This window comes from Bacteroides sp. QWL-09 (genome assembly GCF_058683585.1).
The window spans coordinates 2364532-2421738 of the sequence record NZ_CM178748.1 but is presented as its reverse complement, the minus strand read 5'-3'; the positions used below and the strand labels follow the sequence as shown (position 1 = coordinate 2421738).

Here is a 57207-nt window from a genome sequence, read left to right as displayed (position 1 = left end):
GGCAAAGGTGATCTCTTTTTGATCGTCTTCTATTAAGACATCCGTATCGACTACACCTGCAGTGGAGTTGAAAAGTTGCTGTACCTGACGGGCCACATCAATTTGTCCGTTGTAGTCGGGACCGTAAATCTCGGCAACGATGGTTGAAAGTACCGGAGGGCCGGGAGGGACCTCTACCACTTTCACATTAGCTCCCCAACGTTTGGCGATGCTCTGAATCGGTTCGCGCATCTGCTTGGCAATATCATGACTTTGAATTGAGCGGTCGTTCTTGTCGGTTAGGTTGACTTGAATATCGGCCATATTTTCTCCTTTTCTTAGGTCGTAATGACGCATCAGCCCGTTAAAACTAATCGGTGCGGAGGTGCCGACATAAGTTTGATAGTTCAAGACCTCGGGTTGTGTGGCAACAAAAGCGGCTATTTCTTTAGTTACTGCAGCTGTTTGTTCCAATGTGGCTGTTTCGGGCATATCAATCACTACCTGAAACTCGTTCTTATTGTCGAATGGTAGCATTTTCATCGGTACCACTTTGAAGTAAAAGAGCGAAACGGAGCCCAATAGCAAAGCAAGGGTGATTAACATGAACGTCCAACGTTTACGGCGCGATTCGAGCATTGGGGTAATGGCCCAAGCATAGAAGCGGTAAAGGCGAGTCTTGCTGAGATCATACTCTTCACTCTCTGAAGCAGAACCTTTCTTCTTATCGTCCTTGTGGCGTAAGAAGATATAACCGAGATAAGGGGTCAGAGTCAGTGCCACAATCAATGAGAAGGTCATAGCAATAGAGGCACCGATCGGCATCGGACTCATGTATGGTCCCATCAAACCGGACACAAAGGCCATCGGAAGCACGGCAGCGATAACCGTCAGCGTTGCCAAAATGGTAGGGTTACCCACTTCGTTAATGGCATACAAGGCCGCTTGTCTGAACGATAAGTACTTCATCTTGAAGTGTCGGTGCATGTTCTCGGCGATGATGATTGAGTCGTCGACCACAATACCGGTTACAAAGACTAACGCAAAAAGGGTGATTCGGTTGAGCGTATAGTCCATGAAATAATAGGCAAACAGGGTCAGTGCAAAGGTGATGGGGACGGATAGGAAAACGACCAGTCCTCCGCGCCAGCCCATGGCTAACATCACAAAGAGGGTCACGGCAATAATGGCACCCATGAGGTGAACCAAGAGTTCGGACACTTTCTCGGAAGCTGAGGCTCCGTAGTTACGAGTCACCGTGATTTCTATATCGGGCGATAAAGATTCTGTTTTCAGATGGTCAACTTTAGCGAGAATCTTTTCCGATAGTTTCATGGCATCGGTACCTTCCTGTTTGGAGATCGCAATGGTTACCGCTTGGTAATCAGAAGGACTCTGGGTACGTAAAGCTTCGTCCGCACTAGCTCCATAGCCAAACGAACTAAAGGTCTTTGGCTCGACTGTGGGACCATCGGTGATGGTTGCAATCGATGAAAGGTAAACGGGGTGTCCTTGGTTTTGTCCGACGATGAGTTGCTCCACCTCTTCACGCGTATGAAGGAAATTGCCCGAAGCAATGGCATACGTTTGATTACCTTGGTAGAGGTTCCCGGCTTGCATTTGGAAGTTAGCCGCTTGCATGTACTGACTGACAGTGGCTAAATCAAGATGAACACCCGAGAGTTTGTCTTTGTCTATCACCACTTGAATCTCACGAGGACGTCCGCCGATGATATCGATATTGGTGACGTGCCCGATCTTTTTGATCTCGTTGCGTATCAGTTCGGCTTGTTGACGTAAGAGGTAGTCGCCGGTTTGTTTGCTCCAAAGCGTGAGTGCTAAGACCGGTACATCGTTGATGGAACGTGTTTTGATCAAGGGCATGGTGGCGCCTTGTGGCATCTTGTCCATGTTCTTCATCAATTCGGTGTAGAGCTGCACGAGTGACCGTTCGTAATCTTCACCGACATAGAATTGTACCGTGAGCATGGCTTGGTCGCTCATAGACGACGACATGATATGCTCTACCCCTTTGATGTTTGAGAGCGTTTTCTCTAACGGAGCAACGACCTTGGTTTCCATTTCTTCAGGGGTAGCTCCGGGCATACCGATAAAGATGTCGGCTACCGGTAGGTTGATCTGTGGCTCCTCTTCTCTTGGAATGAGATAGATACTATATAACCCGAGTAAGACGAAAGCAATCATCAGCAACAGTGATAATTTGCTTTGCAAAAAGCCCTTGGCTATCTTTCCTGCAAATCCTTCTTTCATATCTGTTTTAATTCTTTAGTTCTACTTTAAGTCCATTCTCTAAGCGTTTGCTTTCAGGCAGGATAATTTGATCGGTCGGCTGTAGCCCGGAGGTGACTTCCACTCGATCATTCATGCGTTGTCCCACTCTAATCCACCGAAGGGTCGCTGTTTGTGTGGGCGATACCACGAATACCCCGGTCAGTCCGTCTTTCTCTATTAAGGTCGAGATTGGAATGACTAAATTACTCGTTGGGCGTTCTTGAACCATCGATCCCAAAGGAATCATGACATTGGCATACATCCCTGAGTAGAGCTTCTTGCGCATCTCGGTTGGTACGCTGATGCTGACCCGATATTGTCCGCCGGTCTCCACTGATGAGAGACTTTTTTCAGTGATGGGAGCTTCAAAGCGAAGGTTGGCCGACTTGATGCTGACTATCGCTTTCATCCCTTTTTCTATGCGGCTGATATCCGATTCGGTTACCGAACTTTCAACGACCCATTCGTTACCCTTCTCTACGACGATAAGTGGCATACCCGGATTGGCTAGTCCCCCTAAATCGATATTGATTTGTGAGACCATTCCACTAAATGGAGCGGTGATACGAGTGTAGGCTTGGTGAGCTACGACCTCTTTACGCATTTGTCTGGCTGCATCTAATTTCGATTTCATCGAAAGGTAGTTGAGGTGAACATTCTCATATTCTTTTGTGGAAACTGTTTGTTTGGCCAGCATGGCTGCAAAGCGTTCTTCGTCTTTTTGAGCCACGTTAAAGGCTGCTTCTGCTTCGCGAATCATAGCCTCTGTCTGTGCTTTTTTAGCTTGAAGTTCCTCGTCGGAGATCGTCAGCAACAATTGTCCCTGACCGACAAGATCACCTTTCTTCACACGAATCGAGGTGACGGTTCCCATGGACCGGGTACCGAGTCGAGCGATCTCTTTCGATTGGACACGTCCATTGCCGATGACGGCTTGGGTCTGTTCTGCTGTGGGCTGAATCGTTTTTACTTGGATAACGGACGCTGTTGACGACTTTTCCGATGACGAGTTTGAGCAGGCTGAGAAAGTCAGTCCAATGGTTAGGATCAATCCTGATAAGTTTACAATTCTTGTTTTCATATGTTGTTCTTTTATTGTTCGTTGGTTGAAGTCATGAGTTGAAGATAAGCGATGGTCAGGTTCTTTTTAAAGGTGACCACTTCGTTGTTGAGTCTAGCCTTCGATAGCTGAGTTTGGATACGCAGATAATCGGCGGTAGTGGTCAGCCCTTGTTGATAGCGGTCGCTTTGTATGACTAAAGCTTCTTCGGCTTGCTGTACCATCGACTCCGATAATTGACGTTCATAATTCAGATCGGTCCATTGTCTGAGTGTTTTTTGATAGTCGACTTCAGCTTCAGACTGGACTTCGTTGATCTTGCTGATGAGCTGTTGTTGCTCAAACTTAGAAGCTTTGATCTTCTGCCAGTCCTTTGTGCCTGAGAAGATGCGCCAAGAGAGGCGGATGCCGGCAAAGTAACTATCGGCGGTAAATCGGAAAGGCTTCGAATCATTGAACTGGTAATTGCCAAAGGCGTTGATGCGCGGAATGAGCGACATCTTATCGGCTTTGAGCTTATTCGTGGCTGCCGATAATCCCGATCTGTAGGCTAAAAGATCGGTGCGCGTATAAAGGTTCAAGGAGGGAATGACTCCTTCGGTCGGGATGAGGTTGTCGACACGGTAGACAACTCCCGGCGTCGTTCCCATGAGAAAGCTCAGTTGATCGGAACTATTAGCCACCTGACTGGTTGCATGTTTAAGTTCCGTTCTGATCTGATTCTGGTAAACTTGTGCTTCCAGCCAATCGGCCTTTTGAATTAACCCTTGGTTGAACATGGATTCAGCGCGTTCAACAAACGCATTGGCGGTGGTTAAGGCTTTTTCCATGACGTCAACGGTACGGTAGGCTAGTCCGATTTCTAAGTAGGCTTTTTTCACCTGAAAGCGGAGATATTCTTCGCGTCGTTTCTGACTCCACTCTTGCATCTTTGCGTAATGTTGTGCACTGCTACGTTGAAAAATAGCATCTAGGTTAAATATCGGTTGAACGACCTCTATTTGTGCTGAGAAATCTTTGTTGAATCCCGGTTGATTGAGCTTTTGAGGATCGAAATCGGCCGGGGTAACGCTCTGCTCTTGCAACTTAAATCCAAAAGCATTCAGCGGATTATTCGTAAAATAGGCGTTATACGATAACTCGACTTGTGGTAAGAACACCGCATTGGCTTCTCGACTATGAGCTTTAGCTGCTAGAGCTGTAAACTTGGCTTGCTTTAAAGATTCATTATGAAGAATGGCCGAATCAATAGCTTGTTCTAATGAGAGAGGTTTGACCTCATCTTGCGCATGGCTTTGAGTTGAAAGGAAAAGCAATGCGAACGTAGTGACGTAAAATAGACGGTTGATTTTCATATCATTCTGTTTTTTTTTTGCAAAGGTATAGGATGCCCGATTTCTTTTCTAAGATTCGGGACTGATGTCTGTCAAGGGGACTACTGTTATACAACAGCCCAGGGGTACGATTAGTTTGAGCGTTGCTTGGTGTCTGGTTTGGAACCGGACTTTAGAACTGATCTTTTCTGAAATCGTTTTTTATTGTTAACTTTCGTCTTGTGCTAAAGAATTGTGGCCTCAGAATCTGTATATTTGTAGTCTTAAATAATTTGAGTTGATGATAAGTTGTTCCCTTTTATTGAAGCGTCCTTTTATTTGGATGACCCGTTTTCGTCGTCGATGTGGATATGGTGTTCACTCTCCATTTGCATTTAACTTAATTACCAATGTGATTTATGAACATCGGCCTTATTATGCTTATGATAAGTTGCAACAATTGTCGGCAGAAAGTGGCTTGAAATCTCGATTGGGATGGCGGGAGAGGAAGGTGAACCGACTGCTCTTCCGATTGGTGAATTGGGCACAACCCCATGTCGTGCTGCGGATTGGAGAGGCATCGTTGTCGGATCTGTATCTTCAAGAACCAATAAAATCAATGGCTTATTGTTCCGGCGAGGCTTTAAAAGATTGCAAATTGGATGAACAAAGCTTGATTGATTTCCTTTATATAAACAACCTTGATGCAGAAGAGGTGGAACGAACGTTTGAGGAAGGTGCGGAACGTGTGCATCCTGATAGTTTATTTGTGGTGCGAGGCATTCATTACTCTTCCGATTTAAGGGCGTGTTGGAATAGAATGAAAGAAGACGAACGTGTTGGAATCACATTCGACCTCTATGATGTTGGTCTACTCTTCTTTAATAGAAAGAGAATAAAGCAACACTATGTGGTCAACTTCTAATTGGGGTCTGACGTTTATATTCTCAGTGATTAATTTTAAAACTATAGCGATATGAAAAAGAGCTTGGTCTATACAAAAACAGGAGATAAGGGTACTACTAGCTTAGTCGGCGGGACACGGGTTCCTAAAACTCATGAACGACTTGAAGCCTATGGAACGATTGACGAACTTAACTCTAATTTGGGCGTTTTAATCTCATTACTTCCCGATGGAGCCGATCGGACGTTTGTTCTCCGTATTCAGCATAAGTTGTTTGCTGTAGGGTCTTATTTGGCTACTGATCAAGAGAATACGACGTTGAAGGAAGCAAGTATCATTACACCGGAACACGTCGAGGAGGTGGAAAAAGAGATCGACCGTTTGGATGCACAACTACCGCCGTTGGCTGCTTTCATTATTCCGGGAGGCTGCCACTCGGCTGCTGTCTGTCATGTTTGTCGAACGGTTTGTAGACGTGCAGAACGCCGAATCTTGGTTTTATCTGAGAAATATACCATATCCCTAGAATTGTTGGCTTATGTCAACCGAATTTCTGATTATTTGTTCGTTTTATCGCGAGAACTAAACTTTCTTGAACAAAAGACTGAAATATTTTGGGATAAAACTTGTAAGTGAGATAAAATATTATACTTTTGCCGAAAATTAGAGATTAAGTATTAAATATCAACACTTTTAAATACTGAAGCTTATGTATTGGACTTTGGAATTAGCATCAAAGCTAGAAGATGCTCCCTGGCCGGCTACCAAGGATGAACTTATTGATTATGCCATGAGATCGGGTGCACCTCTTGAAGTCATAGAAAACCTCCAAGAGATGGAAGATGAAGGTGAAATCTATGAGAGTATAGAAGATATTTGGCCGGATTATCCGAGTAAAGAAGACTTCTTTTTTAATGAAGATGAGTATTGATCGGCAAAATTGATTGAATAAAGCAAAAGTGTCTAAGCTTTCGATAAGCTTAGACACTTTTGTTTTATGGTAAAGCCGATGTGCCTTTTTGTCTCTTATTTAATGTTTTTTTGAACAGTCTGTACTTTTTTTACGTTTTTAGAGTGTTATATTTGTCGCAAATTTAATATTTGACCTTATGAAAAAAATTATTAGTTTTCTATTCATAGTTGTATGCATTGGTATGACTATGCCTTCCCAAGCCCAAATCCGTTTTGGAGTTAAAGGTGGCTTGAATTTGTCGAAAGCAAGTCTTTCTACGGATGCTTTTAAGAAAGATAACTTCACCGGATTCTTTATTGGCCCAATGGCAGAAGTCACTATTCCCGTTGTGGGTTTGGGTGTTGATGGAGCTGTCTTGTTTTCTCAACGTGGAGTGAAGTTGAATGACCAAACGATAAAGCAGAACGGTATTGATATTCCAATTAATTTAAAGTATAATATCGGATTGGGAAGCATGCTTGGCATTTATCTCTCTGCAGGTCCTGACTTCTATTTTGATTTTAAGAAAGATGAATCGATCACTTGGGACTCTTTCGATCGGAAGAAAGCTCAGGTTGGTTTGAATCTTGGAGCGGGAGTGAAACTTGTGAAACATCTACAGGTGGGTGTCAATTGGAATATGCCTTTAACCGATACAGCCAAATTTACGCTCAATAATGCTGAGGAGTCGTATAAGACAAAGACTTGGCAAGTGCTTGTTGCTTATATGTTTTAATGTGATTCTATAAGAGTAAACAACGATTGTTTATTTCACATCTCCCACATCTCATTAGAAAGGCCCTATTCATTGGCTTTTTAATGAGGGGTGGGAGATTCTTTTTTCCGTCTCCCGGTCTTTTAAGCGCAAATTCACCGTGATTAAAATTCTAGCAAAGTGTGCCTGTAAATCGTAGCTTACGTCGCCTTCTGAGTTTCATACGTTGATAATCTCATTTTTGTCCTAACGGAACAAAAGTTTCCTCCTTTGAAAATAAATTTCGAAGGGAGGAAACTCGATTATCAAAGGAGGAAACTGAAACGACAGGAAAATGCACCTCCACGAGGTGGTAGATCATTGATCTGCCACCCATCTGTCACACCGATCTGCCACCCCTTTTCTGATCTGTCAATCAGTAGCTTAGTTGCCTTTTTGTGACAGATGGCAGATAAAACTCAAAAAATAACTCTAAGAGAGGGAATATTTCAGACTATGGTTATATCATGGCATACGATAGGTTTAATAAACTAGGACTTCGCTCTACTCTTTGGGGTGGTGAATAGGGGCATCCGAAGCGATGTGCAACAGATCGGAAGAGATGAGCGATGGTACTTCTGTGTTTAATCGGATGTGAAAAATGAAAGGTGAAAGTTGTGATGAAGATTTGCATTCTAGGTAGTACTTTGAGTCAGAATGTTTTTTGTATCTTTGTCTCGGTATGAATAAATATGTTGATGTCGTATTGCCGTTGCCGTTATCTCAATGTTTCACTTACAGTCTTCCTCTAGAATTAGAGAAGGTTGAGGTGGGATGCCGGGTTGTTGTCCCTTTCGGCTCTAAGAAATTCTATACGGGAATTGTGCTTCGTGTACATCATTCTGCCCCTGTAGGATACGCGTTGAAGTCCATTGTTAGCGTGTTAGATCAAACCCCAATCTTATTGGATCAACAACTTCAGTTTTGGAATTGGATTTCTTCTTACTATTTATGTCCTTTGGGAGATGTTTATAAAGCAGCTTTGCCTTCCGGGTTGAAACTTGAGAGTGAGACGATCGTGGAAGGTAATCCGGATTTTGTGGCTGATGGTGTGCTTCCTGTTAATGAACAGAAAATACTGGATGTTCTTTCAAGGGTGAAAGAACTGTCGGTCACCAAACTCGAGAAAGAGGTGGGACTGAAATCTGCTTTGCATGTGATTAAGTCGCTCTTGGAAAAAGAAGCAATTTTTATTAAAGAAGAACTTCGGCGAACATACAAGCCTAAGGTTGAATACTTTGTTCGACTGGCCGGCTCTGCCGAGGAGCGACATTTGAATTTAGTGTTCGATCGCTTATCTCGCGCGAAAAAACAATTAGAACTTTTGATGAGGCTCGTCGAGCTGACCGGGATATTGGGGGGAGAACGTCGGGAAGTCTCAAAACAAGAACTTCTGACTAAAGCTTCTGTTTCTTCTTCGGTTCTCAATGAGCTGATCAGCAAAAATATAGTAGAAGTTTATACGCATGAGAAAAGCCGATTAAGTCATGAGATCGGTGAGATTGCTCACCTTAACTCCCTTAATCCTGCTCAAGAAAAAGCGTTCGAAGAGATTCAAGCTTGTTTTTTAGATAAAAGTGTCTGCCTGTTGCATGGAGTGACCTCTAGTGGTAAGACCGAGGTGTATATTCATCTGATTCATGAAGCCATTCAAAAAGGAAAGCAAGTGCTTTATTTGCTGCCTGAGATTGCTTTAACCACACAGATCACAGAACGTTTGCGTCGGGTCTTTGGCGACCGATTGGGCATTTATCATTCTAAATTTGCTGATGCAGAACGGGTGGAGATCTGGAAAAAGCAATTACAAGACGGTGATTATGATATTATATTAGGAGTACGCTCATCTGTTTTTCTTCCTTTTAAACGGTTGGGCTTGATCATTGTGGATGAAGAACATGAAGCGACTTATAAGCAGCAAGATCCGGCCCCACGTTATCATGCCCGAAATGCGGCTATTGTTTTGGGGGCAATGTCTGGAGCTAAAACATTGCTTGGAACCGCAACTCCGTCTATTGAGACTTGGCAGAATGCCGTTCAAGGGAAATATGGGCTCGTGGGACTTAAAGAACGATATAAGGATATCATGTTGCCCGAGATTATTCCTGTCGATATTAAGGAACTTTATCGTAAGAAGCGTATGGTGGGGCAGTTCTCTCCGATGTTGATCGAGTCGATAAAGCGGGCGTTGGAGAAGAAGGAACAGGTTATTTTGTTCCAGAATCGACGAGGGTTTGCTCCAATGATGGAATGCCATACGTGTGGATGGGTGCCTAAATGTCAAAATTGTGATGTTAGCCTAACTTATCATAAGGGGTTGAATCAGCTGACTTGCCATTATTGTGGCTATACGTATCAACTACCTAAGAAGTGCCCGGCTTGTGAAGGAACGGAACTATTGTATCGGGGATTTGGTACCGAAAAGATAGAGGATGATATTAAAACGTTATTTCCGGAGGTTCATGTGGCACGTATGGATTTAGATACCACACGGACGCGTACCTCTTATGAGAAGATTATAGCCGATTTTGAACAGCAAAAGACGGATATTCTTATTGGGACACAAATGGTGTCGAAAGGATTGGACTTTGAACATGTCAGTCTGGTGGGTATTTTGAATGCTGATACGATGCTGAATTATCCCGATTTTAGAGCTTATGAACGAGCCTTTCAGTTGATGGCTCAGGTGGCCGGACGTGCCGGGCGCAAACATAATCGGGGAAAGGTTATTCTGCAAACCAAAAGTATCGATCATCCGATTATTCAGCAAGTGATGACGAACAACTTTGAAGGGATGGTGGGCTGTCAGCTCTCTGAACGTCAGATGTTTCATTATCCTCCTTTTTATCGCCTCATTTATGTTTATCTGAAACATAAAGATGAGCGAACGTTAGATGAAATGGCGAATGTGATGGGCGGAAAGCTGCGCGCTGTTTTTGGAAATCGGGTGCTTGGTCCGGACAAACCTCCGGTTGCTCGCATCCAATCGCTTTTTATTAAAAAGATGATTATCAAGGTAGAGTGCCAGGCGGCTATTGGTCACGTCAGAGATTTGCTGATAGGCGTTCAGGCGGAAATGAACACAAACGAACGAGCTAAGGGATTGATGATCTATTATGATGTAGATCCGGTTTAATTTTATAAACTTTAATTTTTTAATGCAATGATGTCACGACTTCTTTTCACAGGCTTATTGATTGTGATTAATGTTTTTTTCACACAAGCACAAACACAACAAGGGATCACGCAATGTGGTACACCGACCCATCAAGTGAAATTCCCTCTATCAGATTATCAAGAGTTACCTGACCATGCTTCTCCTAATAAGACAGATTGGGCGACGACGGGAAAGATCAATGTTTCTTGGGGGACTACAAACAGACGTTATGCGAAACATGCACTTCCGTTGAAAAGTAAACAAGAGGTTACGACCATCACCGGATGGCGTGGCGAGTGCTTAAATGCGCAAGCTGTGGTCTGGACGCGAGAGGGCATTGAGGCCTTGACGGCTGAGTTAACGACTTTTTCTAACGCTAAAGGGGAGGTGATTCCTGCAGAAGCGTTTGAGATTGGTTTTGTACGGTATGTCATGACCGACGAATTAAATAAAGGTGGTAAAGGTGGGTGCGGCTATCGACCGGATCACTCAAAATTTGATTCTCTTTTAGTTGCTGATCCAATTGATTTCTCTTTAAAAAGCATGGCTCTAGAGCCTTATTCTACGCGGCCTATTTGGGTGAAATGCCGGATACCGATGGAGACTCTTGCTGGTTTGTACAAAGGGAAAGTGATTATCAAAGAGGGGCATCGTGTGGTTCGTAGTCTTGATTTGAAGATAAAGGTGCTTCCTAGAGTATTACCACAACCTAAGGATTGGGCTTTTCACTTGGACTTATGGCAGAATCCTTTTGCCGTTGCTCGTTATCATCAGGTGCCTTTGTGGAGCGATGCGCATTTTGAAGCGATGCGTCCTTTGATGAAGATGCTTGCGGAAGCGGGACAGAAAGTGATCACAGCGAGTATTATGCATAAGCCTTGGAATGCTCAAACGGAGGACTATTATGAAACGATGGTGACTTGGATGAAGAGAGCGGATGGGACTTGGGCGTTTGATTATACCATTTTTGATCGTTGGGTGGAGTTTATGATGGAACAGGGGATCGACCGGCAGATCAATTGTTATTCTATGGTTCCATGGAAATTATCGTTCAGATATTATGATCAAGCCTCAGATCAGATGCAAGTGATTAAGGCTGCTCCCGGAGAAAAATCTTATGAAGAGCTTTGGATACCAATGTTGAAATCGTTTGCTGCTCATTTGAAGGAGAAGGGATGGTTTGATCGATGCACAATTGCGATGGACGAACGGCCGATGGACGTGATGCAGAAAACTCTGGCGGTTATTCGTAAAGCTGATCCGGAATTTAAGATATCTTTAGCCGGTAACTATCATCAAGAAATAGAAAAAGAGATTTATGATTATTGTATTACTATTGGTCAGGATTTTCCATTGGATGTCCGTCAGCGTAGGTTAGAAGAAGGAAAACCGACCACCTTTTATACGTGTTGTACGGAGTCTTTCCCCAACACCTTTACTTTCTCTGATCCTGCTGAAGCAGCGTGGATTGGCTACTATTGTGCGAAGAAAGAATTAGATGGTTATTTGCGTTGGGCTTATAATAGTTGGCCTCTTGAACCGTTGCTCGACTCTCGTTTTAGCGCTTGGGCTGGTGGTGATACTTATTTGGTATACCCGGGTGCTCGTACCTCTATTCGCTTTGAGAAATTATTGGAGGGAATTCAGGCTCATGAGAAGATCAGTCTTTTAAGAAAGGAGTTTGAGAAGAAGGGAGATGCCTCTCGGCAGAAGCGCCTAGAGCGATTGCTTTCACCATTTGACTTGTTCGATTATGACATTAAAGCGCCTTCAAAGACAATCGATGAGGCCTTGAAAAAATTAAATCAATTTTAGGACCGTGAAGAAGATCTTATTTGTTTGTTTGGGAAATATTTGCCGTAGTCCTTCGGCAGAGGGAGTGATGCTTCATTTGTTGGAGGAGAAAGGCTTGAAGGACCTTTTTGTGATTGATTCTGCCGGAATCTTGTCTTATCATCAAGGTGAGTTGCCTGATTCGCGTATGAGAGCGCATGCGGCTAGACGTGGTTATTTGCTGACTCATCGATCACGTCCGGTGACTGTGGATGATTTCTATGAATTCGATTATATCATAGGTATGGATGATCGTAACATAGACGATCTTAAAGAGAAATCTCCGTCAACAGAAGAGTGGAGTAAAATCGTGAGAATGACCGATTTCTGTCAAAGAATGGTCGCCGATCATGTGCCCGATCCTTATTATGGAGGATCGGAAGGCTTCGAGTATGTACTTGATATTCTTGAGGACGCTTGTGAAGGACTTATCCTTTCTTTAACTCAGGATAACTAATCCTGGTGTGATAGGTCGTTTTTAGCTTTTCTTTAAAGACGGATTTTATCGTCTCAATGTCTTTAAAGGTGATGGGGCAGTTCTTGAAATACCCTTCGGCAACTTGAGAATCAACAATCCGTTCTACTAGCGAGCCGATGCTTTCTTCTGTATATTCAGGAAGGCTACGTGACGACGCTTCAACAGCATCAGCCATCATTAAGATGGCTGTTTCTTTTGAAAATGGATTGGGACCGGGATAGTGGAACAGCTCTTCTTTAGGTTCTTCATTGGGGTGCTCGTTCTTCCAAGAGATATAGAAGTATTTAGTTGTTCCTTTACCATGATGGGTGACGATGAAATCTTTGACAGCTTGTGGGAGATTGTGCTTTTCAGCCAATTTTAGGCCGTCAATGACATGATTAATAACGACTTCTGCACTCTGTTCGTAGCTGAGTCGTTTATGAGGGTTTAGAGTCCCTAATTGGTTTTCAGTGAAGAAAGCCGGATTCTCCATTTTTCCGATATCATGGTATAAAGCTCCTGTGCGGACCAGCTGACTTTTGGCTTTAACTCTGATGGCTGCTTCTGCGGCCAGGTTAGCCACTTGCATGGAGTGTTGGAAGGTTCCGGGAGCTGTTTCTGATAATCTCCTGAGCAGGTTATTGTTGATGTTTGAGAGCTCAACAAGAGTTACATTCGATGTAAATCCAAATGTTTTCTCTAGTAAAAAGAGCAGAGGATAAGTAAACAGTAACAAGATTCCATTGATAACAAAATAGGTGTACATTCTGCCATTTATCTTTGAGAAATCGTTTTCTGTAATCAGCTCAAAGGCAAAATAAACGATGGCATAAGTGATGATAACCAATAGGGCTGTTCTGAAAAGTTGTGAACGTTGCGAGAGCTCTCGTAAACTAAATATTGAGGCTAGTCCGGCTGTGAGTTGTACCAGAATGAACTCATAAGGATAACGTAAGACGATAGAGCAAAGCAATATTGTTAACACATGGGTGATAAAAGCCGTTCTGGAATCAAAGAATATTCTGACAATAACCGGTAGCATAGCATAAGGAATAATATATATGCTGAAAAAGTTATGTGTGATCATTAACGCTGTGACGATGGAGTAGAAGATGATCAAGGTGAATAGGAGTGAGACACTTCCTTTATGCGAATAGTAGTCTTTCCTAAACAAGTCTAGGTATAACATAAATCCCAAGACAAGTATCCCCACGAAAAGAGTTTGTCCTCCCAATATTAAACGCTTTTGTATAGAGGATTCACTCCGTTTTATCGATTCTTTGCGTAAAGATTCCAGGATGTTATAAGTCTCTTTATCTATAATGTCTCCTCGGTCAATAATCTTCTGTCCGCTAATGATCATTCCCGTTGCCCATGAGTATGTCTTTAATAATTCCTCTTTGGCTGTTTCTGTTCGAGGACGATCATATTTAAGATTGGCCGTAATGTAGTTGTGTAGCGAACTTTGTTTTATGATGTTGAGATTAAAATGTGTGGTATCTGAATACAGTAGGGCTTCGTACGCTTGTTTAGTGGTGAATATGTCTTTAATCGGTTTGCTGTTTGCCAGTTTCTCATTGACAATCATGACTGATAATGTACTATCGCCAATCTCATTCCTGCTCTCGGAGGATATAATTCCTGCGTTATAGATCCGTTTTAGATTATCTTCAATGTAGCGATAGTAATGTTCGGATGGGAAATGTATCTTCTTTAACTGATAATCCTTCTTGAATGCGGCTAGCATCTGTTTTGTCATTGAGGTATCAATCTCAAAATAAGGCTGGAAACTCGCGATTAGACTATCGCGTTCTTTTTTGATGACATGGTCTTCTTTATATATAGGGAAGTCGAAGGTTGCCATTAGCTGCCCATATTTCCAAGGCTTGTTGATCGCAAACTGATAGTTGAACTTTCCTTCACGTGGTAGAAAATAGACAATTGCAGTAACTGTTATGACGAATAAGAGGATTCTGTATAACGCTTCATTGGATATAATCCCTCTTTTGTTTTTAGAAAGTTTCATTAACTTTGATTTTTTTTCGAAAAGTACAAAAAAAAACAATAGTGTGAAAAAAAAGGCTTAATTTTGCTGCGATTTACCTATAGTAAAAGCAATTATGGCAGAAAGAAAAGTAAGAGTACGTTTTGCTCCAAGTCCAACAGGAGCATTACATATTGGTGGTGTACGCACTGCTTTATATAATTATTTGTTTGCACGTCAGCATAACGGAGAGTTAATATTTCGTATTGAAGATACGGATTCTAATCGCTTTGTGGAAGGAGCCGAAGACTATATTTTAGAATCTTTTAAATGGCTAGGCATTCATTTCGATGAAGGAGTTAGTTTCGGTGGTGATTTTGGACCATACCGTCAATCGGAACGGCGTGATATTTATAAGAAATATGTTCAACAATTGTTGGAAAACGATAAGGCTTATATTGCTTTTGATACTCCTGAGGAGTTAAATGCTAAGCGTGAAGAAATCTCTAATTTCCAATATGATGCGTCCACTCGTGGCTTTATGAGTAATTCTTTAACCTTGTCGAAAGGTGAAGTTGAAGCTTGGATTGCGGAAGGTAAACAATATGTGGTTCGTTTTAAAATAGAACCGAATGAAGATATTTGCGTCGAAGATATTATTCGTGGCGAGGTCAAAATAAATTCTTCCATCTTAGATGATAAAGTTCTTTACAAATCGGCTGATGAATTGCCGACTTATCATTTAGCCAACATTGTGGATGACCATTTAATGGAAATATCTCATGTCATTCGTGGTGAAGAGTGGTTGCCGTCGGCGCCATTACATGTCTTATTATATCGTGCGTTTGGATGGGAAGAGACGATGCCTAAGTTTGCTCATTTACCTTTGTTGTTGAAACCGGAAGGTAATGGAAAGTTGAGTAAACGTGATGGTGACCGTCTTGGTTTTCCTGTTTTTCCTTTAGAATGGCATGATCCCAAAACGAATGAAGTCTCTTCCGGTTACCGTGAATCGGGCTATTTGCCTGAGGCTGTCATTAATTTCTTGGCTTTATTGGGATGGAACCCTGGAAATGATCAAGAAATCATGTCGATGGAAGAGATGATTCAACTCTTCGACTTGCAACGTTGCAGTAAATCGGGAGCTAAGTTTGATTATAAGAAAGGAATGTGGTTTAATCATCAATACATTCAGAAAAAATCAAACGAAGAAATAGCAACACTGTTTTTGCCTGTTTTGACCGAACACGGGGTTGAGGCTGATTTTGATAAAGTCGTGACTGTTGTAGGCATGATGAAAGATCGTGTTAGTTTTGTTTCTGAATTGTGGGATGCTGCCGGCTTCTTCTTTGTCGCACCGACTTCTTATGACGAAAAAACAACGAAGAAACGTTGGAAAGAGGACTCTGCGCGATGCATGACTGAATTGTCGGAAGTGATTGAAGCTATTGACGATTTTAGCATTGAGAATCAGGAAAAAGTTGTAATGGACTGGATCGCTGCAAAGGAATATCATACTGGAAATATCATGAATGCTTTCCGACTAACGTTGGTTGGTGAAGGAAAGGGGCCTCATATGTTTGATATTAGTTGGGTGCTAGGTAAGGAAGAAACATTATCTCGCATGAAACGTGCAATAGAAGTTTTGAAGTAATCGTGTGTATGCTTTATAATATAGCAATAGGACTTTATGATCTATTGGTGCATCTTGTTGCGCCATTTAGCCGGAAGCCGCGTAAGATGATGAAAGGGCATTGGGTGGTTTATGAACTGCTTCGCCAACAGGTAGAGCCCGGTTCTGAATACATCTGGTTTCATGCGGCTTCATTAGGAGAATTTGAACAAGGGCGTCCATTAATAGAGAAAATTCGAGCTAAGTATCCACAATATAAGATCTTGTTGACATTCTTCTCTCCGTCGGGTTACGAAGTGCGTAAACATTATCGTGGGGCTGATATCGTATGTTATTTGCCTTTTGACAAGATACGGAATGTGAAGAAGTTTCTGAATATCGTGAATCCTCGCATGGCCTTCTTTATTAAATATGAGTTCTGGAAGAATTATTTAGATGAGCTTCATAAACGTCGTATACCGGTTTATAGTGTCTCTTCAATTTTTCGACGCGATCAGATATTTTTTAAATGGTACGGTGGGACTTATCGGAATGTGCTTAAGAATTTTGATCATTTATTTGTTCAAAATGAGGCCTCTAAGCGTTATCTTTCTAAAATAGGTATTTCTCGTGCTACAATGGTTGGTGATACTCGTTTTGACAGAGTCTTGCAAATTCGTGAAGATGCGAAAGAGTTACCTCTGGTTGAAAAGTTCAAAAATGGGACTTTTACTTTAGTGGCAGGTAGCTCTTGGGGACCCGATGAGGATCTGTTCTTAGAATATTTTAACAATCATCCCGAGATGAAACTCATCATTGCTCCTCACGTGATTGATGAGAATCACTTGGTTGAAATCATAGCTAAGCTTCGTCGCCCTTATGTGCGTTATACGAAAGCAGATGATCAGAATGTCTGTAAGGCTGATTGCTTAATCATTGACTGCTTTGGTTTGCTCTCATCTATTTATAGATATGGCGATGTCGCTTACATCGGTGGCGGCTTTGGTGTAGGTATACATAATACATTGGAAGCTGCTGTTTATGGAATCCCTGTGTTGTTTGGCCCTAAATATCAGAAGTTTTTGGAGGCGATTCAATTGTTGGAATCTCAGGGTGCTTTTTCGGTAAAGGACTTTGAGGATCTTCAACTATTGTTGGATCGTTTTTATCATGAGAAGGACTTCTTGCATGAGATTGGAACAAATGCCGGAAATTATGTCCTGGGAAATTCAGGTGCTACCGATCGAATAATGAATATGATCAATTTCTAGAGGGTGGGCTAAAGTAAAGATGACCATTCTAAAGAATGTAAGTTCTAAATAAAATTGTAAAAGCCATATCAGACTCTGTTTTGAGGAATGATATGGCTTTTTTTATTGCGGGTAAAGGTCGTCACGCTTTTAATCAAGAATTCATCGAGCCAAGCTCTTGATCCTTTTTTTTATGATTCTGATGCTTTTACTCTTGATACCATTGTGCATACATTGAATAGTTGTGCGCAATTTTTTGGTTTAATTCTTTTGCTTGATCAGGGTCTACCTTTTTTATAAATTTTGCAGGAACTCCTCCCCATATGGTGCCTGCTTCAATAACGGTATTGCTTAAGACTAAAGATCCGGCAGCAATAATCGAACCTTCACCGATAACGGCATGGTCTAGGATAGTCGATCCCATGCCGATAAGTGCATAATCCTTGACCTCTGCTCCATGGATCGTAACATTATGCCCAACAGAGACGTAATTTCCAATTTTAATCGTCGATTTTTGATAAAGTGTGTGTAATACGCTTCCATCTTGTATGTTAACATTGTTGCCAATGTAAATCGAGTTGACATCTCCGCGTAATACGGTATTAAACCATATGCTGCAATTGTCTCCAATAACAGTATCGCCAATGACTGTTGCATTATCTGCTAAAAAACAATTCTTGCCAATTTGAGGTGTAAATCCTCTGACTGATTTTATTAATGCCATTTTTTCTTTTCTTTAAAGTGTTGAAGTAGCCTCTTTTAACCATTCTCTCTCATTATCATTTAATGATGGAGATAGAGACGAGTAAACTTTTTGATGGTAATTATTTATCCATTCTATTTCTTCGCTAGAGAGCATTGCTTTTACAATGCCTTTTTTGCAAATAGGACATAGGGTTAGTGTCTCAAATCTTAAGAAGTCACCAAATGGGGTTGTTTCGTCCTTGGTTACTAATACTAGGTTTTCAATACGTATACCATGGCTACCTGCTTTATAAACTCCAGGCTCATTTGAGATCACCATTCCAGGTTTTAAAATGACAGGATTTTCATTCATTCTTATACTTTGTGGTCCTTCATGCACATTTAAGAAATGGCCAACGCCATGCCCTGTACCATGAAGATAGTTTAATCCTTTTTTCCAGAGGGGTAAGTGAGCTAAGATGTCGAGTTGGGTGCCTCTAGTTCCGTATGGAAATTTAGCGGAAGCAAGTGCGATGTGTCCTTTTAGAACTGAAGTATAATCTTCTTTTTCTTCCTGAGTCAGCGGACCTAAGGCTATGGTACGCGTTATGTCTGTTGTACCATTTAGGTATTGTCCTCCAGAGTCTAGAAGAAGAAATCCTTTTGGCATTAATGTCGAATTCGTTGTTTGGGTTGCTGAGTAGTGAACAATTGCAGCATGTTCACCATACCCTGCAATGGTGTCAAAGCTGTCCCCCTTGTATAATTCTTGTTCTGAACGGAATTTCTGTAGTTGATCACTAATGCTTAACTCAGACTCAGATCCATTGTGGATTGCTTTCTCAAGCCAGATTAGAAATCTTGTGAGTGCAATGCCATCTTTTTGCATGGCAATGTGTAAGTTTTGTATTTCTGTATCGTTTCTTTGGGCTTTTAATAAAGCAATAGGAGAGGATTCAAATAATATATTTTTATCAATTCCAATAGCCGAATAAATCGCATAATTTGTTTTTTGAGGATCTAGGATGATGCGGCTGAACGACAATGATTTTAGATACGTCAGCGTTTTCTCGTAATCAATGACCTCAATATTTTCTCGTTTAAGATATCCTTTTAGTTCATTTGTGATTTTATCAGGGGAAACGAACCAAATGGTGTGCGATGTTGTGATGAGTAAGTAGCTTACTATGACTGGGCTGCAATGAATATCGTTCCCTCTTATATTTAGAGTCCATGCTATTTCGTCTAGAGCTGATATTAAAATGGCTTCTGCCTTTTTCCCTTCTAGAGTCGATTTCATTGACTCTATTTTGTCTTGGCATCTCTCTCCGGCATAAACGTCGTCATAACTATAGGCCTTGCTTTGGGGTTTTGGGGGACGGTTTTCCCAGATGCTTGATATTGGGTCGTTTATAACGATAGTTTCTAATGAAAAATCGGCAAGACTCTCTTTTAATTGATTGACTTGGTTTATGGAGAATAAAGCTCCATCTATTCCCACCTTTCCACCTATTGGAAGTTGTTGTCCTAAATAATCCGAAATGCTTGGCGTTTCCGGGAGCGCTTCCTTGAAGAGTTTAATCCCCGTGTTCTTCAATTGTTCTGCTGCCTGAAGGAAATATCTAGAGTCAGTCCATAGTCCAGCTTCTTCTAGTGTGATAACCACAGTTCCTGCTGATCCATTAAATCCTGATATAAATTCTCGTGCTTTCCAATGCGGGGCAATATATTCACTTAAATGCGGGTCGGTGCTCGGTATTATTAGAGCATTGAGATCTGCTGCTTTTAATGTAAGTCTTAGACTGTTTATTCTTTCTTTGATGATCTTTTCCATGGTTTTAGTTGTTTTTACTCCAAATACCAAAGATAGTGTTTTTGACTGAATTCCAACTGCTGAATCGTGTGTTTTTTTTGTTCAGAGATGCTCTCTTTCGATATAAATTGGCATTTTTATAAATGGCTGTAGTATCTAGAGTATTTGCTCTTTTATTATAGGGCGACTGAAAGAATTGCTTATTTCTTTGTTGTTTTTCGGAGTTGCAAAATCATTCTAAGTGGTTTTTTTATAAATAGTTGCTGAAAGTTTTGTGAATATAGAAAGTATGTGTAATTTTGCGGCGCAATTTTAGGCGAATATTTTTTAATTATAACATATAATAGTAATAAAATGATTGTAGTACCTGTAAAAGAAGGCGAAAACATTGAAAAAGCGCTGAAAAAATTTAAAAGAAAATTTGAAAAAACTGGCATCGTTAAGGAACTAAGAGGCAGACAGCAATTTGATAAGCCATCTGTAACTAAGAGACTTAAGAAAGAACGTGCAGTTTACGTTCAAAAACTTCAGCAAATAGAAGAATAATAATTCGTAATTTTTTTGAATTCTAGAATTCTTTTTTTATATTCGTTGCATGATTTTAGTGTGCAACGTATATGCTGATACTTTCTTTTCTTGATTATCTACGATACGAACGGAACTCTTCTGATAAGACAGTTTCTGCTTATGAGGTAGACTTGACTCAGTTTCGTGAGTTTCTTGATGACTTGGGGTTTGAGGCTGATTTTTTTGAGCTTTCTTCCGATGTTGTTAGGATGTGGATGGTTGAGCTGATGGATAAAGGGTATACTGCTACTTCTGTTAATCGCAAATTGAGCGCATTGCGTTCTTTTTATAAGTATCTGATTAAACAAGGTCGTGTGGAGGTTGATCCTCTTCGTCGAATTGTTGGTCCGAAAATGAAAAGACCGCTTCCTGCTTTTCTGAAGGAGAAGGAGATGAATAATTTGCTTAATGAAGTGGAGTTTGGGTCCGATTTTGGAGGATGCCGTGACCATTTAATTATAGAAATGTTTTATGCTACGGGTATGAGGCTTTCTGAATTGATAGGTCTTGATGATTGTGATGTTGACTTTTGCTTGAATTTGATAAAAGTAACTGGCAAGCGCGATAAAGAACGGCTAATTCCCTTTGGTGAAAGATTACGCGATGAGATGTTGAAGTATGTTGAACTTAGAGACTCTATGGTGTCGAGATGTTCGGGTGCTTTTTTTGTAATTGAAAGAAATGGCGAGAGGCTTTATGCGAATCTTGTATATGGTTTAGTTAAACGCAATCTTTCAAAAGTGTCGACGTTAAAAAAGAAAAGTCCTCATGTTTTGAGGCATACTTTTGCGACAGTGATGCTTAATCATCAAGCGGAATTGGAAGCTGTTAAGGATTTGCTGGGGCATGAAAGTCTCGCAACGACTCAAATCTATACGCATACGACTTTTGAGGAGCTTAAAAAGGAATATAAACGAGCTCATCCAAGAGCTTAATTTAACAAAGGAGGTAATTATGGATGTTAGAATTCAATCGATTCATTTTGACGCTTCTGAGCAATTGCAGGCATTTACTCAGAGAAAGGTTTCAAAATTGGAAAAATATTACGAGGAAATACAGAAAGTAGAGGTGTCGTTTAAAGTTATTAAGCCAGAAACTGCTGAAAATAAAGAAGCTTCTATAAAGGTCTTGGTGCCTAATGGTGAGCTTTTTGCAAGTAAAGTGTGTGATACATTCGAAGAAGCTATTGATTTGAATGTCGAAGCGCTCGAGAAACAGTTGGCTAAATACAAGGAAAAACAACGTAATAAATAAAAAAAACGCATTTTTTTTGCGGAAAAGAAATAAATGACTAAATTTGCAGCCGTTTCGCTCGCGTTAGAACGTAGCGGTTGCATTTTGACAAAAAAGCCTCTTTAGCTCAGTTGGCCAGAGCACGTGATTTGTAATCTCGGGGTCGTTGGTTCGAATCCGACAAGAGGCTCAGTTCGTTCGCATTTATTTTTTGAAAGAGCTGTTTAGCGTTGAAAATTATGGGCAAATACCAGAGTGGCCAAATGGGGCAGACTGTAAATCTGCTGGCTTACGCCTTCGGTGGTTCGAATCCATCTTTGCCCACAAATCTTGCGCTTTAGTAAGAATGCGGAAGTAGCTCAGTTGATAGAGCATTAGCCTTCCAAGCTGAGGGTCGCGGGTTTGAGTCCCGTCTTCCGCTCTTTTTTTTCTTGCTGTTATAGCTCAGCGGTAGAGCACTTCCTTGGTAAGGAAGAGGTCCCGGGTTCAAGTCCCGGTAACAGCTCAAAAGAATGTAAATGCTGATTATTAATCAAATAAATAACAAGTAAAGCTATGGCTAAAGAGAAATTTGAACGTACCAAACCGCATGTGAACATTGGTACAATTGGTCACGTAGACCACGGTAAGACTACGTTGACTGCTGCTATCACAACAGTGTTGGCTAAGAGAGGTCTTTCGGAATTGCGTTCATTCGATTCTATCGATAATGCTCCTGAAGAAAAAGAAAGAGGTATTACAATTAATACTTCTCACGTAGAGTATCAAACAGCTAATCGTCACTATGCTCATGTTGACTGTCCGGGTCACGCTGACTACGTAAAAAACATGGTTACTGGTGCTGCTCAGATGGATGGTGCTATCATCGTTGTTGCTGCAACTGATGGTCCTATGCCTCAAACTCGTGAGCACATTCTTTTAGCTCGTCAGGTAAACGTTCCTCGTTTGGTTGTATTCATGAACAAATGTGATATGGTTGATGATGAGGAAATGTTGGAGCTTGTTGAAATGGAAATGAGAGAATTGCTTTCTTTCTATGATTTTGATGGTGATAACACTCCTTTCATTCGTGGATCTGCCCTTGGTGGTTTGAACGGCGTTGAAAAATGGGAAGACAAAATTATGGAATTGATGGATGCTGTTGATACCTGGATTCCACTTCCTCCACGTGATGTTGATAAACCATTCTTGATGCCAGTTGAAGACGTGTTCTCTATTACAGGTCGTGGTACTGTTGCTACAGGTCGTATCGAAACAGGTATTATCCATGTTGGTGACGAAATCGAAATCTTAGGTTTAGGTGAAGATAAGAAATCTGTTGTAACAGGTGTTGAAATGTTCCGTAAACTTTTGGATCAAGGTGAAGCTGGTGACAACGTAGGATTGTTGCTTCGTGGTGTTGACAAGAACGAAATCAAACGTGGTATGGTTCTTTGTAAACCAGGTCAGATTAAACCTCACTCTAGATTTAAAGCAGAGGTTTATATCTTGAAGAAAGAAGAAGGTGGTCGTCACACTCCATTCCACAACAAATACCGTCCTCAGTTCTATTTACGTACTATGGACTGTACTGGTGAGATCTCTCTTCCAGAAGGAACAGAAATGGTAATGCCAGGTGATAACGTAACTATCAATGTAGAGTTGATCTACCCAGTTGCTTTGAACCCAGGTCTTCGTTTCGCAATCCGTGAAGGTGGACGTACAGTAGGTGCTGGTCAGATTACAGAAATCACAGACTAATAAATATAAGTAATCAGTTCTCGGCTTTTGTTGAGAACTGGTTCTTTATACGGGAGTAGCTCAGTTGGTAGAGCACCGGTCTCCAAAACCGGGTGTCGGGAGTTCGAGCCTCTCCTCCCGTGCAAATATTGTTGAGATGAAGAAGATTATAAATTATATCAAAGAATCTTACGACGAACTTGTTAATAAAGTATCGTGGCCTACGTATTCTGAACTAGCTAACAGTGCAGTAGTTGTTTTATATGCTTCCCTACTTATTGCACTAGTAGTATTTGCTATGGATTCTGGATTCCAGTTTTTCATGGGAAAAGTTTATCCACATTAATTTTAGGATTTGTAATGGCTGAGATTGAAAAGAAATGGTACGTTTTGCGTGCTATTAGCGGAAAAGAAGCTAAGGCTAAAGAGTATCTTGAAGCTGATATGAAAAACAGCGACCTTGGTGAATATGTGTCTCAGGTGTTGATTCCTACTGAAAAGGTGTATCAAGTTCGCAATGGTAAAAAAATTGTGAAAGAAAGAAGTTATCTTCCAGGCTATGTTTTGGTTGAAGCTGCTCTTGTTGGTGAGGTCGCTCATCGCTTGAGAAATACGCCTAATGTGATAGGTTTTCTTGGAGGATCGGATAATCCTATTCCTTTAAGGCAATCAGAAGTGAATCGAATACTTGGAACAGTTGATGAGCTACAAGAAACAGGGGAAGATTTAAACATTCCTTATATTGTAGGTGAAACTGTGAAGGTTACTTTTGGACCATTTAGCGGATTCAGTGGTATCATTGAAGAAGTTAATAGTGAAAAGAAGAAACTTAAGGTTATGGTTAAAATATTCGGACGGAAAACTCCGTTAGAATTGGGCTTTATGCAAGTTGAGAAAGAATAATGCAGGTGTTACGCTGTGCTATTCTTTAATTAATGTTTATATATAAAATAATAAGAAAATGGCTAAAGAAGTTGCTGGACTAATCAAATTACAGATTAAAGGAGGCGCTGCAAATCCATCACCTCCCGTTGGACCTGCTTTGGGTTCTAAGGGAATCAATATCATGGAGTTTTGCAAGCAATTCAATGCCAGAACCCAAGACAAGGCTGGTAAAATTTTACCTGTCATCATTACTTACTATGCAGATAAGTCTTTCGATTTTGTTATCAAGACTCCTCCTGTGGCTATTCAGTTGCTTGAAGTAACTAAGCTTAAGAGTGGTTCTGCTGAGCCTAATCGTAAAAAAGTTGCCGAGTTAACTTGGGAACAAGTACGTACTATTGCTCAGGATAAAATGGTCGACTTAAACTGTTTTACTGTAGAAGCTGCTATGAAAATGGTTGCTGGTACAGCTAGAAGTATGGGTATCACTGTAAAAGGGGAATTCCCGGTTAATAACTAATAAACTTCAATTGTAATGGGTAAACTGACAAAAAATCAAAAGTTAGCTGCAGAAAAAATTGAAGCAGGGAAAGCATACTCACTGAAAGAGGCTGCATCTTTAGTAAAAGAGATTTCTTTTACTAAGTTTGATGCTTCATTAGATATTGATGTACGTTTAGGAGTTGATCCACGTAAAGCAAATCAGATGGTGAGAGGTGTTGTTTCACTTCCTCATGGTACTGGTAAAGAAATACGTGTGTTGGTACTTTGTACACCAGATGCTGAAGCTGCTGCAAAAGAAGCTGGTGCTGACTATGTTGGTCTTGACGAATATATCGAAAAGATCAAAGGTGGATGGACTGATATTGATGTAATCATCACTATGCCATCTATCATGGGTAAAATTGGTGCACTCGGTCGTGTTCTCGGTCCTCGTGGATTGATGCCGAACCCAAAGAGTGGTACCGTAACTATGGACGTTGCTAAGGCTGTTAAAGAGGTTAAGCAAGGAAAGATCGATTTTAAAGTAGATAAGAGTGGTATTGTACATACTTCTATCGGTAAAGTATCATTTACTGCTGATCAGATTCGTGACAATGCTAAGGAATTTATTTCGACTTTGCTTAAATTGAAACCAACTGCAGCAAAAGGCACTTATATTAAGAGTATTTATCTTTCTAGTACAATGAGTGCGGGTATTAAAATTGACCCGAAATCAGTGGAAGAAATCTAATAAAACAGAGAAAAAATGAGAAAGGAAGATAAAAGTACGATTATCGAGCAAATTGCGGCTACAGTTAAGGAATATGGTCACTTTTACTTGGTAGATGTTACAGCGATGAACGCTGCTGCTACCAGTGCGTTGAGAAGAGATTGTTTCAAAGCTGATATCAAGTTGATGTTAGTAAAGAACACGTTACTTCATAAAGCACTTGAAAGTTTAGAAGAAGACTTTTCTCCTCTTTATGGTTCTTTGAAAGGTACTACAGCTGTTATGTTTAGTAACATTGCAAATGTACCTGCAAAGTTAATCAAAGATAAATCTAAAGATGGCATTCCAGGCTTGAAAGCTGCTTATGCAGAAGAAAGCTTCTATGTAGGTGCAGATCAATTAGATGCTCTTGTTGCAATTAAGAGTAAGAATGAAGTTATTGCTGATATTGTTGCCTTGTTGCAATCACCAGCTAAGAATGTTATTTCTGCTCTTCAATCAGGTGGAAACACCCTTCACGGAGTCCTTAAGACTCTAGGTGAAAGACCCGAATAAATATCAAAATCAATAAAGTATTAAATAATTAAAATCATACAAAAAATGGCAGATTTGAAAGCTTTTGCAGAACAACTAGTTAACTTGACAGTAAAAGAAGTTAATGAACTTGCAACTATCCTTAAAGAAGAATACGGTATTGAACCTGCTGCTGCTGCTGTTGCAGTTGCTGCTGGCCCTGCAGCTGGTGCTGCTGCTGCTGAAGAAAAAACATCTTTCGATGTAGTATTAAAAGGCGCTGGATCAGCTAAACTTCAAGTAGTTAAGGCTGTTAAAGAAGCTTGTGGACTTGGCTTGAAAGAAGCTAAAGACATGGTTGACGGTGCTCCTAGCGTAGTAAAAGAGGGTTTGGCTAAAGATGAAGCAGAATCATTGAAGAAAACATTGGAAGAAGCTGGAGCTGAAGTTGAACTTAAATAACATTAGCCTGGTAATCAGGTGTTTCGGTTAAGAATCCTTCAAAAGAGGGTTCTTAACCTTTTTGTGCATATATTTAAAATTAAGTTCTTCAAATTCATTGACAGATGTCTTCAAATACTGTAAATCAAAGAGTTAATTTCGCTTCAACTAAGAATCCACTTGAATATCCGGACTTCTTAGAAGTGCAATTGAAGTCATTTAAAGACTTTTTACAATTAGATACTCCGCCTGAGAAGCGTAAGAATGAAGGGTTATATAAGGTTTTTGCCGAAAATTTCCCAATCGCTGACACAAGGAACAATTTTGTTCTAGAGTTTCTAGACTATTATATTGATCCGCCGCGCTATACCATTGATGATTGTATAGAGCGTGGGCTTACATATAGCGTTCCATTAAAGGCAAAGCTTAAGCTTTATTGTACTGATCCCGATCATGAGGATTTCGATACAGTAATTCAGGATGTGTTTCTTGGACCTATTCCGTACATGACGGATAAAGCTACATTTGTTATAAATGGAGCTGAGCGTGTAGTCGTTTCACAACTTCATCGTTCTCCTGGCGTATTTTTCGGACAGAGTGTTCACGCTAATGGAACAAAGTTGTATTCTGCGCGTATTATTCCGTTCAAGGGTTCATGGATTGAGTTTGCTACAGACATTAACAATGTCATGTATGCTTACATTGACCGTAAGAAAAAACTGCCAGTGACCACATTGTTAAGAGCAATTGGTTTTGAGAATGATAAAGACATTCTTGAGATTTTTAACTTAGCAGAAGATGTAAAAGTTAATAAAACAAATCTTAAGAAAGTACTTGGGCGTAAACTGGCCGCTCGTGTTTTGAAAACATGGATTGAAGATTTCGTTGATGAAGATACAGGTGAAGTCGTTTCTATTGAACGTAACGAGGTTATCATTGACCGTGAAACTGTATTGGAGGAAGAACATGTAAATGAAATACTTGAATCGGGGGTTCAAAATATACTTCTTCATAAAGAAGAGTCGAATCAATCCGATTTCTCTATCATATATAATACACTACAAAAGGATCCTAGTAACTCTGAGAAAGAGGCTGTTTTATATATTTATAGACAATTACGTAATGCTGACCCTGCTGATGATGCAAGTGCTCGTGAAGTTATCAATAATTTATTCTTTTCAGAAAAAAGATATGATTTAGGTAATGTCGGTCGGTATAGAATCAATCGCAAGTTGAATCTAACGACTGACATGGACGTTCGCGTTCTTACTAAAGAGGATATTATTGAGATCATCAAGTATCTTATTGAATTGATCAATTCTAAGGCTGATGTTGATGATATCGACCACTTGAGTAATCGTCGCGTTCGTACAGTTGGAGAGCAGCTTTCCAACCAGTTTGCGGTAGGCTTGGCTCGTATGTCACGTACGATTCGTGAGCGTATGAATGTTAGAGACAATGAAGTCTTTACTCCTATTGACTTGATTAATGCAAAGACTATTTCTTCTGTTATTAATTCATTCTTTGGAACAAACGCTCTATCTCAGTTTATGGACCAAACCAATCCATTAGCCGAGATTACGCATAAGCGTCGTATGTCTGCACTTGGTCCTGGTGGTCTTTCTCGTGAGCGTGCCGGATTTGAGGTTCGTGACGTTCACTACACTCACTATGGACGTTTATGTCCAATTGAGACTCCTGAGGGTCCGAATATTGGTTTGATTTCTTCTTTATGTGTATTCGCAAAGATAAATGACTTAGGTTTTATTGAGACTCCATACCGTAAGGTTGAAAATGGTAAAGTTGATTTAGCCGAAGATGGTTTAATCTATCTGACTGCCGAAGAAGAAGAAGAAAAGATTATTGCTCAAGGAAATGCTCCATTGAATGATGATGGAACATTTATACGAAATAAAGTTAAGTCTCGTCAGGATGCAGACTTCCCAGTTGTGGAACCTGCTGAAGTTGAGCTAATGGACGTTTCTCCTCAGCAAATTGCATCTATTGCTGCATCTCTAATTCCTTTCCTTGAACATGATGACGCCAACCGTGCGTTGATGGGATCGAACATGATGCGCCAGGCTGTACCATTGTTGAGAAGTGAAGCTCCTATTGTTGGAACAGGCATCGAGCGTCAGCTTGTCCGCGATTCTCGTACTCAGATTACAGCTGAAGGTGCTGGTGTAATTGATTATGTTGATGCTACGACGATTCGTGTTTTATACGATCGTACTGAGGATGAGGAATTTGTAAGTTTTGAGCCGGCTTTGAAGGAATATAGAATACCTAAGTTCCGCAAAACGAATCAAAACATGACTATTGACCTTCGCCCAATTTGTGATAAAGGTCAACGTGTCGATAAGGGAGATATCTTAACCGAAGGATATTCTACAGAGAATGGAGAATTGGCTTTAGGTAAAAACTTACTTGTTGCCTACATGCCTTGGAAGGGATATAACTATGAGGATGCTATTGTTCTTAATGAACGTGTTGTTCGTGAAGACTTGCTAACTTCTGTTCATGTTGAAGAATATTCTTTGGAAGTACGCGAAACTAAGCGCGGAATGGAAGAATTAACCTCAGACATTCCAAACGTTAGTGAAGAAGCAACAAAAGATCTTGATGATAATGGTATCGTTAGAATTGGAGCTCGTATCCAACCTGGAGATATCATGATCGGTAAGATTACTCCGAAAGGGGAATCTGATCCTTCACCAGAAGAGAAACTTTTACGTGCAATCTTTGGAGATAAAGCCGGTGATGTAAAAGATGCTTCATTAAAAGCCTCTCCTTCTTTGAAAGGTGTGGTTATTGATAAGAAGTTGTTTGCTCGTGTCGTTAAGAGCCGTAGTTCTAAATTGGCAGACAAAGCTTTATTACCTAAAATTGATGATGAGTTCGAATCTAAGATTGCAGACTTGAAGCATGTTTTAGTTAGAAAGTTATTAAACTTAACGGATGGTAAAGTTTCTCAAGGCGTAAAAGACTATCTAGGAGCGGAGGTTATTGCTAAGGGTTCTAGATTTAATGCGTCTGACTTTGATTCATTAGATTTCACTTCTATCCAATTAAGTAATTGGACTAGCGATGATCATACTAACGAATTGATTCGTGATTTGGTAATGAACTTCATTAAGAAGTATAAAGAACTAGATGCTGAATTGAAACGTAAGAAGTTTGCTATCACTATTGGTGATGAACTTCCTGCTGGTATTATTCAGATGGCTAAAGTCTATATTGCTAAGAAACGTAAAATCGGTGTTGGTGATAAAATGGCCGGTCGTCACGGTAATAAAGGTATTGTTTCGCGTGTCGTTCGTCAAGAAGATATGCCATTCTTGGCTGATGGAACGCCTGTTGATATTGTGTTAAATCCGCTAGGTGTACCTTCTCGTATGAATATTGGTCAGATTTTTGAAGCAGTATTAGGACGTGCGGGAAAAACTCTAGGTGTGAAGTTTGCAACACCGATTTTCGATGGTGCAAAGATGGAAGATTTGAACGAATGGACAGACAAAGCTGAATTACCTCGTTACTGTAAAACTTATCTTTATGATGGTGGTACAGGTGATCAGTTTGACCAACCTGCAACAGTCGGCGTGACTTACATGTTGAAACTTGGCCACATGGTTGAAGACAAGATGCATGCTCGTTCTATTGGTCCATATTCTTTAATTACTCAGCAACCTCTTGGTGGTAAAGCACAATTTGGTGGTCAGCGTTTTGGAGAAATGGAGGTTTGGGCGCTTGAAGGCTTTGGCGCTGCACATATCTTGCAGGAAATATTGACAATCAAGTCTGATGACGTTGTTGGTCGTTCGAAGGCTTACGAAGCAATTGTTAAAGGTGAACCGATGCCACAACCTGGTATACCGGAATCTTTAAATGTATTACTTCATGAGTTAAGAGGACTCGGATTGAGTATCAACTTCGAATAATCTATAGAATATCTGACGGGAAATCAATAGATAATACTGTTGATTTCCCTTTGTCAGCTTTCGTTTTTAATGATTCAATTATCAAATCTCAAAAAATAGAGTATGGCTTTTAGAAAAGAAAATAAGACGAAAAGTAATTTCTCGAAAATTTCGATAGGTTTAGCTTCTCCGGAAGAAATCCTAGAGAATTCGAGTGGTGAAGTATTGAAGCCTGAAACCATCAACTACCGTACTTACAAACCTGAACGTGATGGTTTGTTTTGCGAACGTATTTTTGGTCCTATAAAAGACTATGAATGTCATTGCGGTAAATACAAACGCATTCGTTATAAAGGCATCGTTTGTGACCGTTGTGGGGTTGAAGTTACTGAAAAGAAAGTTCGTCGTGAGCGTATGGGGCACATACAATTGGTCGTTCCTGTTGCTCATATTTGGTATTTCCGTTCATTGCCTAACAAAATAGGTTATTTATTAGGTTTACCTACAAAGAAATTAGATTCAATTATATATTATGAGCGCTATGTTGTTATTCAGCCAGGTATTAAAGCCGAAGATGGTGTGGCTGAATATGACTTGCTTTCAGAAGAAGAATACTTAGATATTCTTGACGCACTTCCAAGAGAAAATCAATATCTAGAGGATTCTGACCCCAACAAGTTTATTGCTAAAATGGGAGCAGAGGCTATCTACGATTTATTGGCACGTCTTGACTTAGATTCTTTATCTTACGAATTAAGACACCGTGCAGGAAATGATGCTTCTCAACAACGTAAGAATGAGGCGTTGAAACGTCTTCAGGTTGTGGAATCATTCCGTGCGTCTCGTGGTCGTAATAAACCGGAATGGATGATCGTTCGTATCGTTCCTGTTATTCCGCCTGAATTACGTCCGTTGGTGCCATTGGATGGTGGTCGATTTGCAACATCAGACTTGAATGACTTATATCGTCGTGTTATTATTCGTAATAACCGTTTGAAGAGATTGATTGAAATCAAAGCTCCTGAAGTAATCTTGCGTAATGAAAAACGTATGCTTCAAGAAGCGGTCGATTCTCTTTTCGATAACTCACGTAAGTCGAGTGCCGTAAAAACTGATGCTAACCGTCCGTTGAAGTCTTTATCTGACAGTTTGAAAGGTAAACAAGGACGTTTCCGTCAGAACTTGCTTGGTAAACGTGTTGACTACTCAGCTCGTTCGGTTATCGTCGTTGGTCCTGAATTAAGAATGGGTGAATGTGGTATCCCTAAATTGATGGCTGCGGAACTTTACAAACCATTTATCATCCGTAAGTTGATAGAACGTGGTATTGTAAAAACTGTGAAGTCGGCGAAGAAAATTGTCGATCGCAAAGAACCGGTTATTTGGGATATTCTTGAGCATGTCATGAAAGGACATCCAGTGTTACTTAACCGTGCTCCGACTCTTCACCGTTTAGGTATTCAAGCTTTCCAACCTAAAATGATTGAAGGTAAAGCTATTCAGTTGCATCCACTAGCTTGTACAGCATTTAATGCTGACTTTGATGGTGACCAGATGGCTGTTCACTTACCTTTAAGTAATGAAGCTGTACTTGAAGCTCAAATGTTGATGCTTCAATCACATAATATCTTAAATCCAGCAAATGGTGCCCCTATTACCGTACCTGCACAGGATATGGTCCTTGGTTTGTATTACATTACCAAGTTGCGTAGAGGAGCTAAAGGCGAAGGATTGACATTCTACGGTCCGGAAGAAGCAATGATTGCTTATAATGAAGGACGCGTTGATATCCATGCTCCGGTTAAGGTGATCGTTAAGGATGTTGATGAAAATGGCAACATTGTTGACGTGATGACTGAAACGTCTGTCGGACGTGTGATTGTCAATGAGATTGTTCCGCCTGAAGCTGGATATATCAATGAAATCGTTTCTAAGAAATCTTTGCGTGACATCATTAGCAATGTTATCAAAGTGTGTGGTGTGGCACAAGCTGCGGATTTCTTGGATGGAATCAAGAATCTTGGTTACAAGATGGCCTTTAAGGGTGGATTGTCATTCAACTTGGGTGATATTATCATTCCTGCAGAAAAAGAAGCTTTGGTTCAGAGAGGATATGACGAAGTTGAACAAGTGGTTAATAACTATAACATGGGATTCATTACTAATAATGAACGTTATAATCAGGTTATTGACATTTGGACGCATGTTAACTCTGAGTTATCGAATATCTTGATGAAGACCATTTCTTCTGACGATCAAGGGTTCAACTCAGTATATATGATGCTTGACTCTGGTGCCCGTGGTTCTAAAGAACAGATCCGTCAGTTGTCTGGTATGCGTGGTTTGATGGCTAAACCTCAGAAAGCCGGAGCAGAAGGTGGACAGATTATTGAAAACCCAATTTTGTCTAACTTTAAAGAAGGTCTTTCGGTACTTGAGTACTTTATCTCTACCCACGGTGCTCGTAAAGGTTTGGCCGATACGGCATTGAAAACAGCCGATGCGGGTTACTTGACTCGTCGTCTTGTGGATGTATCGCATGATGTGATCATTACTGAAGAAGACTGTGGAACACTTCGTGGATTGGTTTGTACAGACTTAAAGAACAATGATGAAGTCATTGCTACTCTTTATGAACGAATTTTAGGACGTGTATCTGTACATGACATTATCCATCCGACAACAGGTGAATTGCTTGTTTCTGGTGGTGATGAGATCACCGAAGAAATCGCTAGAAAGATTCAAAATTCTCCGATCGAAAGTGTTGAGATCCGTTCTGTATTGACTTGTGAATCGAAGAAGGGGGTTTGTGCGAAATGTTACGGACGTAACTTGGCTACAGCTCGTATGGTTCAGAGGGGTGAAGCTGTCGGTGTAATTGCTGCACAATCTATCGGTGAGCCTGGTACTCAGTTGACTCTACGTACATTCCACGCCGGAGGTACTGCTGCCAACATTGCAGCTAATGCAAGTATTGTGGCTAAGAATAAAGCTCGTCTTGAATTTGAGGAACTACGTACAGTAGATATTGTTGATGAAATGGGTGCAAAGGCAAAAGTTGTCGTTGGACGTTTGGCCGAAGTTCGTTTCGTTGATGTAAATACAGAGATCGTTCTTTCTACACATAGTGTTCCTTATGGTTCTACATTATATGTTTCGGATGGTGAATTAGTTGAAAAGGATACGCTTATTGCAAAATGGGATCCATTTAATGCAGTAATTATCACTGAAGCTACAGGTAAGATTGAATTTGAAAGTGTGATTGAAAATGTCACCTATAAAGTTGAATCGGATGAAGCGACAGGATTACGCGAAATCATCATCATCGAATCTAAAGATAAAACTAAAGTTCCTTCTGCCCATATCATGGATGAAGATGGAAACTTGATTCGTACTTATAACTTCCCAGTGGGTGGTCACGTTATTATTGAGAACAATCAGAAAGTTAAGGCCGGTGAGGTCTTGGTTAAGATTCCACGTGCGGTAGGTAAGGCTGGTGATATCACCGGTGGTCTTCCTCGTGTGACTGAGTTGTTCGAAGCACGTAATCCATCTAATCCGGCTGTTGTTTCTGAAATTGACGGTGAGGTGACGATGGGTAAGATCAAACGTGGTAATCGTGAGATCATCGTGACTTCTAAGACAGGTGAAGTTAAGAAGTATCTTGTGGCGTTGTCTAAACAAATCCTTGTTCAAGAGAATGACTATGTACGTGCCGGTACTCCATTGTCTGATGGTGCGACTACACCTGCTGATATCCTTGCGATTAAGGGTCCAACGGCTGTACAAGAATACATCGTTAATGAGGTACAAGACGTTTACCGTTTACAGGGTGTGAAGATTAATGATAAACACTTTGAGATTATCGTTCGTCAGATGATGCGCAAGGTTCAAATTAACGAACCTGGTGACACTCGCTTCCTTGAACAACAGATTGTTGACAAACTCGATTTCATGGAGGAAAATGATCGTATCTGGGGTAAGAAGGTTGTTGTCGACGGAGGTGATTCTCAAACGATGCAAGCTGGTCAGATCGTTACTTCTAGAAAGCTACGTGATGAAAACAGTATGTTGAAACGTCGTGACTTACGTCTAGTTGAGGTACGTGACGCTGTTCCTGCAACGTCTACTCAGATCCTTCAAGGTATCACACGTGCAGCATTGCAAACATCAAGCTTTATGTCTGCAGCTTCGTTCCAGGAAACAACAAAAGTCTTGAATGAAGCAGCAATCAATGGTAAAGTTGATAAGCTGGAAGGTATGAAGGAAAATGTTATTTGTGGACATTTGATTCCTGCCGGTACTGGTCAACGCGAATTTGAGAAGATTATCGTAGGTTCTAAGGAAGAATATGATAGAATTCTTGCTAACAAGAAGACCGTTCTAGATTATAATGAAGTAGAGTAATACAATGCAATTATAATTAAATAGCTAAGAGGCTGTCTCAAACTTTTTTTGAGACAGCCTCTTTTTTTGTCTTCATTAGCGAAGCAAACCTTCAAACTGACCTCTATGCTCTTCCATATCTAGATGTTTTTTTGGTAATGTTCAGAAAAGTGTGTATGTTTTATTTCTTAGGCATAAATATTTCTCAAAAATATAATTATTCTGTTTTGATAAAAAGCTTTGATTCAAGAAAGTTGTAAATTGGATATTTAAATACATCTTTATTCATAGCCACATTGCCAAGCAATAATATCACAGAATCATAGTTTGGCATCGCGCCACGCATTTTCAGCACTCTTTTAAAATCCTTATTGAGTCGTTCAATCCAATTGGTTGTATATATCATACCTCTTATTTCTCTCTCATATTTGAAATAAGTGAAATAGAATTTGTACCTTTCATGTTTATACCTTTTAAGCATGGGGTAACTCTTCACCCATTTATCTATAAAATCTAGGAATTGTTTATGTGAGCTTTCAGGGGTGACCAAATCTTGATCTGGCCTAAATACTATCTGCATTTCAGCCGCAATTATTTTTTTATCTCGAGGTTTAATTTTCCCCAATATATTCCTCTTTAAATGCACCGTGCACAATTGGATATCTGCACCAGGAAATGCATGTGCGATAGAATTTTCAATACTAGATAAGCCATCGCATACAAATAAATTAATCTCACTAACTCCTCTTTCTTTTATATCATCGAATATATCAAGCCAGTTGGAAGCACTTTCGGTTGGGAAATTCACAATTGATAAGACCTCACGAGTTCTATCTTCTTTTACTCCTAATATTACGTAGTATGCTTCATTTGAAACCGAGTCATTGCGCCTGGTGGCAACATACGTAGCATCAATATAAACGATTGGATAACGTGCATCTAATCTACGGTTCAGCCACGCAGAAACATCTCCACGTGCCGTATCAAGGAGCCGGCTTACTTGACTCTTACTATAATGCTTACCGTAAAATTCCTCAGAGATATCACCAACTTGCTTGGTGGTCAAGCCTTGAGCGTATAAACTACAAATTAAGCGCTGAACTTCAGCTTCTTGATCTTTAAGTACCCCTAATAAAACAGGATAAAAGTTGCTCTCACGACTCCGAGGAACGCGAATCTCAAACATTTGACCGCCATGACATACTCGACGATCACGATAGCCATTACTCACATCATCAGTCTGAGAATTATAAATCTTACGCTCTGATTTCATTAAGGATTCCATCCCTAAACGGATTAATTCCTGAAATCCTTCTTTACCATTTGTAAGTGAAGAAATAATTTCAGACATTTGTTCTTGTGTAAATTCCATTTCTCTTTCATTTTAGGTTACAATACAAATCTAAGAAATATTGGGATTTACACACTTTTTAAAACGCTATCGTTTTTTTAGAAATATCTGCAACACTTCCACAGTTGAATCTAACAGTCAGATAATCTGAAGAAAAGAAGGTGGCAGATCGTTGTTGCAGATTGGTGACAGATGTTTGATCTGCCACCCGCGTTCCGGCTCCTATTAAAAGAGACCACATCTAAATGATATACGTGCATAAACGATTTTCAAGCCTTGGCACTACAAGGTTCTGCTTGGAATCTTCCAGTGCCATACGATGAAGCTGATGGTGCTAAAGTGTAAACTGAAAGTTTCTCCTTTTGAAACTCATTTGATGTCCGTAGTCACTCTATTTTGGGCTGTAAGCTGTTGTGATTTTCTCTTATCCTGGAAATGGTAGACGGTTTATATTTTCTAGACGGTATTTAGTTGCCAATATTATTTATTATCCCTAAATCAGGTGGTTCTTCTTCAATTTAGTTGAAAAAGATATGCTCCATAACCATTTTTCTCTTTAATAACTCAAGTCCTGACTTTCCATACATTATGCGCTTTATGGCTTTTAGTTTGTTGACAAATCCTTCAGTTATACCATTAGTGATATTGTATCTAATTGTATTCTTAACAGCTTTATAATCCCTTTTTATACCTATTAGAAAGGTTTTTAGCATAGGATTCCCAGTCTTCCAATACCTCTTCATCCATTTTATTAATCTGTCAGATTCGGAACCAGTAATGATTGTATAGAAAGATTTGGCTGCATCATATATCTGGGTAAACCAGTCAAATTGTAGCAAAGTATCTATCAGTTGCTGTTCAGACGAATTGATAACCTTGTTGTATATAGAGCGGTCTATTACTGATGATATTACTTTTAGTGGTACTAGTTTGGATCTTTCATCCACAGGTTTTGCCGCCTTTTCCGTTTTATTCTTGGAGGATTTACGTCCTCTATGTCCATCACTTAAATATGCATAATGAGTATAAAATGGAGTTCGTGCACCTTTAAATCCACTATTAGATATTTCTTCATAGGCACTCTTAAGCGTATTACCATAAGCAATATGCTCTTCTACATATTTGTCGTAAATGTGATATTCATTTCTTTCTTTACTATTGCGTTTGGGCAGTTCAGTAATATTATAATATTTTGTTGCTGTCTGGCGCGCTATACCTAATTTTTTTGAGATTGTAGTAGGCTTAAATCCTTTTGTTTGAAGTTCTTTTACCTCTCTAAACATGATTATTCTAAAATCCACCTTTTGCTTTTTATGAGATGGAATAAATGTAATAACTTTTTCTTCTGGGACATTCTCAATTGTAGGCTCATTCTTTCTAATAACCTCACGATAATCAGCATAGTGTGCACTAATCGTTTTCAGAAGACGGTCTGACATATTCTTGATTAGATGAAATTTATCAGCTATTTCAGTGATAGGTCGCCCAATAGCTTTTACAGCAGAGCTATAATCGGTTGATCTATCCCGACTTACCATGTTTACCTGCTTATGGTTTTCAATCCAACTTTTAAAGCTCTCTTCGGCTCTATTTCCCAATAGATCTACTGGGTATTTGCTATGCATATCAATAATAATAGTACCATAATTAACCCCCTTGCGCCATGCCCAATCATCTACTCCAACTGTTTTAATATCGTCAAATTGAGAGGGAGTTAGACGATGTATATTGCGAAGAACAGTGGAGTAACTTAAATTAATGCCTAAATGGAATAGCAAATTGCTAGCAGATATAGAAGAAGTCTTTAACCCATGTCGTGTTATAGTTAATTCAAGTCTACGTGTATTACGTCTATAGCGAAAAATCTCATTACCTGGTTGCTCTGCAAATGTTCGCTTGATACACTCTTCGGTGTTACAGAAAAATTTACGTATTTCAAAAACTAGGATGACTCCCCTCCCCAATATAGATAAATCTTTAATTGTTCTTGTGTATTTACTATGAACACGTTTGCTTTCATGGTTACAATAGGGACAAGTACCACTATTTTTAGAAGAACGAGCATATAGAAACATCATATTGTCTTTATGCTCTATATTTTCAATAATAATTTCTGAGGATAAGTATATAGAGGATATCTCGTTGATTTTACTAGTATTGGTTGTAGAATTTTGAAGGCGCAATATATTTTTTGTAACTTTGTTACGGTTAGGCTTATTTGTCATTAGTATTTCTTTGTGTTTGGCGATATAAAGATACTAAATATTTGACAAAAAGCCTAGCCTTTTTACATATAAAATACTGTATATTAATTGATTATATGTATATGAAAGTGTGTCAATTCTCCAATCAGTAAGTAATCTATCAAACCTTACTACAGCTTACGCATAAGAAATCAATTCAACTAAATTGAAGAAGAACCAATCAGGTTGCCTCATTCGTTTCTTAAATCCGAATCAGGTTGACCTTTTTTAGCATACGTACTAAATCGGGTTGACTAAATCACGTTAAAAAGAAGATAGAAGAAAGAATATTTCCTTTTCCTTTTATTGATAAGATCGGTTGAACCCACTGATCTTAAATAATAAAAAGTCATCAAGTTGACTCATTAGCTCGTTAACTCTGAATCGAGTTGATCCGTTTAGCGTTAACACTAACCCCGGTTGACTCAATTATATTAAGGAAAAAAGCTTATCTCTTTTCCTTGATGACCTTGAGTGGAATCGATAAGGGCAGATGGGCTATGAAGTATCGATGGGAGAAGTGTATTTAACCGTCGTTGGGAGATGAAGATCTACCACCTAATTATTCGAATTTATAGGAAATCTGTGTGCCGTTTGTCGGCTGTTGGGAGGCGTGTTGAAAAGAACGTTTATACAGAGGGCTAATCGACGATAGCCATGTCTTAACCTAAAGGAGGTTGCCCGCAAGTTCTATTTGCGGGCAACCTCCTTTAGGTTTGGTTTATATTGCGGATGAGATTAAGGCCTGTTTTCGTCATGCCTCTAATCAGCTTAAACGCTTATACTTGCTTATGCATCTCCCTTCATCGGAGTGAGAGTAGGAGGGACTTCTAGTTCTGATACCCTTACTTGGCCAAACATGCTCTCGTATTTCCGAATATTGTCTTCTAAAGCAAATAAAAGACGTTTGGCATGTTCGGGAGCCATAATCACCCGAGACTTGACCCCGGCTTGTGGAATTCCTGGCAAGATTCGTGCAAAATCGAGTACGAACTCCGAGCTAGAGTGGGTAATAATTGCCAAATTAGCATATGTTCCTTGAGCGACATCTTCTTTCAGCTCAATTTGAAACTGCTCTCCATTATTTTTTTGTTCTTCCATAATGATGTATAATAAATTTGAACGGCAAATTAAGGTTTAATTCTTTAAAATAGCAAATCAAGAGTCTAAGATTCTTCTGTGATTGTGAGAAAGAGTTTTCCTAACCTTATTCTATGTCGCTACTTTGTTGCTTTAAGTAAGATAGAGATCTGCGAGAACTTGCATTGAGTGATAGTTACTCTTATGCCTAGCTAAAGTTCAATCATCTTGTCTCTAAGAAGCTTTCTGTCGGTTAATGTAGCTTGATCCGCTACGGATAACCTAAAATATAAAGGCAAAAACAAGTTTCGAAACCTAACTGCAGTATGATCGATTGCCCAATAACAGATTGAATAGCCAAATGATAATAAGGGCTTATTCTCTTAATATTGGGATTTTATAAGATAAAGTCTCAACTAATGACTAGCATAAAGTGTTTAATCGAGAGATGAGGGTTGTCGATTTAACCCAATGACTCCTGTTTTATGTCGATTTTCCTCTTTGGAGAGAGGCATGAAACAGAATTTGTTGTTAATAAAACATAAATAATCATGGATCGATCTGTCAACTTGAAGTTTGTGGAAATCTAAAATGATCGTTCAAGGACGAAAATAAATCTCATTTTTATAACATATTTCGCTGGCTAAGGTATTAATATTAAAAAATAAAAAAAGGATGTAGTGCATTGATTATTCAAATATTATTCGTATTTTTGCAGCCCAAAATGTATTGTCGCGAAATTAATATAACAAAATAATATAAATTAAAAAAAACAATTAAAATGCCTACAATTCAGCAATTAGTAAGAAAAGGACGTGAAGTTCTGGCAGAGAAAAGCAAGTCTCCGGCTTTGGATTCATGTCCTCAAAGACGTGGCGTTTGCGTGAGAGTATACACAACTACTCCGAAAAAACCGAACTCTGCAATGCGTAAAGTCGCTCGTGTACGTTTGACTAACCAAAAGGAAGTTAACTCGTATATCCCAGGAGAAGGACACAACTTGCAAGAGCACTCAATCGTGTTGGTTCGTGGTGGTCGTGTAAAAGACCTTCCAGGTGTACGTTACCACATCGTTCGTGGAACTCTTGATACAGCAGGTGTTGCCGGTCGTACTCAAAGACGTTCTAAATATGGTGCTAAGCGTCCTAAACCAGGTCAAGCAGCTGCTGCTACAACTAAGAAGAAGAAATAATCTTTGAAGCAGATTTTTAATATAGAATAAAATTATAACTTACGTTTTAGTTTGTTGGAGATGCTGAAGGTTGAGTAAATTTCCCGGTGGGGAAGTTGAAGAATTCAAAAAGTAACAACCAAAAACAAAACATTATTTTTCAAACAAATGAGAAAAGCAAAACCAAAAAAACGGGTTGTCCTTCCGGATCCCGTATTTAGCGATCAAAAAGTTTCTAAATTTGTAAACCACTTGATGTATGACGGAAAGAAGAATACCTCTTATGAGATCTTCTACGCTGCATTAGAAACTGTAAAAGCAAAGCTTGCTAACGAAGAAAAGACAGCTTTGGAGATTTGGAAAAAGGCTTTGGATAATGTGACTCCTCAAGTAGAGGTGAAGTCTCGCCGTGTAGGTGGGGCAACTTTCCAAGTTCCTACTGAAATTCGTGGTGAACGCAAAGAATCAATCTCAATGAAAAACCTAATCTTGTATGCTCGTAAAAGAGGTGGTAAGACAATGGCTGATAAATTGGCTGCTGAGATTGTTGATGCTTTCAACGAACAAGGTGGCGCTTACAAACGTAAAGAAGATATGCACAGAATGGCTGAAGCTAACCGTGCATTTGCTCATTTTAGATTCTAATTTTAAAGGAAGGAAGATAAAATGGCAAAACATGATTTACATTTGACTCGTAACATCGGTATCATGGCGCACATTGATGCTGGTAAGACTACTACTTCTGAACGTATCTTGTTTTATACTGGTTTGACTCACAAAATTGGTGAGGTGCACGATGGTGCTGCTACAATGGACTGGATGGCGCAAGAACAAGAACGTGGTATTACTATTACATCTGCTGCGACAACAACTCGTTGGAAATATGCTGATGAAACTTATAAAATTAACTTGATTGATACTCCGGGACACGTTGACTTTACTGCTGAGGTAGAACGTTCTTTGCGTGTTTTGGACGGAGCTGTCGCTACATACTGTGCTGTAGGTGGTGTTGAACCACAGTCGGAAACTGTATGGCGTCAAGCTGATAAGTACAATGTACCTCGTATTGGATACGTAAATAAAATGGACCGTTCTGGTGCTGACTTCTTTGAAGTAGTACGTCAGATGAAAGCTATTTTAGGTGCTAATCCATGTCCGATCGTTGTGCCTATCGGTGCAGAAGAAACATTCAAGGGGTTGGTTGACTTGGTAAAAATGAAAGCTATTTACTGGCATGATGAGGCTATGGGTGCAGACTACTCTGTTGAAGAGATCCCTGCAAACTTAGTGGATGAATGTAATGAATGGCGTGACAAAATGCTTGAAAAAGTAGCTGAGTTCGATGACGCTTTGATGGAGAAATTCTTCGATGATCCTTCAACAATTACAGAAGAAGAAGTTTTAAGAGCACTTCGTAACGCTACTATTCAGATGGCTATCGTTCCGATGCTTTGTGGTTCTTCATTCAAGAATAAAGGTGTTCAGACATTACTAGACTATGTTTGTGCATTCTTGCCTTCTCCAATTGATACTGGTGATGTTATTGGTACAAATCCTGATACAGGAGAAGAAGAAGCTCGTAAACCATCTGATGATGCAAAAACTTCAGCTTTGGCATTTAAGATCGCAACTGACCCTTATGTAGGTCGTTTGACTTTCTTCCGTGTTTACTCTGGTAAAGTTGATGCAGGTTCTTACATCTACAACACTCGTTCTGGTAAGAAAGAGCGTGTATCTCGTTTATTCCAGATGCACTCTAACAAGCAGAACCCCGTAGAGGTAATTGGTGCTGGTGATATCGGTGCTGGTGTTGGTTTCAAAGATATCCGTACTGGTGATACACTTTGTGACGAATCAGCTCCTATCGTACTTGAGTCAATGGACTTCCCAGAACCGGTAATCGGTATCGCAGTTGAGCCTAAGACTCAAAAGGATATGGATAAATTGTCTACTGGTTTGGCTAAGTTGGCTGAAGAAGATCCAACATTTACAGTTAAATCTGACGAGCAAACAGGACAAACAGTTATTTCTGGTATGGGTGAGCTTCACTTGGATATCATTATCGACCGTTTGAAACGTGAGTTCAAGGTAGAATGTAACCAAGGTCGTCCTCAAGTAAACTATAAAGAAGCTATTACTAAAACAGTAGAGTTGCGTGAGGTTTACAAGAAGCAGTCTGGTGGTCGTGGTAAGTTTGCTGATATCATTATCAAATTTGGTCCGATCGATGAAGAATTCGTTCAAGGTGGATTGCAATTTGTTGATGAGGTTAAAGGTGGTAACATTCCTAAAGAATTTATCCCTTCAGTACAAAAAGGTTTCCAAGCAGCTATGAAGAATGGTGTATTAGCTGGATACCCAATGGACTCTTTGAAGGTTGTTCTTGTTGATGGTTCATTCCACCCGGTTGACTCTGACCAGTTGTCGTTCGAGATCTGTGCGATCCAAGCTTATAGAAGTGCTTGTGCTAAGGCGGGTCCTGTTTTGATGGAGCCTATGATGAAATTGGAGGTTGTTACTCCAGAAGAAAACATGGGTGATGTTATCGGTGACTTGAACAAGCGTCGTGGCCAAGTTGAAGGTATGGAATCAAGCCGTTCTGGTGCTCGTATCGTAAAAGCAACTGTGCCTTTGGCTGAAATGTTTGGTTACGTAACAGCTTTACGTACTATCACTTCAGGTCGTGCAACGTCTTCAATGACATACTCTCATCACGCTCAAGTTTCTTCTTCTATTGCTAAAGCAGTATTGGAAGAGGTAAAAGGACGTGCTGATCTTCTTTAATAAGAAAGAATAAGCAGCAGGCTAGCGAATGACTCTTAGCCTGCCGCTTTACTATTTATAAAAACAAATTAATTTAAATTACTAATGAGTCAGAAAATTAGAATCAAATTAAAATCTTATGACCACAACTTGGTTGATAAGTCAGCTGAGAAGATTGTAAGAACTGTAAAAGCTACAGGTGCTATTGTTAGTGGCCCGATTCCTCTCCCTACTCACAAACGCATCTTTACGGTGAATCGCTCAACTTTCGTAAACAAAAAGTCTCGTGAGCAGTTTGAACTTTCTTCATACAAGAGATTAATTGACATCTATAGCTCTACTGCTAAGACTGTTGACGCTCTTATGAAGTTAGAATTACCAAGTGGGGTAGAAGTAGAAATTAAAGTTTGATAATTAAAATTTAGTGAAATGCCAGGATTATTAGGAAAAAAAATCGGAATGACATCCGTTTTCAGTGCCGATGGTAAGAATGTACCATGCACTGTTATCGAAGCAGGTCCTTGTGTTGTTACTCAAGTTAAGACTGTTGAGAAAGATGGCTATGCTGCAGTGCAGTTGGGTTTCCAAGACAAGAAAGAGAAACATACAACTAAACCGTTGATGGGCCACTTCAAAAGAGCAGGAGTAACACCAAAGAGACACTTGGCTGAGTTCAAGGAATTTGAAACTGAGTTGAATCTCGGTGATACGGTTAACGTAGAATTATTTAACGATGTTGAATTTGTTGACGTTGTTGGTACTTCTAAAGGTAAAGGCTTCCAAGGTGTAGTTAAAAGACATGGTTTTGGTGGTGTTGGTCAAGCAACTCACGGTCAGCACAATCGTGCTCGTAAGCCGGGTTCTATTGGTGCTTGTTCTTACCCTGCTAAAGTATTCAAAGGAATGCGCATGGGTGGACAACTTGGTGGTGACAGAGTGACTATTCAAAACTTAAAAGTGTTAAAAGTAATCGCGGAGCATAACCTTCTTTTGATTAAAGGTTCTATCCCGGGTTGCAAAGGTTCAATCGTTTTAATTGAGAAATAATGGAAGTTAACGTATATAACATTAAAGGTGAAGACACTGGGAGAAAGGTTACGTTAAACGAATCTATCTTCGGAATTGAGCCCAACGACCATGCTATCTATTTGGACGTAAAACAATTTATGGCCAATCAGCGTCAGGGTACTCATAAGTCAAAAGAAAGAAGTGAAATCAGTGGTTCTACACGCAAGATCGGTCGCCAAAAAGGTGGTGGCGGTGCTCGTCGTGGTGATATGAACTCTCCAGTATTGGTTGGTGGTGCACGTGTATTCGGCCCTAAACCAAGAGATTATTACTTCAAATTGAACAAAAAGGTTAAAGCATTGGCTCGTAAGTCTGCTTTATCTTACAAAGCTAAAGAGAATGGAATCGTAGTTCTTGAAGACTTCGCTTTTGAAGCTCCTAAAACTAAGGATTTCGTTGCTATGACAAAAAATCTTAAAGTTTCTGATAAAAAGCTACTTATGATTTTACCAGAAGCAAATAAAAACGTATATTTGTCAGCTCGTAACATTCAGGGAGTTAATGTACAGACTATCTCAGGCTTAAATACTTACAGAGTATTAAACGCCGGAGTTCTTGTGTTTACAGAAAACTCGTTGAAGGCTATTGACAATATCTTATCTTAATTAAAAAGGAGGCTTAAGTAATGGGAATTATCATTAAACCGTTGGTGACAGAGAAAATGACTGCAATCACTGATAAGCTAAACCGTTTTGGCTTTATTGTACGTCCTGACGCTAATAAACTGGAAATTAAGAGAGAAATTGAAACCCTATACAATGTTACAATTGTTGATGTAAATACGCTTAAGTATGCTGGTAAGAACAAAAGCCGATATACTAAAGCTGGTATTATCAATGGGCGTACAAACGCTTATAAGAAAGCGATTGTGACTTTGAAAGAAGGAGATACTATTGATTTTTATAGCAATATTTAATTAAAATGGCAGTACGTAAATTTAAGCCCACAACACCGGGGCAAAGACACAAAATTATTGGTACTTTCGAAGAGATTACTGCACAGGTACCAGAAAAATCTCTTGTGTTTGGTAAGAAATCATCTGGTGGTCGTAACAACGAAGGTAAGATGACTATGCGCTATATTGGCGGTGGTCATAGAAAGATGATTAGAATTGTTGATTTCAAGAGAAATAAAGACGGTGTTCCAGCAGTCGTAAAAACAATTGAATACGATCCAAATCGTTCGGCTCGTATCGCTTTGTTGTTTTATGCTGATGGAGAAAAAAGGTATATTATTGCTCCCAATGGATTGCAAGTTGGTACGACTTTGATGTCGGGTGAAAATGCAGCGCCAGAGATTGGTAATGCTCTTCCTCTACAAAACATTCCGGTGGGTACTGTAATTCACAATATTGAGTTGCGTCCTGGTCAGGGTGCTGCTTTAGTTAGATCGGCTGGTAACTTTGCTCAGTTGACTTCTAGAGAAGGAAAATATTGTGTAATTAAGTTGCCTTCAGGTGAAGTTAGACAGATTCTTAGTACTTGTAAAGCTACAATTGGTAGCGTAGGTAACTCGGATCATGGATTGGAAAGTTCAGGTAAAGCTGGACGTTCTCGTTGGCAGGGACGTCGTCCTCGTAACCGTGGTGTTGTTATGAACCCAGTTGATCACCCAATGGGTGGTGGTGAAGGGCGTTCTTCTGGAGGACACCCAAGATCTCGTAAGGGTCTTTACGCTAAGGGTCTTAAGACAAGAGCTCCTAAGAAGCATTCGTCTAAGTACATTATTGAGAGAAGAAAAAAGTAATCTGATTAATTGAGTAAATTATGAGTCGTTCATTAAAAAAAGGTCCATACATTAACGTTAAACTTGAAAATAAAGTTCTTGCCATGAACGAAAATGGCAAGAAAGTTGTAGTTAAGACTTGGGCCAGAGCTTCAATGATTTCGCCTGACTTCGTAGGGCATACTATTGCAGTTCACAATGGAAATAAATTTATTCCTGTATACGTTACCGAAAACATGGTCGGACACAAGTTGGGTGAATTCTCTCCAACTCGTACATTCAGAGGACACGGTGGTAATAAGAAGAGATAACAGGATTTATTTGAAATAATAAAGTAATAATATAATGGGAGCTAGAAAAAAAATATCGGCTGAAAAAAGAAAAGAAGCCCTAAAGACCATGTATTTTGCTAAATTGCAAAATGTTCCTACCTCTCCACGTAAAATGCGCCTTGTTGCTGACATGATTCGTGGTATGGAGGTGAACAGAGCACTTGGTGTTTTGAAGTTTTCTTCTAAAGAAGCTGCTGCAAGAGTGGAAAAATTGCTTCGCTCTGCAATTGCCAATTGGGAGCAGAAAAACGAGCGTAAAGCAGAAAGCGGAGAGCTATTTGTTACTAAGATTTTTGTTGATGGTGGTGCTACATTGAAAAGAATGCGTCCGGCCCCACAAGGAAGAGGTTATAGAATCCGCAAGCGTTCGAATCACGTAACATTGTTCGTTGATTCTAAGAGTAATAACGAAGATCAAAATTAAGGTAGATGGGACAAAAAGTTAATCCAATAAGCAACCGTTTAGGAATTATCAGAGGATGGGATTCTAACTGGTACGGTGGAAATGATTACGGTGATTCATTGCTCGAAGATAGCAAGATCCGTAAATATCTTAATGCTAGACTTGCTAAAGCAAGTGTTTCACGAATCGTGATTGAACGTACATTGAAACTTGTTACTATTACGGTTTGTACTGCTCGTCCGGGAATCATTATTGGTAAAGGTGGTCAAGAAGTTGACAAGTTGAAAGAGGAGTTGAAGAAAATTACCGATAAAGATATTCAAATTAATATTTTTGAAGTTAAAAGACCTGAACTTGATGCTGTGATTGTTGCTAACAATATCGCTCGCCAGGTTGAAGGTAAGATCGCTTATCGTCGTGCTATCAAAATGGCTATCGCCAACACTATGCGCATGGGAGCTGAAGGTATCAAAATTCAGATCTCTGGTCGTTTGAATGGCGCTGAAATGGCTCGTTCTGAAATGTATAAAGAAGGAAGAACTCCTCTTCATACTTTTAGAGCTGACATTGACTATTGCCATGCAGAAGCATTGACTAAAGTTGGTTTGCTTGGTATCAAAGTTTGGATTTGTAGAGGTGAAGTGTTTGGGAAAAAAGAGTTAGCTCCAAACTTTACACAAAGCAAAGAAAGTGGTCGTGGAAATCATAATGGAAACGGCGGCGGCAAGAACTTCAAAAGAAAGAAAAATAATCGCTAACGAATTTGAATTTTAGGAACTATGTTACAACCGAAAAAGACAAAATTCAGAAGACAACAAAAAGGCCGTTCTAAAGGTAATGCCCAAAGAGGCAATCAGTTGGCTTTCGGTTCTTTTGGAATAAAGGCTTTGGAAACAAAATGGATTACAGGCCGTCAGATTGAAGCTGCTCGTATTGCAGTAACAAGATATATGCAACGTCAGGGACAGATATGGATTCGCATATTCCCGGATAAACCTATTACTAGAAAACCAGCCGATGTACGTATGGGTAAAGGTAAGGGTAGTCCAGAGGGATTTGTGGCGCCTGTAACTCCTGGTAGAATTATTATTGAAGCGGAAGGCGTTTCTTATGAAATCGCAAAAGAAGCTTTGCGTTTGGCTGCTCAAAAACTTCCTATCACTACGAAGTTTGTTGTGAGACGTGATTATGATATTCAAAATCAAAATGCGTAATATCTATGAAAATAGCAGAAATTAAAGAGATGACTACTACTGATTTAGTAGAAAGAGTGGAAGCAGAGGTTATGGCTTACAACCAAATGGTTTTAAATCATTCTATCTCTCCTATGGAAAATCCTGCTCAGATTAAGCATTTACGCAGGACTATTGCGCGTATGAAAACTGAGTTACGCCAAAGAGAACTTAATAATAAATGATCAGCTTGATGGAAGCAAGAAATTTAAGAAAAGAAAGAACAGGGGTTGTGTTAAGCAACAAAATGGATAAAACCATTACAGTTGCTGCAAAATTTAAAGAAAAACACCCTATCTATGGTAAGTTCGTTAGTAAAACGAAAAAATACCATGCTCATGATGAGAAAAACGAGTGCAACATTGGTGACACTGTGTGTATCATGGAGACTCGTCCTTTGAGCAAGACTAAAAGATGGAGATTAGTTGAAATAATCGAAAGAGCTAAGTAATTATGATACAAGCAGAATCCAGACTTACAGTATGTGATAACAGCGGGGCTAGAGAGGCTCTCTGTATTCGTGTATTAGGCGGTACAGGTCGTCGTTATGCTTCAGTTGGGGATGTAATTGTCGTTTCTGTAAAGAACGTCATCCCTTCTAGTGATATTAAAAAAGGTGCAGTGTCAAAAGCTTTGATCGTGCGTACTAAGAAAGAAATTCGTCGTGCAGACGGTTCTTATATACGTTTTGATGATAATGCTTGCGTATTGTTAAATAATGCGGGTGAAATTAGAGGTAGTCGTATTTTCGGTCCTGTAGCAAGAGAACTTCGTGCTACAAACATGAAAGTTGTGTCACTTGCGCCTGAAGTACTTTAATTTTGTAAAAGATTTAAGTAATGAGTAAATTACATATAAAGAAAGGCGATACAGTTTATGTGAATGCTGGTGAAGACAAAGGTAAAACTGGTCGTGTATTGAAAGTTCTTGTTGAAAAAGGACGTGCTTTTGTTGAAGGTATCAATATGGTATCTAAAAGTACAAAACCTAATGCAAAGAATCCTCAAGGAGGTATTGTGAAGCAAGAAGCTTCTATTCACATTTCTAACTTGAACCCAGTTGATCCGAAAACCGGTAAACCAACTCGTATTGGAAGAAGAAAAAGTTCGGAAGGAACTTTAGTGCGTTATTCTAAAAAATCAGGAGAGGAGATTAAATAATGAGTAATACTGCTAGCCTTAAGAAAGAATATGCAGAGCGCATTGCGCCTGCATTGAAATCACAGTTCCAGTATTCTTCTTCTATGCAAATTCCTGTACTTAAAAAGATTGTAATCAATCAAGGTTTAGGTATGGCGGTTGCTGATAAGAAGATTATTGAAGTGGCAATGAATGAAATTACAGCTATTACCGGTCAAAAGGCGGTAGCTACAATTTCTCGTAAAGATATCGCTAATTTTAAATTGCGTAAAAAAATGCCTATCGGAGTTATGGTAACTCTACGTCGTGAAAGAATGTACGAATTCCTTGAGAAATTAGTTCGTGTTGCTCTTCCACGTATCCGTGACTTTAAAGGTATTGAAAGTAAATTCGATGGCAAGGGTAATTATACTCTAGGTATTCAGGAACAAATCATTTTCCCTGAAATTAATATCGATAGTATAACTAGAATTTTAGGAATGAACATTACCTTTGTAACTTCTGCAAAAACAGATGAAGAAGGTTATGCTTTATTGAAGGAATTTGGTTTACCTTTTAAAAACGCTAAAAAAGATTAAGAGATATGGCAAAAGAATCAATGAAGGCTCGCGAAGTAAAGCGTGCTAAATTAGTAGCCAAATATGCTGAAAGAAGAGCTCAACTGAAGAAAGACGGAGACTATGAAGGATTACAGGCTTTGCCTAAAAATGCTTCTCCTGTTCGTTTGCACAATCGTTGTAAACTAACTGGTCGTCCTAAAGGATATATTCGTCAGTTCGGCATTTCGAGAATTCAGTTTCGTGAAATGGCATCTAGCGGTTTGATTCCAGGTGTTAAAAAAGCAAGCTGGTAATTTTTTAAATATTGTCAGGGAAGTCCTGATTAATTTAACTTATATAATATGACAGATCCAATAGCAGATTATTTGACAAGGTTGCGGAACGCAATTGGTGCAAAGCACAGAGTTGTAGAAGTTCCCGCATCTAACTTGAAAAAAGAAATCACTAAGATTCTTTTTGAAAAAGGCTACATTCTTAATTATAAGTTTGTAGAAGATGGTCCTCAAGGAACAATTAAAGTTGCCTTGAAGTATGATTCAGTTAACAAAGTTAACGCGATCAAAAAGTTAATCAGAATATCTACTCCAGGTATGCGTAAGTATACTGGTTATAAAGATATGCCGCGTGTAATTAATGGGTTGGGTATTGCTATAATATCTACTTCCAAAGGTGTAATGACAGACAAAGAAGCTGCTGATTTGAAAATCGGCGGTGAAGTTTTGTGTTATGTATATTAATTTTAGGAGGAAAAAGCAATGTCAAGAATAGGAAAATTACCCATTAGTATTCCTGCAGGAGTAACAGTTACTCTTAAGGATGATGTGGTTACCGTTAAGGGGCCAAAAGGCGAATTAAGCCAATATGTGAATCCTGCTATCAATGTTGCCATTGAAGACGCACAGGTAACTTTATCTGAGAATGAAAGCGCAATGTTGGATAATCCAAAACAAAAACATGCTTTTCATGGCTTGTACCGTTCTTTGCTTCACAACATGGTTGTAGGAGTATCTGAAGGTTATAAGAAAGAAATGGAACTTGTTGGTGTAGGTTATCGTGCTTCTAATCAAGGAAATATTATTGAACTATCTTTAGGATATACTCATAATATTTTCATTCAGTTGCCACCAGAAGTAAAGGTTGAAACAAAATCTGAAAGAAATAAGAATCCTCTTATTTTGTTGGAATCGTGTGACAAACAGTTGCTTGGTCAAGTTTGCTCAAAAATACGTTCTTTCCGTAAACCTGAACCATATAAAGGTAAAGGTATTAAGTTTGTTGGTGAAGTTATTCGCAGAAAGTCTGGTAAATCAGCTGGTGCTAAGTAAATGACGTAAATTTATATTATTATGACAACAAAAATAGAAAGACGAGTAAAAATTAAATATAGAGTACGCAATAAAATTTCAGGTACTTCTGAATGTCCGCGTATGAGTGTATTTAGAAGTAACAAGCAAATATACGTTCAGATTGTCGATGATCTTTCTGGAAAAACATTAGCTGCTGCTTCTTCTTTGGGGATGACTGAAAAGGTCGCAAAAAAAGAACAAGCGGTTAAAGTTGGTGAGTTAATTGCGAAAAAGGCTCAGGAAGCAGGTATTACTACTGTAGTTTTCGACCGTAATGGTTACTTGTATCATGGGAGAGTTAAAGAAGTGGCTGATGCAGCTCGTAACGGTGGACTTAAATTTTAATCATTATGGCAGGAGTTAATAATAGAGTTAAGATAACTAACGATATAGAACTTAAGGATAGACTAGTTGCTATCAATCGTGTAACCAAAGTGACTAAAGGTGGTAGAACTTTCAGTTTTTCTGCAATTGTCGTTGTTGGTAACGAAGATGGTATTATCGGTTGGGGTCTTGGTAAAGCAGGTGAAGTTACAGCTGCTATTGCAAAGGGCGTAGAATCAGCTAAGAAGAACCTTGTTAGAGTACCTATTTTGAAAGGTACTGTTCCTCATGAACAATCTGCAAGATTTGGTGGAGCTGAGGTATTTATTAAACCAGCTTCACACGGTACCGGAGTAGTAGCCGGTGGTGCGATGCGTGCCGTATTGGAAAGTGTTGGTATCACAGACGTTTTGGCTAAGTCAAAAGGTTCTTCTAACCCACACAATCTTGTTAAGGCTACGATTGAAGCTTTAGGTGAAATGCGTGATGCTAGAATGGTTGCTCAGAATAGAGGAATCAGTGTTGAAAAAGTATTTAGAGGATAAGGAGGAAGTATGTCAACTATTAAGATCAAACAAACTAAAAGTAGAATTGGTGCTCCGGCAGATCAGAAAAGAACTCTTGATGCACTGGGACTTCGTAAGATGAATCGTGTGGTTGAGCACGAGAGTACTCCTTCAATTCTTGGAATGGTAGATAAAGTAAAACACTTGGTTACCATTATTAAGTAATTATTTGTTGAATAAAAAAATTAATTACATATGAATTTAAGTAATTTAAAACCTGCTGCAGGATCTACTAAATCAAGAAAGAGAATTGGACGTGGTGCCGGTTCTGGTTTGGGTGGTACATCTACAAGAGGTCATAAAGGAGCTAAGTCAAGATCAGGATACTCTAAAAAAATCGGATTCGAAGGTGGACAGATGCCTCTTCAACGTCGAGTTCCTAAATTTGGCTTTAAGAATATCAATCGTGTTGAATATAAAGCAATCAACTTAGATACTATTCAAAAATTGGCTGATTTGAAGAAAGTGGATACAATCTCTTTAACTGATTTTGTAGAAGCTGGATTCGTTTCATCAAACCAATTAGTGAAGGTTTTAGGAAACGGTGCTTTAACTTCAAAGGTTAGTGTAGAAGCTCATGCATTCTCAAAAACAGCTGCTGCTGCAATTGAGGCTGTTGGTGGAAATGTAGTAAAACTCTAATTCAATGAGAAAAGCTATTGAAACATTAAAGAATATATGGAAAATTGAGGATCTGAGACAACGGATCCTCATCACCATATTGTTCGTGGCAATTTACCGTTTCGGTTCATATGTTGTATTGCCGGGTATTAACCCTGCAATGCTTACAAAGTTGCACGAACAAACCAGTGAGGGCTTATTAGCCTTGTTGAATATGTTCTCTGGAGGAGCATTTTCTAATGCATCTATTTTTGCATTAGGAATAATGCCTTATATCTCTGCATCTATTGTTATTCAGTTATTAGGAATTGCTGTTCCTTATTTTCAGAAATTGCAACGTGAGGGTGAGAGTGGTAGAAGAAAGATGAATGAATATACTCGCTATTTAACGATAGCTATATTGTTGGTTCAGGCTCCTTCTTATTTACTTAATCTTAAGATGCAAGCTGGACCTTCCTTAAATGCTTCATTAGATTGGACTCTGTTTCTAATTACCTCTACTATTATTTTAGCAGCTGGTAGTATGTTTATTTTGTGGCTTGGTGAAAGAATTACCGATAAGGGTATTGGAAATGGTATTTCATTTATCATTTTGATTGGTATTATTGCTCGTTTCCCTAATTCTTTAGCACAAGAATTTATCTCTAGAACAGATAAGAATGGTGGATTGATCATGTTCTTATTTGAGATTGTATTCTTGTTGGCTGTTATTGCAGCAGCTATTCTATTGGTACAAGGAACACGAAAAGTGCCTGTACAATATGCTAAAAGAATTGTTGGAAATAAACAATTTGGTGGCGCAAGGCAGTATATTCCTTTAAAGGTTAATGCTGCAGGTGTTATGCCTATCATTTTTGCTCAGGCAATAATGTTTATTCCAATTACCTTAATAGGTTTTTCTAATGTAAATACAGCGGGTGGTTTTTTACACGCGTTTACTGATCATACAAGTTTTTGGTATAATTTTGTTTTTGCAGTAATGATTATATTATTCACTTATTTTTATACTGCGATTACAATTAACCCAACTCAGATGGCCGAAGATATGAAGCGTAATAATGGTTTTATACCAGGTATTAAGCCGGGAAAAGCAACAGCAGATTATATCGATGACATCATGTCTCGTATAACTTTGCCAGGTTCGTTCTTCTTAGCGATTATAGCTATTCTTCCAGCTTTTGCTAGCATCTTTAATGTGCAAGCAGGGTTTGCCCAATTTTTTGGTGGAACATCTTTGTTGATTCTTGTGGGTGTTGTTCTTGATACTCTGCAACAAGTTGAAAGTCATTTGTTGATGAGACATTATGACGGTTTGTTGAAATCAGGTCGTATTAAAGGACGCACAGGGGTCGCTGCTTATTAATCTTTTGAAAGAATGATATTTCTTAAAACTGAAGATGAAATAGAATTGCTCCGCCAAAGTAATTTGCTTGTTGGAAAAACACTTGCAGAAATTGCTAAGGTAATAAAACCGGGTGTCACGACTCGTGAATTGGATAAAGTAGCAGAAGAATATATTAGGGATAATGGGGCTATTCCCACATTTAAGGGATTTCCCAATCAATATGGAGCCCCATTTCCTGCTTCTATCTGCACTTCAATAAATGAGCAAGTCGTTCACGGAATACCAAATGATACCATCCTCAAAGATGGTGATATTGTGTCGGTAGACTGTGGAACATACATGAATGGGTTTTGCGGTGATTCAGCATATACCTTTTGTGTTGGTGAGGTTGATACAGAAATTCTCAAGCTATTGAAGACAACAAAAGAAGCATTATACATCGGCATCGAGAATGCTGTTCAAGGCAAAAGAATTGGAGATATTGGATATGCTATACAGCAATATTGCGAATCTCGTTCTTTGGGTGTTGTGCGTGAATTTGTTGGACACGGTATCGGTAAAGAAATGCATGAGGATCCGCAAGTACCTAATTATGGAAAGCGGGGATATGGAACAATGTTGAAAAAAGGCTTGTGCATTGCTATTGAACCAATGATAACGTTAGGTGATCGTCAAATAGTGATGGAGAATGATGGATGGAGCGTGAGAACAAGAGATCGGAAATGTGCTGCTCATTTTGAGCATACTATTGCGATCAATTCAGGTAAGGCTGATATTTTATCATCATTTGAATTTATAGAAGAGGTTTTAGGAGATAAAGCAATATAATTAATATGGCAAAGCAATCTGCAATAGAACAAGATGGAGTTATAGTTGAAGCATTGTCTAATGCAATGTTTCGTGTTGAATTAGAAAACGGGCATGAGATTACAGCTCATATCTCAGGTAAGATGAGAATGCACTACATTAAAATCTTACCAGGTGATAAAGTTAGAGTCGAAATGTCTCCTTACGACTTATCGAAAGGAAGAATTGTATTTAGATATAAATAAAATTAGATATGAAAGTAAGAGCATCTTTAAAAAAACGTACGCCAGAATGTAAAATCGTTAGACGTAATGGCCGTTTGTATGTTATTAACAAGAAAAATCCTAAGTATAAACAACGTCAAGGATAATTTATTATTTTTGCAAAAAAAATAATTTAGTATATGGCTATAAGAATAGTTGGTGTAGATTTACCTCAAAATAAGAGAGGTGAAATTGCGTTGACCTATGTATACGGAATAGGTCGCAGTAGTTCAGCTAAGATTTTAGATAAGGCTGGTGTAGATAAAGATATTAAAGTAAAAGATTGGACTGATGACCAAGCTGCTAAGATTCGTGAGATTATTGGCGCGGAATTTAAAGTAGAAGGTGATCTACGTTCTGAGGTCCAATTGAACATTAAGCGATTAATGGACATTGGTTGCTACCGTGGAGTTCGTCATCGTATTGGCTTGCCTGTAAGAGGTCAAAGTACAAAAAACAATGCACGTACTCGTAAGGGTAGAAAGAAAACCGTTGCAAATAAGAAAAAAGCTACTAAATAATAATTGTTGATATGGCAAAAAAAACAGTCGCAGCTAAGAAGAGAAATGTGAAAGTAGAAGCTAATGGACAGTTACATGTTCATTCATCTTTCAACAATATTATTGTTTCTCTTGCAAATAGTGAAGGGCAGATTATATCTTGGTCATCTGCTGGTAAGATGGGATTTAGAGGTTCTAAAAAGAACACTCCTTATGCAGCACAGATGGCTGCTCAAGATTGTGCTAAAGTGGCATTTGATCTTGGTTTAAGAAAGGTTAAGGCCTATGTTAAGGGTCCAGGTAACGGACGTGAGTCTGCTATTAGAACTATCCACGGGGCAGGTATTGAAGTTACAGAAATTGTTGATGTAACTCCACTTCCACATAATGGTTGTCGTCCTCCAAAAAGACGTAGAGTTTAATCATTATCTTTAATTTAAATGAGACTTGATTTTGTTTAGGATTGCATTAATTTCTTCTCTGTAATCGCGGCTGCAACAAATTAAGTTCATGAATAAACAATTAAATATTTAAAAAAAATGGCTAGATATACTGGACCAAAATCAAGAATCGCTCGTAAATTCGGTGAAGGAATTTTTGGAGCTGATAAAGTTTTATCTAAGAAAAACTACCCTCCTGGACAGCACGGAAACTCTAGAAAGAGAAAAACATCTGAATATGGTATTCAGCTTCGTGAAAAACAGAAAGCTAAATACACTTATGGCGTTTTAGAAAAACAGTTCCGTAACTTGTTTGAAAAAGCTGCTACAGCTAAAGGTATTACAGGTGAAGTGTTGCTTCAATTGTTGGAAGGTCGTCTTGATAACGTTGTTTATCGTTTAGGAATTGCTCCTACTCGCGCAGCTGCTCGTCAATTAGTTGGTCACAAGCACATTACCGTAGATGGTAAGGTGGTAAATATCCCTTCATTTGCTGTAAAACCAGGTCAATTGATTGGTGTTCGTGAAAGATCAAAATCTTTGGAAGTGATTGCTAATTCTCTTGCTGGTTTTAATCACAGCAAATATGCTTGGTTGGAATGGGATGAAGCTACTAAGATTGGTAAATTATTATATGTACCTGAAAGAGCAGACATTCCAGAAAACATTAAAGAGCATTTGATCGTTGAATTGTATTCTAAATAATAATTAATTTCATGGCGATATTAGCATTTCAAAAACCTGATAAAGTATTAATGTTGGAAGCGGACGCTAAATTCGGTAAATTCGAATTTCGTCCGTTGGAGCCGGGTTTTGGTATTACTGTAGGTAATGCATTACGCCGTATTCTTCTTTCTTCATTAGAAGGTTTTGCGATCACAACTATCAAAATTGATGGTGTGGAGCATGAATTTTCAAGTGTACCGGGAGTTAAGGAAGATGTTACCAACATTATCTTGAATCTGAAACAAGTTAGATTCAAGCAAGTAGTTGAAGAATTCGAGAGCGAA

Annotated in this window: 62 protein-coding genes and 5 tRNA genes (2 of these 67 cut by a window edge); 58 read left to right on the top strand and 9 right to left on the bottom strand. The window is 39.3% G+C overall.

Annotated features, from left to right (window positions below; genetic code table 11):
• The 3 genes in view from AC4PG5_RS09625 to AC4PG5_RS09615 are tightly spaced (at most 11 nt apart) and all read right to left on the bottom strand, a layout consistent with a single transcriptional unit that may run on beyond the window.
• A protein-coding gene (locus AC4PG5_RS09625; RefSeq protein ID WP_492028685.1) for an efflux RND transporter permease subunit crosses the window boundary here: on the bottom strand, positions 1-2250 show its 5' portion. The gene continues 963 nt to the left of window position 1, outside the view; only the first 2250 of its 3213 coding nucleotides appear in the window; it begins with the start codon at positions 2248-2250; its stop codon lies beyond the left edge, outside the window.
• Positions 2251-2257: 7 nt separating this feature from the next.
• Positions 2258-3352, bottom strand: a complete 1095-nt coding sequence (locus tag AC4PG5_RS09620; protein ID WP_492028684.1) for an efflux RND transporter periplasmic adaptor subunit — start codon at positions 3350-3352, stop codon at positions 2258-2260.
• A gap of 11 nt (positions 3353-3363) precedes the next feature.
• On the bottom strand, positions 3364-4686 hold the full coding sequence (locus tag AC4PG5_RS09615; RefSeq protein WP_492028683.1) for a TolC family protein: 1323 nt from the start codon (positions 4684-4686) through the stop codon (positions 3364-3366).
• Positions 4687-4945: 259 nt separating this feature from the next.
• Between AC4PG5_RS09615 and AC4PG5_RS09610 the strand changes: the two genes are divergently transcribed.
• From AC4PG5_RS09610 to AC4PG5_RS09580, 7 genes are all read left to right on the top strand, one after another.
• Positions 4946-5569 (top strand): hypothetical protein, encoded by a 624-nt coding sequence (locus tag AC4PG5_RS09610; RefSeq protein WP_492028682.1) that lies wholly within the window; start codon positions 4946-4948, stop codon positions 5567-5569.
• Between the two features lie 51 nt (positions 5570-5620).
• Positions 5621-6184, top strand: a complete 564-nt coding sequence (locus tag AC4PG5_RS09605) for a cob(I)yrinic acid a,c-diamide adenosyltransferase (RefSeq protein WP_492028681.1) — start codon at positions 5621-5623, stop codon at positions 6182-6184.
• A gap of 73 nt (positions 6185-6257) precedes the next feature.
• A complete protein-coding gene (locus AC4PG5_RS09600; protein WP_022385660.1) occupies positions 6258-6479 on the top strand; it encodes a DUF2795 domain-containing protein in 222 nt (73 codons plus the stop codon).
• Between the two features lie 178 nt (positions 6480-6657).
• Positions 6658-7236 carry a porin family protein gene (locus AC4PG5_RS09595; protein ID WP_492028680.1) on the top strand — a complete coding sequence of 193 codons (579 nt, stop codon included), beginning with the start codon at positions 6658-6660 and terminating at the stop codon, positions 7234-7236.
• Between the two features lie 700 nt (positions 7237-7936).
• Positions 7937-10387, top strand: a complete 2451-nt coding sequence (gene priA / locus AC4PG5_RS09590) for a replication restart helicase PriA (protein ID WP_492028679.1) — start codon at positions 7937-7939, stop codon at positions 10385-10387.
• Positions 10388-10417: 30 nt separating this feature from the next.
• Positions 10418-12223 (top strand): DUF4091 domain-containing protein, encoded by a 1806-nt coding sequence (locus AC4PG5_RS09585; protein ID WP_492030731.1) that lies wholly within the window; start codon positions 10418-10420, stop codon positions 12221-12223.
• 4 nt (positions 12224-12227) lie between these two features.
• The gene (locus AC4PG5_RS09580; RefSeq protein WP_492028678.1) at positions 12228-12698 is read left to right on the top strand and encodes a low molecular weight protein-tyrosine-phosphatase; all 471 of its coding nucleotides are present in this window, start codon (positions 12228-12230) and stop codon (positions 12696-12698) included.
• Here AC4PG5_RS09580 and AC4PG5_RS09575 read toward each other — a convergent pair.
• Complete coding sequence (locus AC4PG5_RS09575; RefSeq protein ID WP_492028677.1) at positions 12670-14727, bottom strand: HD family phosphohydrolase; 2058 nt, start codon at positions 14725-14727, stop codon at positions 12670-12672. The genes AC4PG5_RS09580 and AC4PG5_RS09575 overlap by 29 nt on opposite strands.
• Positions 14728-14821: 94 nt before the next feature.
• Here AC4PG5_RS09575 and gltX point away from each other — a divergent pair, with 94 nt between their 5' ends.
• Together gltX and AC4PG5_RS09565 are read left to right on the top strand one after the other, a co-directional pair.
• Positions 14822-16339: a glutamate--tRNA ligase gene (gene gltX / locus AC4PG5_RS09570; RefSeq protein WP_492028676.1), complete on the top strand. Its 1518-nt coding sequence runs from the start codon at positions 14822-14824 to the stop codon at positions 16337-16339.
• An 8-nt stretch (positions 16340-16347) separates the two neighbouring features.
• Positions 16348-17568, top strand: coding sequence for a 3-deoxy-D-manno-octulosonic acid transferase (locus AC4PG5_RS09565; RefSeq protein ID WP_492028675.1), 1221 nt, complete (start codon positions 16348-16350; stop codon positions 17566-17568).
• A gap of 187 nt (positions 17569-17755) precedes the next feature.
• Here AC4PG5_RS09565 and AC4PG5_RS09560 read toward each other — a convergent pair whose 3' ends face one another.
• On the bottom strand, positions 17756-18271 hold the full coding sequence (locus AC4PG5_RS09560) for a gamma carbonic anhydrase family protein (protein ID WP_492028674.1): 516 nt from the start codon (positions 18269-18271) through the stop codon (positions 17756-17758).
• 12 nt (positions 18272-18283) lie between these two features.
• Positions 18284-20065 (bottom strand): aminopeptidase P family protein, encoded by a 1782-nt coding sequence (locus AC4PG5_RS09555; protein ID WP_492028673.1) that lies wholly within the window; start codon positions 20063-20065, stop codon positions 18284-18286.
• A 333-nt stretch (positions 20066-20398) separates the two neighbouring features.
• Between AC4PG5_RS09555 and rpsU the strand changes: the two genes are divergently transcribed.
• The 17 genes from rpsU to rpoC all read left to right on the top strand — a co-directional run bounded on the left by rpsU (position 20399) and on the right by rpoC (position 34939).
• On the top strand, positions 20399-20590 hold the full coding sequence (gene rpsU, locus AC4PG5_RS09550) for a 30S ribosomal protein S21 (protein ID WP_492028672.1): 192 nt from the start codon (positions 20399-20401) through the stop codon (positions 20588-20590).
• Positions 20591-20661: 71 nt separating this feature from the next.
• Positions 20662-21546, top strand: a complete 885-nt coding sequence (locus AC4PG5_RS09545; RefSeq protein WP_492028671.1) for a tyrosine recombinase XerC — start codon at positions 20662-20664, stop codon at positions 21544-21546.
• Positions 21547-21565: 19 nt separating this feature from the next.
• Positions 21566-21865: a ribosome hibernation-promoting factor, HPF/YfiA family gene (gene hpf / locus AC4PG5_RS09540; protein ID WP_492028670.1), complete on the top strand. Its 300-nt coding sequence runs from the start codon at positions 21566-21568 to the stop codon at positions 21863-21865.
• Between the two features lie 95 nt (positions 21866-21960).
• Positions 21961-22034 (top strand) — tRNA-Thr (locus AC4PG5_RS09535).
• A gap of 51 nt (positions 22035-22085) precedes the next feature.
• A tRNA-Tyr gene (locus AC4PG5_RS09530) sits at positions 22086-22168 on the top strand.
• A 24-nt stretch (positions 22169-22192) separates the two neighbouring features.
• Positions 22193-22265 (top strand) — tRNA-Gly (locus tag AC4PG5_RS09525).
• Positions 22266-22277: 12 nt separating this feature from the next.
• A tRNA-Thr gene (locus tag AC4PG5_RS09520) sits at positions 22278-22349 on the top strand.
• Between the two features lie 50 nt (positions 22350-22399).
• Positions 22400-23584 (top strand): elongation factor Tu, encoded by a 1185-nt coding sequence (tuf, locus tag AC4PG5_RS09515; RefSeq protein WP_492028669.1) that lies wholly within the window; start codon positions 22400-22402, stop codon positions 23582-23584.
• Positions 23585-23633: 49 nt separating this feature from the next.
• A tRNA-Trp gene (locus AC4PG5_RS09510) sits at positions 23634-23706 on the top strand.
• Positions 23707-23720: 14 nt separating this feature from the next.
• Positions 23721-23909 carry a preprotein translocase subunit SecE gene (secE, locus tag AC4PG5_RS09505; protein ID WP_492028668.1) on the top strand — a complete coding sequence of 63 codons (189 nt, stop codon included), beginning with the start codon at positions 23721-23723 and terminating at the stop codon, positions 23907-23909.
• A gap of 14 nt (positions 23910-23923) precedes the next feature.
• The gene (gene nusG, locus AC4PG5_RS09500; protein ID WP_492028667.1) at positions 23924-24466 is read left to right on the top strand and encodes a transcription termination/antitermination protein NusG; all 543 of its coding nucleotides are present in this window, start codon (positions 23924-23926) and stop codon (positions 24464-24466) included.
• 58 nt (positions 24467-24524) lie between these two features.
• Positions 24525-24968, top strand: coding sequence for a 50S ribosomal protein L11 (gene rplK, locus AC4PG5_RS09495; RefSeq protein WP_492028666.1), 444 nt, complete (start codon positions 24525-24527; stop codon positions 24966-24968).
• A gap of 15 nt (positions 24969-24983) precedes the next feature.
• Positions 24984-25682: a 50S ribosomal protein L1 gene (gene rplA / locus AC4PG5_RS09490; protein WP_492028665.1), complete on the top strand. Its 699-nt coding sequence runs from the start codon at positions 24984-24986 to the stop codon at positions 25680-25682.
• Between the two features lie 15 nt (positions 25683-25697).
• Positions 25698-26216 (top strand): 50S ribosomal protein L10, encoded by a 519-nt coding sequence (gene rplJ / locus AC4PG5_RS09485; protein ID WP_492028664.1) that lies wholly within the window; start codon positions 25698-25700, stop codon positions 26214-26216.
• Positions 26217-26261: 45 nt separating this feature from the next.
• Positions 26262-26636 carry a 50S ribosomal protein L7/L12 gene (gene rplL, locus AC4PG5_RS09480; RefSeq protein WP_492028663.1) on the top strand — a complete coding sequence of 125 codons (375 nt, stop codon included), beginning with the start codon at positions 26262-26264 and terminating at the stop codon, positions 26634-26636.
• Positions 26637-26740: 104 nt separating this feature from the next.
• Entirely contained in the window at positions 26741-30553 is a 3813-nt protein-coding gene (rpoB, locus tag AC4PG5_RS09475) for a DNA-directed RNA polymerase subunit beta (protein ID WP_492028662.1), read from the top strand.
• A 102-nt stretch (positions 30554-30655) separates the two neighbouring features.
• Positions 30656-34939, top strand: a complete 4284-nt coding sequence (gene rpoC / locus AC4PG5_RS09470; RefSeq protein WP_492028661.1) for a DNA-directed RNA polymerase subunit beta' — start codon at positions 30656-30658, stop codon at positions 34937-34939.
• Between the two features lie 196 nt (positions 34940-35135).
• On the opposite strand, the gene AC4PG5_RS09465 is transcribed toward rpoC, so the two are convergent.
• From AC4PG5_RS09465 to AC4PG5_RS09455, 3 genes are all read right to left on the bottom strand, one after another.
• Positions 35136-36290 carry an IS256 family transposase gene (locus tag AC4PG5_RS09465; RefSeq protein WP_492028251.1) on the bottom strand — a complete coding sequence of 385 codons (1155 nt, stop codon included), beginning with the start codon at positions 36288-36290 and terminating at the stop codon, positions 35136-35138.
• 497 nt (positions 36291-36787) lie between these two features.
• Complete coding sequence (locus AC4PG5_RS09460) at positions 36788-38494, bottom strand: ISL3 family transposase (protein WP_492028660.1); 1707 nt, start codon at positions 38492-38494, stop codon at positions 36788-36790.
• An 807-nt stretch (positions 38495-39301) separates the two neighbouring features.
• On the bottom strand, positions 39302-39613 hold the full coding sequence (locus tag AC4PG5_RS09455; protein ID WP_492028659.1) for a DUF3467 domain-containing protein: 312 nt from the start codon (positions 39611-39613) through the stop codon (positions 39302-39304).
• Between the two features lie 760 nt (positions 39614-40373).
• Here AC4PG5_RS09455 and rpsL point away from each other — a divergent pair.
• The 32 genes from rpsL to AC4PG5_RS09295 form a co-directional block, all read left to right on the top strand.
• On the top strand, positions 40374-40784 hold the full coding sequence (gene rpsL, locus AC4PG5_RS09450; protein WP_492028658.1) for a 30S ribosomal protein S12: 411 nt from the start codon (positions 40374-40376) through the stop codon (positions 40782-40784).
• A 147-nt stretch (positions 40785-40931) separates the two neighbouring features.
• Positions 40932-41408, top strand: a complete 477-nt coding sequence (rpsG, locus tag AC4PG5_RS09445; protein ID WP_492028657.1) for a 30S ribosomal protein S7 — start codon at positions 40932-40934, stop codon at positions 41406-41408.
• A gap of 21 nt (positions 41409-41429) precedes the next feature.
• Entirely contained in the window at positions 41430-43547 is a 2118-nt protein-coding gene (gene fusA, locus AC4PG5_RS09440; protein WP_492028656.1) for an elongation factor G, read from the top strand.
• Positions 43548-43631: 84 nt separating this feature from the next.
• Positions 43632-43937, top strand: coding sequence for a 30S ribosomal protein S10 (gene rpsJ / locus AC4PG5_RS09435; RefSeq protein WP_002558075.1), 306 nt, complete (start codon positions 43632-43634; stop codon positions 43935-43937).
• Positions 43938-43955: 18 nt separating this feature from the next.
• Positions 43956-44573 carry a 50S ribosomal protein L3 gene (gene rplC, locus AC4PG5_RS09430; protein WP_492028655.1) on the top strand — a complete coding sequence of 206 codons (618 nt, stop codon included), beginning with the start codon at positions 43956-43958 and terminating at the stop codon, positions 44571-44573.
• Positions 44573-45199, top strand: a complete 627-nt coding sequence (gene rplD, locus AC4PG5_RS09425; RefSeq protein WP_492028654.1) for a 50S ribosomal protein L4 — start codon at positions 44573-44575, stop codon at positions 45197-45199. The genes rplC and rplD overlap by 1 nt, the downstream gene beginning before the upstream one ends.
• 20 nt (positions 45200-45219) lie before the next feature.
• Entirely contained in the window at positions 45220-45510 is a 291-nt protein-coding gene (rplW, locus tag AC4PG5_RS09420) for a 50S ribosomal protein L23 (protein ID WP_492028653.1), read from the top strand.
• Between the two features lie 5 nt (positions 45511-45515).
• A complete protein-coding gene (gene rplB / locus AC4PG5_RS09415; RefSeq protein WP_492028652.1) occupies positions 45516-46340 on the top strand; it encodes a 50S ribosomal protein L2 in 825 nt (274 codons plus the stop codon).
• A 20-nt stretch (positions 46341-46360) separates the two neighbouring features.
• Entirely contained in the window at positions 46361-46630 is a 270-nt protein-coding gene (gene rpsS, locus AC4PG5_RS09410; protein ID WP_492028651.1) for a 30S ribosomal protein S19, read from the top strand.
• A 34-nt stretch (positions 46631-46664) separates the two neighbouring features.
• The gene (gene rplV, locus AC4PG5_RS09405; RefSeq protein ID WP_002558069.1) at positions 46665-47075 is read left to right on the top strand and encodes a 50S ribosomal protein L22; all 411 of its coding nucleotides are present in this window, start codon (positions 46665-46667) and stop codon (positions 47073-47075) included.
• 5 nt (positions 47076-47080) lie between these two features.
• Positions 47081-47812 carry a 30S ribosomal protein S3 gene (gene rpsC / locus AC4PG5_RS09400; RefSeq protein WP_492028650.1) on the top strand — a complete coding sequence of 244 codons (732 nt, stop codon included), beginning with the start codon at positions 47081-47083 and terminating at the stop codon, positions 47810-47812.
• Between the two features lie 21 nt (positions 47813-47833).
• Complete coding sequence (rplP, locus tag AC4PG5_RS09395; RefSeq protein WP_146266367.1) at positions 47834-48268, top strand: 50S ribosomal protein L16; 435 nt, start codon at positions 47834-47836, stop codon at positions 48266-48268.
• 5 nt (positions 48269-48273) lie between these two features.
• Positions 48274-48471, top strand: a complete 198-nt coding sequence (gene rpmC / locus AC4PG5_RS09390; protein ID WP_492028649.1) for a 50S ribosomal protein L29 — start codon at positions 48274-48276, stop codon at positions 48469-48471.
• Positions 48468-48737: a 30S ribosomal protein S17 gene (gene rpsQ, locus AC4PG5_RS09385; protein WP_492028648.1), complete on the top strand. Its 270-nt coding sequence runs from the start codon at positions 48468-48470 to the stop codon at positions 48735-48737. Before rpmC ends, rpsQ begins: the two co-directional genes overlap by 4 nt.
• 2 nt (positions 48738-48739) lie before the next feature.
• Positions 48740-49105, top strand: a complete 366-nt coding sequence (rplN, locus tag AC4PG5_RS09380; protein ID WP_492028647.1) for a 50S ribosomal protein L14 — start codon at positions 48740-48742, stop codon at positions 49103-49105.
• A 20-nt stretch (positions 49106-49125) separates the two neighbouring features.
• Positions 49126-49446 (top strand): 50S ribosomal protein L24, encoded by a 321-nt coding sequence (rplX, locus tag AC4PG5_RS09375; protein WP_492028646.1) that lies wholly within the window; start codon positions 49126-49128, stop codon positions 49444-49446.
• Positions 49446-50003: a 50S ribosomal protein L5 gene (rplE, locus tag AC4PG5_RS09370; RefSeq protein ID WP_492028645.1), complete on the top strand. Its 558-nt coding sequence runs from the start codon at positions 49446-49448 to the stop codon at positions 50001-50003. Before rplX ends, rplE begins: the two co-directional genes overlap by 1 nt.
• Positions 50004-50008: 5 nt before the next feature.
• The gene (gene rpsN, locus AC4PG5_RS09365) at positions 50009-50278 is read left to right on the top strand and encodes a 30S ribosomal protein S14 (RefSeq protein WP_492028644.1); all 270 of its coding nucleotides are present in this window, start codon (positions 50009-50011) and stop codon (positions 50276-50278) included.
• 48 nt (positions 50279-50326) lie between these two features.
• Positions 50327-50722: a 30S ribosomal protein S8 gene (gene rpsH / locus AC4PG5_RS09360; RefSeq protein ID WP_492028643.1), complete on the top strand. Its 396-nt coding sequence runs from the start codon at positions 50327-50329 to the stop codon at positions 50720-50722.
• 18 nt (positions 50723-50740) lie between these two features.
• A complete protein-coding gene (gene rplF, locus AC4PG5_RS09355) occupies positions 50741-51310 on the top strand; it encodes a 50S ribosomal protein L6 (protein WP_492028642.1) in 570 nt (189 codons plus the stop codon).
• 21 nt (positions 51311-51331) lie between these two features.
• Positions 51332-51676, top strand: coding sequence for a 50S ribosomal protein L18 (gene rplR / locus AC4PG5_RS09350; protein WP_492028641.1), 345 nt, complete (start codon positions 51332-51334; stop codon positions 51674-51676).
• Between the two features lie 5 nt (positions 51677-51681).
• Complete coding sequence (rpsE, locus tag AC4PG5_RS09345; RefSeq protein WP_492028640.1) at positions 51682-52200, top strand: 30S ribosomal protein S5; 519 nt, start codon at positions 51682-51684, stop codon at positions 52198-52200.
• Positions 52201-52209: 9 nt separating this feature from the next.
• A complete protein-coding gene (gene rpmD / locus AC4PG5_RS09340) occupies positions 52210-52386 on the top strand; it encodes a 50S ribosomal protein L30 (RefSeq protein WP_492028639.1) in 177 nt (58 codons plus the stop codon).
• A gap of 30 nt (positions 52387-52416) precedes the next feature.
• Entirely contained in the window at positions 52417-52863 is a 447-nt protein-coding gene (gene rplO, locus AC4PG5_RS09335) for a 50S ribosomal protein L15 (protein ID WP_492028638.1), read from the top strand.
• A 4-nt stretch (positions 52864-52867) separates the two neighbouring features.
• The gene (gene secY, locus AC4PG5_RS09330; RefSeq protein WP_492028637.1) at positions 52868-54205 is read left to right on the top strand and encodes a preprotein translocase subunit SecY; all 1338 of its coding nucleotides are present in this window, start codon (positions 52868-52870) and stop codon (positions 54203-54205) included.
• 12 nt (positions 54206-54217) lie between these two features.
• Positions 54218-55015 carry a type I methionyl aminopeptidase gene (gene map / locus AC4PG5_RS09325; RefSeq protein WP_492028636.1) on the top strand — a complete coding sequence of 266 codons (798 nt, stop codon included), beginning with the start codon at positions 54218-54220 and terminating at the stop codon, positions 55013-55015.
• Positions 55016-55020: 5 nt separating this feature from the next.
• Positions 55021-55239, top strand: a complete 219-nt coding sequence (infA, locus tag AC4PG5_RS09320) for a translation initiation factor IF-1 (RefSeq protein ID WP_002558052.1) — start codon at positions 55021-55023, stop codon at positions 55237-55239.
• A gap of 8 nt (positions 55240-55247) precedes the next feature.
• Positions 55248-55364 (top strand): type B 50S ribosomal protein L36, encoded by a 117-nt coding sequence (gene ykgO / locus AC4PG5_RS09315; protein WP_002558051.1) that lies wholly within the window; start codon positions 55248-55250, stop codon positions 55362-55364.
• Between the two features lie 33 nt (positions 55365-55397).
• On the top strand, positions 55398-55778 hold the full coding sequence (gene rpsM / locus AC4PG5_RS09310; RefSeq protein ID WP_492028635.1) for a 30S ribosomal protein S13: 381 nt from the start codon (positions 55398-55400) through the stop codon (positions 55776-55778).
• An 11-nt stretch (positions 55779-55789) separates the two neighbouring features.
• A complete protein-coding gene (gene rpsK, locus AC4PG5_RS09305) occupies positions 55790-56179 on the top strand; it encodes a 30S ribosomal protein S11 (RefSeq protein WP_492028634.1) in 390 nt (129 codons plus the stop codon).
• A gap of 117 nt (positions 56180-56296) precedes the next feature.
• Positions 56297-56902, top strand: coding sequence for a 30S ribosomal protein S4 (gene rpsD, locus AC4PG5_RS09300; RefSeq protein ID WP_492028633.1), 606 nt, complete (start codon positions 56297-56299; stop codon positions 56900-56902).
• An 11-nt stretch (positions 56903-56913) separates the two neighbouring features.
• A protein-coding gene (locus AC4PG5_RS09295; protein WP_492028632.1) for a DNA-directed RNA polymerase subunit alpha crosses the window boundary here: on the top strand, positions 56914-57207 show its start. Its footprint extends 699 nt past the window's final position; only the first 294 of its 993 coding nucleotides appear in the window; the start codon lies at positions 56914-56916; its stop codon lies beyond the right edge, outside the window.

Bases quoted from the DNA above. Each gene is read 5' to 3' on its own strand.
- AC4PG5_RS09620 (WP_492028684.1), bottom strand. From the start codon at position 3,352: ATGAAAACAAGAATTGTAAACTTATCAGGATTGATCCTAACCATTGGA.
- AC4PG5_RS09615 (WP_492028683.1), bottom strand. From the start codon at position 4,686: ATGAAAATCAACCGTCTATTTTACGTCACTACGTTCGCATTGCTTTTC.
- AC4PG5_RS09610 (WP_492028682.1), top strand. From the start codon at position 4,946: ATGATAAGTTGTTCCCTTTTATTGAAGCGTCCTTTTATTTGGATGACC.
- AC4PG5_RS09605 (WP_492028681.1), top strand. From the start codon at position 5,621: ATGAAAAAGAGCTTGGTCTATACAAAAACAGGAGATAAGGGTACTACT.
- AC4PG5_RS09600 (WP_022385660.1), top strand. From the start codon at position 6,258: ATGTATTGGACTTTGGAATTAGCATCAAAGCTAGAAGATGCTCCCTGG.
- AC4PG5_RS09595 (WP_492028680.1), top strand. From the start codon at position 6,658: ATGAAAAAAATTATTAGTTTTCTATTCATAGTTGTATGCATTGGTATG.
- priA (WP_492028679.1), top strand. From the start codon at position 7,937: ATGAATAAATATGTTGATGTCGTATTGCCGTTGCCGTTATCTCAATGT.
- AC4PG5_RS09585 (WP_492030731.1), top strand. From the start codon at position 10,418: ATGTCACGACTTCTTTTCACAGGCTTATTGATTGTGATTAATGTTTTT.
- AC4PG5_RS09575 (WP_492028677.1), bottom strand. From the start codon at position 14,727: ATGAAACTTTCTAAAAACAAAAGAGGGATTATATCCAATGAAGCGTTA.
- gltX (WP_492028676.1), top strand. From the start codon at position 14,822: ATGGCAGAAAGAAAAGTAAGAGTACGTTTTGCTCCAAGTCCAACAGGA.
- AC4PG5_RS09565 (WP_492028675.1), top strand. From the start codon at position 16,348: ATGCTTTATAATATAGCAATAGGACTTTATGATCTATTGGTGCATCTT.
- AC4PG5_RS09560 (WP_492028674.1), bottom strand. From the start codon at position 18,271: ATGGCATTAATAAAATCAGTCAGAGGATTTACACCTCAAATTGGCAAG.
- AC4PG5_RS09555 (WP_492028673.1), bottom strand. From the start codon at position 20,065: ATGGAAAAGATCATCAAAGAAAGAATAAACAGTCTAAGACTTACATTA.
- rpsU (WP_492028672.1), top strand. From the start codon at position 20,399: ATGATTGTAGTACCTGTAAAAGAAGGCGAAAACATTGAAAAAGCGCTG.
- AC4PG5_RS09545 (WP_492028671.1), top strand. From the start codon at position 20,662: ATGCTGATACTTTCTTTTCTTGATTATCTACGATACGAACGGAACTCT.
- hpf (WP_492028670.1), top strand. From the start codon at position 21,566: ATGGATGTTAGAATTCAATCGATTCATTTTGACGCTTCTGAGCAATTG.
- tuf (WP_492028669.1), top strand. From the start codon at position 22,400: ATGGCTAAAGAGAAATTTGAACGTACCAAACCGCATGTGAACATTGGT.
- secE (WP_492028668.1), top strand. From the start codon at position 23,721: ATGAAGAAGATTATAAATTATATCAAAGAATCTTACGACGAACTTGTT.
- nusG (WP_492028667.1), top strand. From the start codon at position 23,924: ATGGCTGAGATTGAAAAGAAATGGTACGTTTTGCGTGCTATTAGCGGA.
- rplK (WP_492028666.1), top strand. From the start codon at position 24,525: ATGGCTAAAGAAGTTGCTGGACTAATCAAATTACAGATTAAAGGAGGC.
- rplA (WP_492028665.1), top strand. From the start codon at position 24,984: ATGGGTAAACTGACAAAAAATCAAAAGTTAGCTGCAGAAAAAATTGAA.
- rplJ (WP_492028664.1), top strand. From the start codon at position 25,698: ATGAGAAAGGAAGATAAAAGTACGATTATCGAGCAAATTGCGGCTACA.
- rplL (WP_492028663.1), top strand. From the start codon at position 26,262: ATGGCAGATTTGAAAGCTTTTGCAGAACAACTAGTTAACTTGACAGTA.
- rpoB (WP_492028662.1), top strand. From the start codon at position 26,741: ATGTCTTCAAATACTGTAAATCAAAGAGTTAATTTCGCTTCAACTAAG.
- rpoC (WP_492028661.1), top strand. From the start codon at position 30,656: ATGGCTTTTAGAAAAGAAAATAAGACGAAAAGTAATTTCTCGAAAATT.
- AC4PG5_RS09465 (WP_492028251.1), bottom strand. From the start codon at position 36,290: ATGGAATTTACACAAGAACAAATGTCTGAAATTATTTCTTCACTTACA.
- AC4PG5_RS09460 (WP_492028660.1), bottom strand. From the start codon at position 38,494: ATGACAAATAAGCCTAACCGTAACAAAGTTACAAAAAATATATTGCGC.
- AC4PG5_RS09455 (WP_492028659.1), bottom strand. From the start codon at position 39,613: ATGGAAGAACAAAAAAATAATGGAGAGCAGTTTCAAATTGAGCTGAAA.
- rpsL (WP_492028658.1), top strand. From the start codon at position 40,374: ATGCCTACAATTCAGCAATTAGTAAGAAAAGGACGTGAAGTTCTGGCA.
- rpsG (WP_492028657.1), top strand. From the start codon at position 40,932: ATGAGAAAAGCAAAACCAAAAAAACGGGTTGTCCTTCCGGATCCCGTA.
- fusA (WP_492028656.1), top strand. From the start codon at position 41,430: ATGGCAAAACATGATTTACATTTGACTCGTAACATCGGTATCATGGCG.
- rpsJ (WP_002558075.1), top strand. From the start codon at position 43,632: ATGAGTCAGAAAATTAGAATCAAATTAAAATCTTATGACCACAACTTG.
- rplC (WP_492028655.1), top strand. From the start codon at position 43,956: ATGCCAGGATTATTAGGAAAAAAAATCGGAATGACATCCGTTTTCAGT.
- rplD (WP_492028654.1), top strand. From the start codon at position 44,573: ATGGAAGTTAACGTATATAACATTAAAGGTGAAGACACTGGGAGAAAG.
- rplW (WP_492028653.1), top strand. From the start codon at position 45,220: ATGGGAATTATCATTAAACCGTTGGTGACAGAGAAAATGACTGCAATC.
- rplB (WP_492028652.1), top strand. From the start codon at position 45,516: ATGGCAGTACGTAAATTTAAGCCCACAACACCGGGGCAAAGACACAAA.
- rpsS (WP_492028651.1), top strand. From the start codon at position 46,361: ATGAGTCGTTCATTAAAAAAAGGTCCATACATTAACGTTAAACTTGAA.
- rplV (WP_002558069.1), top strand. From the start codon at position 46,665: ATGGGAGCTAGAAAAAAAATATCGGCTGAAAAAAGAAAAGAAGCCCTA.
- rpsC (WP_492028650.1), top strand. From the start codon at position 47,081: ATGGGACAAAAAGTTAATCCAATAAGCAACCGTTTAGGAATTATCAGA.
- rplP (WP_146266367.1), top strand. From the start codon at position 47,834: ATGTTACAACCGAAAAAGACAAAATTCAGAAGACAACAAAAAGGCCGT.
- rpmC (WP_492028649.1), top strand. From the start codon at position 48,274: ATGAAAATAGCAGAAATTAAAGAGATGACTACTACTGATTTAGTAGAA.
- rpsQ (WP_492028648.1), top strand. From the start codon at position 48,468: ATGATCAGCTTGATGGAAGCAAGAAATTTAAGAAAAGAAAGAACAGGG.
- rplN (WP_492028647.1), top strand. From the start codon at position 48,740: ATGATACAAGCAGAATCCAGACTTACAGTATGTGATAACAGCGGGGCT.
- rplX (WP_492028646.1), top strand. From the start codon at position 49,126: ATGAGTAAATTACATATAAAGAAAGGCGATACAGTTTATGTGAATGCT.
- rplE (WP_492028645.1), top strand. From the start codon at position 49,446: ATGAGTAATACTGCTAGCCTTAAGAAAGAATATGCAGAGCGCATTGCG.
- rpsN (WP_492028644.1), top strand. From the start codon at position 50,009: ATGGCAAAAGAATCAATGAAGGCTCGCGAAGTAAAGCGTGCTAAATTA.
- rpsH (WP_492028643.1), top strand. From the start codon at position 50,327: ATGACAGATCCAATAGCAGATTATTTGACAAGGTTGCGGAACGCAATT.
- rplF (WP_492028642.1), top strand. From the start codon at position 50,741: ATGTCAAGAATAGGAAAATTACCCATTAGTATTCCTGCAGGAGTAACA.
- rplR (WP_492028641.1), top strand. From the start codon at position 51,332: ATGACAACAAAAATAGAAAGACGAGTAAAAATTAAATATAGAGTACGC.
- rpsE (WP_492028640.1), top strand. From the start codon at position 51,682: ATGGCAGGAGTTAATAATAGAGTTAAGATAACTAACGATATAGAACTT.
- rpmD (WP_492028639.1), top strand. From the start codon at position 52,210: ATGTCAACTATTAAGATCAAACAAACTAAAAGTAGAATTGGTGCTCCG.
- rplO (WP_492028638.1), top strand. From the start codon at position 52,417: ATGAATTTAAGTAATTTAAAACCTGCTGCAGGATCTACTAAATCAAGA.
- secY (WP_492028637.1), top strand. From the start codon at position 52,868: ATGAGAAAAGCTATTGAAACATTAAAGAATATATGGAAAATTGAGGAT.
- map (WP_492028636.1), top strand. From the start codon at position 54,218: ATGATATTTCTTAAAACTGAAGATGAAATAGAATTGCTCCGCCAAAGT.
- infA (WP_002558052.1), top strand. From the start codon at position 55,021: ATGGCAAAGCAATCTGCAATAGAACAAGATGGAGTTATAGTTGAAGCA.
- ykgO (WP_002558051.1), top strand. From the start codon at position 55,248: ATGAAAGTAAGAGCATCTTTAAAAAAACGTACGCCAGAATGTAAAATC.
- rpsM (WP_492028635.1), top strand. From the start codon at position 55,398: ATGGCTATAAGAATAGTTGGTGTAGATTTACCTCAAAATAAGAGAGGT.
- rpsK (WP_492028634.1), top strand. From the start codon at position 55,790: ATGGCAAAAAAAACAGTCGCAGCTAAGAAGAGAAATGTGAAAGTAGAA.
- rpsD (WP_492028633.1), top strand. From the start codon at position 56,297: ATGGCTAGATATACTGGACCAAAATCAAGAATCGCTCGTAAATTCGGT.